The following is a 57,285-nucleotide window of genomic DNA, read 5'->3' as shown; positions in this document are numbered from 1 at the left end:
CGCGATCCGCGCGGCGGGCGGCCAGGGCAGCGGCTGTGCGGGGTTCTGGAACGGTAGTGGTCTTCATGCGATGTCCTGCTCGGGGTCGTTGTCGGTTGTGTGCGTATCGCTGTACTCGCTCCGCTCCTCGTCAGCCGCGTCGGCGAGGTCGGCGGCGCGGCCAGGGCAAGCCGGTCTCCGGCCAGGCGTACCTCGAACTCGTCGGCGACTGGTCCCAGCCGGATCCGCCCTGATCCGGCAGGCCGCCGTACGCTGAACACGGGAAGTCCGAGGCCGGACATTCATCACGTCGAGCCCTTCTGGGAGAACTCATGAAATCCAGACGTACCAACCGGGAGCGGGTGTTACCCGGCGCGGCAACGGAACGTGCGGGCCGCCGCGGTGTCCTGCGCCGCCTGGGCGCCGTACTGGCGACCGCGCTGATGCTCAGCACCTTCCTGGTGGCAGGCGGCGGCACGGCGCACGCGGCGAATCCGGACACGCACCGGGTGGCCACATGGAACATGCAGGTCGGCAGCGACCGATGGCAAGGCGTGCGTGTCCTGGCACGGGACAACAGCGTAGTCGCGCTCCAGGAGGTGCCCAACACGCAGCCCGCCGGGTCCATTTACCTGGGGCGGATCAACGGCATCGACGAGTACCGGTGGGACGTCGGCCGCGGCGACTGGCGCTATCTGTACGTCCTCGGCATGGATTCGCGCAACGTCGGCATCGTCACCAGCTTCCGGCCGGAACGCGTCTTCCAGATCCGCGGCCAGTACCGCAACGCGCTCGGCGTGGTCAGGCAGGCGGACGACGTGCTCTTCGCCTCCCTGCACGCCGCATCGGGCAGCGGCTTCGACGTCCCCCAACTGCTGACCAACGCCGAGCGCGAAGCCGCGTACTACGGCGTCAGGAACTGGGCCGTGCTGGGCGACTACAACCGGGACCCCTCCACCCTGCCCCCGTTCCGCCTGCCGGTCGGCAGTTACGTGTACAACTCCGGGCTCGCCACCCACCAGGGGGGCAGCGAGCTGGACTACATGGTCTCCAACGTGCGCACGGACAACTGGCAGGCCACCCGCGGCATCAACCGGGGCAGCGACCACTGGCCCGTTCACTTCGGCTCGATGCGGGCCCAGGCCGAGCCGCGTGAACTGACCGTGCACGCGCAGAACAGCCGCCGTAACCTCGACGTCTTCAACGGCAACGACAGCGACGGCACGCACGTCGTCCAGTACCACGACAACGGCGCCGTCAACCAGAGGTGGCGTCTGGTGCCCAACGGCTACACCGCACCGGACGGCGACCCGCTCTACCGCATCGTCAGTTCCGACAGCGGCAAGTGCCTCGACGTCAACCGGGGCCAGGCCTCCACCCGGGGCGACTGGCTCAACATCTGGACGTGCCACGGCAGGGAGGGCCAGCCCGGCCCTGGCGGCCCCCAGCGCGACACCCAGAACTGGACCCTGGAGCACCCCGTCCCCACCCGGCCGAACCTGACCATGCTGCGCAACAACTCCACCGGCCTGTTCGCCAACATCAACCGGGGCGAGAACGGCGACGGCGCCTGGGTCGTCCAATGGCCCGACCAGATCGGTCCCGTACCGATCTCCAACGAAACCTTCTACCTCCACCCGACGGTCGCCGCCGACTGACCACCGCGCACCCGGCCGGCCCGGCTCCATGAACCGGGCCGGTCTCCCCCTGATCTGCGCACCCAAGTCCGCTGCCGCTCGGCCTACTTCGGCGTACGGTGCCCGAGAGCTGAGGGGGCGGGCATGGGCGGCGAGGGGCCGCTACCGGCGGATTCCGACGGACAGTCGACCGGGCGCGGCCACGACCTCGCGGTGATACGGGACCGCGTCGACAACGTACGAAAATCCGCAGGGCACTCCTGCTGTCCGGGGAAGCGGGCTTCGGCAAGGCGGTGCTGCCGGCATGCCGCATCCGCGCAGGCCGGGCGCGGACATACGGGTCGTGCGCGCCGTGGGTGTGGAGTTCGAGAGCACGGTCGGGTTCGCGGGCCTCCACCCGCTCCTGGACGAGCCTGGGCAGTTGCCCAGCCCCTACTGCACAGCGCTGAGCGTCGCGTTGGGACTGGACGACGGAGCACCGCCCGCACAGCTCCTGGTGTCGAACGCGGCACTGGCGCTGCTCGTCCGCGCCGCCGCGGAGCGCCCGGCCAGGGTGTCGGCGATGTGGGTGTCGCCCATGGCCAAGGCACCCGGGCCGGTCCGGGAAGGCTGCGGGCTCCCCGGCATGGCGTGCTGCGTAGCGGAACTCGCTTCTCTTCGGGAACGTGAAGGAAGGTGCATCGGAAGACGCGGCCCTGGCCCGCGTCTGACGCGTCCGGGGGTGTGCCGGGCTCCATCCAGGAGGCGGGCGGGGCCGTCGCTGTCTCACAGCCGAGGGAGGGAGCGGCGGTCCGCGGGCCCCGGCCGGGGTCGGGGAACACCGGAGGGACGACCGGAGAGTTCGCGTGCGCTAGACGATCTTGGGCTTGTCGACCAGGGTGCCGGCGTCGTGGTAAAAGAGCCGGTTCTCGACGATCTTGCCGTTCTTGACGGTGAATTGCTCGATGAACCGGGTCGGTTCTCCGGTCGCGAGGTCAGTGATGCCGACGCACGCGGCGACGCGGTCGCCGTCGGCGATGGTGTAGTGCACCGTGATCGAGGAGATGTCGAGGTAGCTCGGCAAGACCTCGGCGAGGGCGAGGAATTCGTCCTTTCCGTGGTATGCCTTCCCGAAGGGCAGGAACAGCGGTTCGATGACCGCGATGTCGTCGGACAGGTGGGAGAGGACTCCCTCGATGTCGCCCTTGTCCGCCGCAGCGAACATGGCATCGACGACCGCGCGGTTCCGCTCGGTCAGTGACGTGGCTGCGGACATGCCGCTCCTCCTGGGGCGAGGGCCTCTCGGGCGTCGAGAACCTCGGTGGGTTGGGTGTTCGGATTGCGGGACCCATATGGGTGCCGGGTTCAGCGGTCAATCGTGGACTCGTTGAAGTCGTCGTGCCGGGCGCCGGTGGCCGGCGTGAGGCTGTCAAGCCGCTGCAACTGGCCGGCGGTCAGGACGACGCCGTCGGCGGCGGTGTTCTCCTCGACGCGAGCGACGCGCCGGCTGCCGGGGATCGGGGCGATGTCCCCGCCCTGGGCCACCAGCCAGGCCAGCGCGACCTGGGCCGGGGTCGCACCGGCCTCGCCCGCAATGGCCCCTACCTCCTCCACGAGCCGCAGGTTCTGCTGGAAGGCCTCGCCGATGAACCGCGGATTGGTTTTGCGCCAGTCCCCCTCGGGGATCTCCTCCGGCGTGCGGATCTGGCCGGTCAGGAACCCGTGCCCGAGCGGCGCGTAGGGGACCAGGCCGATACCCAGCTCGCGCAGCAGAGGCAGCAGCTCGGTCTCGACGTCACGGGTCCACAGGGAGTACTCGGTCTGCAGTGCGGCGATCGGGTGCACGGCGTGGGCTCGACGGATCGTGTCCGGCGAGGCCTCGGACAGGCCGATGTGCAGGACCTTGCCTTCGGAAATCAGCTCGGCCACGGTGCCGATGGTGTCCTCTATGGGGGTGTTCTGGTCGACCCGGTGCTGGTAGTAGAGGTCGATCCGGTCGGTGCGCAGGCGCTTGAGGGAGCCCTCGACTGCGGTGCGGATGTTGGCCGGGCTGCTGTCGAACAGCGCTGATCCGTCCCCGCCGTGGGACAGGATGCCGAACTTCGTGGCGATGACGGCCTGGTCGCGCCGGCCTTCCAGCGCCTGCCCGACGATCTCCTCGCTGTGGAACGGGCCGTAGCTTTCCGCGGTGTCGATGTGGGTGACTCCGAGGTCGAGCGCACGGTGGATCGCGCGGACAGACTCGGCGTCGTCCAGGCCGCCGCCGGACAGGAGGGTGCCGGCCATCGACATGGTGCCCAGACCGATCCGGGAAACCCGCTGGCTCCCCAACATGGCGTGCTGCATCGCAGAACTCATTTCTCGTCGAGAGTGTCGAAGGAACGAGCATCGGAAAGAGGCAGCCGTCCCGCGTCCGCGGCATCCGGCGGCGCTCCCGATCTCGCCGGCACCCAGACAACACCGGTCCACCACACCCCCGACAGGCACGACGAAAAGGGGTACTCACAGGGCCCCCTTACGGCAGGTGGGCCGGGACTATCCTCGATGCCATGGACGAGAAGGAGTCCGCGCGGGCAGCGGTTCGCGAGTTCCTCACCACCCGCCGCGCCCGGATCGCGCCCACCGACGCGGGCCTTCCCGCGCAGAGCACCCGCCGCCGGGTCAAAGGCCTGCGCAGGGAAGAGGTCGCGCTGCTCGCCGGCGTCAGCCCCGAGTACTACGTCCGCCTCGAACGCGGCCAGGCCACCGGGCCCTCAGCCGGAGTCGTCGCCGCCGTCGCCGACGTCCTGCGTCTGGACGACGACGAACGCGCCCACCTGGGCCGGCTACTTGCCGCGCTGACCCCCGCGTCCCGCAAGCGGCGCCGCAGCGTACCGAAAGACTCCGTCAATCCCGGAATCCGGGTGCTCCTGGACTCCCTGGACCACCTACCCGCAGTGGTCTTCAACGGCCGGTTCGACATCCTCGCGGCCAACACACTCGGGCGCGCGCTCCTCGCACCCGTGTTCGATCTTCCCGGGCGGCCGAACAGCGCCCGCTTCCTGTTTCTCAACGAGTCCAGGGCCCGGGAGCTGTTCCCCGCGTGGGACCGGATCACCGCCGACACCGTGGCAACACTGCGCATCGAGGCGGGCCTCCACCCCGACGACCCCGACCTGACCGAGCTGATCGGGCAACTCGCCACCCGCAGCGCGGAGTTCCGGACGCGCTGGGCGACCAACGACGTGCGAACCGCGCGGGCCGGCAGCAAGACCTTCCGGCACCCGCTCATCGGCGAGATCACCTTGCCCTACGAGACGCTCCGCATCGACGCCGCCTCCAACCAGATCATCAGCGTCTACACCCCCCGGCCCGACACCCCCGAAGCCGACGCCCTCCGCCTCCTGGCCAGCTGGAATGCCGACAACCAACGTAACGACAACCCGACAGCAGCCCCACACAGCCGGAACCCCGAGAACGAACCTGATCTCTGAGCTTGTCTCTGTCGGGAATCTTGATCGCGCCGTGAGGCAGTGTGGTTCGAGTGGAGGTGAAAGACCGTCACCTCTGGCCTGCCGCAGCAGGTCAGCGTAGCTGAGGGCAGCCTGACCCGGGTGGTGCCGGGGAGGGCGGGAGCGGCCCTGGCAAAGCCGGAACGTACCAGTACTGGCAGATGGTGCGGGTTCGGCAAAGGAGACGAAGAGGAGTATGTGAGGAACCGGCGTTACCACGTCCTTCAACCCCGGCACCGGCTCGAACCTGGCGGATCTGGGCCGGGCGCGGTGCGTCTCGTCGCCCGAAGGGGCGGCGAGAACTTCCACGACCGTGTTCAAGAGGGTGCGTGGGTTTCTCTCCATCAGTAACGGCGCAAGACGCGGCTATCTCCGCACCTGGCAGGAGGGCAGCACGGCCGCGGCCGCCAACGCCTGGCGTCTCCCTGTCGGCCCCGAAGACCTGAGCTACCACAGCGGAACCGGCCAACTGCGGTCGCTCAATGAGTACGAGGGCAACCGGTATGTGTATGCGACGGCGCCGTAGTACTCCGGTGCCTGCGACGGAGAAGCAACCACAGCACACACTGAGTCATCACCGGTAAGACGTCGATTTCTTAAGAGCGCGCGCTGGGATCGCTGTTGACGGCGATCGGCTGGGCGGCCCTGACAGCAGGTCTCTCTTCTTAACCAGCCAGCCGATCGTTCGAGCGATCGTCCCAGTCCGCCCTCTGGGTGAGGAGTCGTTTCCGCTCGGACCCTGACTGCTTCACTCCACGACGGCCGCGTACGGCCGGTGGGCCTTCCTACCGAGTGCCGCCCCGCTGGAAGCGGGAGACCTCCACCACCCACCGCGCCACGGCTTCGAGGTCCCCTCGCGGGCGCGGCCCGCCGACGGCAGCCACTGTCCGGGGGTTCGCCGGATGCATGGTCGTGATCGACGCCCGTGACCAGCGCGCCGCGAGCGAAGGCGCGTCCCCGTCCCGGCTTCGGTACACCCGGACAAGCACGGCGGTCTGCTCCGTTGGCTCCAGGGCGGGCAGGCCCGGCGGTAGTTGGGCGCGGGCCAGCCGTGCCGAGGGCAACCTGCGGCTGGCCCGGGTGATCGTCTCCCGCAGCACGTTCGACCGATGGGCGGCGGGCAACATCAAACACGTGCCTCATCGAGCACGGAGATCAAAGGGCTACGGAGTGCCCATATCGACAGTCCAGTAGTGACTACCTGGCCCGCCCTGAAGGTGTGCCACTCCGGCCTGCGCGAGCCCGCAATCCAGGATGCGGTTTCGGTGTCCCCACTGGAAGGGCGCGTCGTCCTGCATCCAGAACCGGACCGCGTCGGCGGCCGTGGGGAACCCTGTGGCGACGATCTCAGCTCGTGATGAATGGTATCCGGCCATATCGATAGCCTCACCAGCATCCCCGACCAGTGCTCCGTCCGGATTCTTATGCATATTGGGATAGGTGTTTACCCAATCGATGGGTTGGGAGGCAAGGAAGCTGTTGTGTGCCTGTGCCGTTCCGTTCAACCACTTCGAGGGCTGGAACACATGGGGACAGGCGGTCATCTTCGCCAGAGTGGCGTCTCCGTTGGGTGGGTATCTATTCGGATGCGCCCGGGCGTCATTGATCAACCGGAAGAGTTCCGTCGCCTCCACGCTCATATCCGCGGGCCCCGCCAGCGCGCCTGCCGATGCCTGCCATGGGCCCGGATTCCACGTGTTTGGGATGACAGCTCCCGTCGCGGTGCCGCGCGGGACGCCGTCCGGCCCCACAGTGCCCGTGTGCACCGCCTTTCCTAGGCCGTGGTCCCAGGTGATGGTGAATTCGATTGCGCGGTCGGTGATGCGGCCGCTGGCACTTCCATACACACCGTCTACCCCGCCCATTGTGGCGACACACTTCGGCCCGATCGACGACCCGTTTGCGTTGATGGTGACCGTTTGACGCAGTAGGGGATCTCCGGGCGTAATGCGAAGGTACGGACCGACAACGATGTAGGACTCAGCCATGGCGCGACTCCTTTAACGGCGTGTTATCGGCGCAGCGATGCATCCCGATCTATGTGGTGTGACGTTTGGGGTCGCGACGATACGAGCCGTCGCGAGTAGGTGAAGCTGTACAAGGGCACGTGTTGCGGTAAGGGTCAGACAGTGATTCGACCAAGCAATAGGTCGAGCATTCCCATCGGCGGGTGGCCGCGCCCAGGACGCGTGCGGCGACCACGACCGCGTTCAAGACCAGGCGGATCGGGCGATGTCCACCTCCGAGCGCCGCTCCTAGGGCCACCTCAGCCACGGTTCCCTTCAGGACTGCCCAGGCCGAATTGTCCAGGGGCGGTGCAGGGGAAACGGAGTGGGGGTATCAGGCATGAAATTCTCCCCTCACGACGCAGTCGGCTGCGGAGGGAAGACTCCACAGCGCCGACCGCTGTCCGGGTGACGGAGTGAATTACACCAAGTGCAACACATTCCTCCGCCATCCGCTTGTTCTACGGGAACCATTTGCCCTCGGTTGCCGTTAGTTGCCTCGGTTGCCTTACCCCCGCACCCCGTACCCGCCCGGTTCTCCGTCGCGCAGACTGAGGGTTCGTATCCCGGGACGTCTTGGCGTGAGCGCGATTCTGGAAGGCCGGCACCCGCTCAACCAGGTTCCGGCCCTGCGGGGTTGGGCCAACGAGTACTGTCTGCGGCGCGTCGCCGCCAAGCACAGGGACCTCGGGTACGGGGCCATCGTGGTCCGCAAGGAAAGGATCAGCCGCTGGACCCGCCCGAAAGCCCGCAGACCGACCATCCCGACCCGGCTGGCGATGGCCGACGTCCTCGGGATCGACAGCCGCGTGGTCTACGCCAGGCCCTGGCCGCACTGGCTTCTACTCGCGCTGCCAGACGACACCACCATCGGGGAATCACCCTGGACACCGGCGGGAACAATCCCGGCAGGCCGCGGCAGACCTCGCCCTCGACGACCTGGACGGAGCCGTGGAAACCGCGCAACGGTCCGTCGACTTGATGGGCGGTGCCAGCTCCGCACGCGGCAGATCGGGACTGTGGCCGTAGCGCACTGACAGCCACGGGGTGGGCCGGTCGCTCCGTGCGAGACGTCACACGCTCGCCCGACAAGGCCCTCAGCGCTTCCGCCTGGTTGACACAGATCGGGAGGTGAACCGCAGATACGCGGGGGTCGTGCCAGTTCTGGGCCCCGGCGCGGATCAACAGGCGCATCGCCTCCTCGAAGCACTCCAGGCCACCCACCGTGATCCGGTAGTTGGGGCCGTCCTCCTCCGTGTGATCGCCGTTGCAGGCGGGTTCGCTGACTTGTGGGCGGTATGTTTCGAGCTGAGCGCCCTGGGTCGCCAACACGTACCCGGTCACACGACGCGCACAGCCAAGAACCGCACCCCTTACAGCGTTTCGCCGCGTAGTCGGCATCGTGCGTTCTCACTTCTTCGGGCAACTGCTCCTCGCACGGGCATCCTGCTAGCCGCGCCCGCCGTTCGGCTTCGGCTTCGGCTTCGGCTTCGGCTTCGGCTTCGGCGGCATGGCGTTGCCGTTCCGGTTCTCCTTCCGCCCAGATCCTCACCCGTTCCGCATGCACGAGGCCCCGCGCCCGAGTGCGGTTCTCACGCTCCTCTTCGCTGAGGTGGGTCCGGCAGGCAGCAACGGGTCTCGGCTCTCCCGGGATTGAGGGCCAGCCCGCCGGGCCTCGGACCAGCCGGGCCTCGGACGAGCGGGGTCCGCCGACGGGCGCCGCGATCCCGGGCGCGGTGCGCACGGCACCGCGGAGACCGCAGCCGACGCGGTGCGCCCTTCCGGACCTGTTCCGGCACCCGGAGCAGGACCGCCGGCAGCCGGGCGCCCGCTCCACGGCCCCCTCCGGCCCGCTCCGAGGCGTTCCGGCCGCCGGGACGCGCGGACCCCCGGCCCAGCGTCCGCTTCTAGTCTTGCGGCCTTCCGCCCATGGGAGAGCGGGAAGAGAGCGGAGGTACACGTGGACGGCACAGCGCGCCACCATGTCGTCGTCGGAGGCAGCGCGGCCGGGATCGCCGCCGCGCTGTCCATGCGGCAGCACGGATTCCAGGGGGAGGTGACGGTCGTGGAGGCCGGAGGTGAACTCCCGTACGAGCGGCCGCCGCTTTCCAAGGCCCTCACGGACGCGGATCCGGCCTTCGCACAGCCCATCGTCCCCGAGTCCGTCTACGCCGAGCAGCGCGTCGACCTCCGCCTGGGCACCCGGGTCCTGGCACTGGAGCCGGCGAGCCGGGCCGTGGTGCTGGACGACGGGCGGACGCTCCACGCCGACCGGGTGCTCCTGGCCACCGGGGTCGTCCCGCTCACCCTGCCGGTCCCCGGCGCGGGGCTCACCGGCGTCGTCACCCTGCGCGACGCGCGGGACGCCCGGGTCCTGGCGGCACGGCTGCGGCGCGGCGGTCCGCTGGTCGTCGTGGGCGGGGGCTTCATCGGGCTGGAGGTGGCCGCCGTCGCCCGCGAGGCCGGGCTGGACGTCACGGTTGCCGAACGGGGCGCGCTACCGCTGGAGGGCCCGCTCGGGACGGTGCTGGCACAACGGGTGACCGATCTGCACCGCGGGGCCGGGGTCCGGCTCCGTACGGGAGTCTCCGTCGCCGCGTTCACCGGTTCGGGAGAGGTCTCCGGGGTCCGGCTGACCACCGGCGAGGTGCTGGCCGCGGCGACCGTCGTGGTCGGGGTCGGGGTGCGTCCCGACACCTCCCTCGCCGAGCGCGCCGGCGTGCGCTGCGACCGGGGCGTCGTCGTCGACCAGTACTGCCGCACCAGCGTGCCGTGGATCCTCGCGGCCGGTGATGTGGCCAACCAGCCGCACCCCCTGCTGACCGCCCGGGGCCGTATCGAGCACTGGGACAACGCGCAGCGGCAGGGCGCGGTCGCCGGAGCCGTCATGGCGGGCGCGCCGCGCCCGCACACCGCGCTGCCGTACTTCTACTCCGAGCAGTACGGCATGACCCTCCAGATGTACGGGCGGCCCTGCCCCGACGACGAGTTCGTCCTGCGCCGGGACGACCCCGCGGCGGCGGACGGCGGCTTCCTCGGCTTCTGGACCCGCCGGAACACCCTGGTCGCCGCCGCCGGAATGAACCGCCCCGGGGACCTGCGCGCGGCGCGGGTACTCATCGAGCGCCGCGCAACCCGGCGTCGTCGACAGAACAACATCCAAGCCGCATTGATGCCCTCACCGCAGGTAGATCCTCGAACTGCTCGCGTTCCACGGGCATTTCGCACCGCAGCGTCGTCTGCACGGCCATGAGGTGATAGACCGGCATGAACATCCTCAGTGAATCTCTTCCGGAGCTCCTGGGCGCCGTGGGATCGGCCGGAGTCGTCGGTCTCATAGCCTGGTGCGTGCGCAATGGCCACCGCCGCAGGTTGTCAACGCCGGACGCACACGGAGCCACCGACCCCGCCGTGAGCTACCGGTCGATCCGGCGCTACACACTGCTCGGCACGTCAGACGTCGACAGCGGACCGATTCAGGTGGCCAGCACCCGCCAAGCGGGCACGATCATGGTCTGGCAGATCGGAGCCAGGAATGAGCGGTTCGAGCTGACCAACGTGTATCTCGATGACGGTACCTTCGCAGCCGAGCCGGTCGAGCGATACGAAGACAACCGCTAGCCGCCCGCACCCGCGATCAGACGCCGCGGCCACGTCACAGCAGCCGGTGGCACGCCGCGCCACCATGAACAGCTCGATCGTGGATGACGGTGAACTGAGCGAAGCCGTCCCACGCAACGTCAACCCGACAGGGGACGACCGCCTCATGGACAGAGAGCCAGCGAGGGCTGCGCCCACGTCGGTTCCAGAACCTGAGTACGAACCGGACGGGTGCACCGACGCCCAACGCGGCCTCTTCATAGGATTCGCCCACGGCCACGGCGCCGCAGCCCGCCACCTCGTAGTACCCGGGAAACCGGGAAGCCCGCCAAGAGCACTGATGGACGAGGATCCGTCCGTCCCGGTCGCGGCACACCGTGACGGCGATGCGGTGCAACCAACCACGGCGGACAGCCTCGCTGCGGCGTACCCCACCCAGCACCTGGTCTTGCTCGTCAACCTGCTCGATCAACTCCTCCACAAGCCAACGGTCTCAGGCCCCTGTGACATTGAAGCTCGGAGTGTGCCTCTCCACCAGTGTTCGCCCCGGCAGTACGCCATAGGCCGATCAGGCGTAGGGGTTTCTCTTCCTGAGGTGTCAAGGGGTATACCGAAGACGCTCTATCCCGATACTGGCCAGGAGGTCGAATCCATGTCTGATCCGAAGAATGATGATTCGATCGAACCCGTGGCGTCCGGTTCCCCCCGCGTAGCCTCGGAATTTGCGGCCTACGCATATCATCTCTCCGAGAAACAGGGATTTTTCACGAGCCGACTGAGCGCACCTGGCGTGGACAGATTCAGCGAAGTAGTGGGATCCATTGCCGAGATCGACGCGCAGGAAAGACCCCTGTTGGGGGAAGCAGTCATGGCCCTTCACAACGTGGTGCCACAGGACAATGACCTTGTGATCGTGCGTGGCGAGGTCTCATCGCCCACCGCTCTGAGGGTCAGGGCGCAACTCGTCGCCAGAAATCGGAGCTGAGCTCCGGACAGGCACTGCATCGGGATATGAAACGCGGACGGATTCCGCTTGAGAGCTGGCCCGGCCGCGTCGAACAGCATGGGTAAAGGGCCTCGCGAGCGCCGACCAGCTCTGGGGCACCATCGGCGCCGAGCCTGGCAGCAACCCATCCCGGGCCGCGGAAGAACTCTCACAGTTGTGTTTTGGCGGTCCTGCAAAAGGGCCGCCGGCCTCCGGGACCGGCAAGGCCGGCGGACCCTGACCCCGGGCGGTGGCCAGGCCGACCCCGGTTACGCGGCCTGGCAGGGAAACCGCAGGTCCATCACCCGGATGGCGGCGTGCGGGTGGTCGTGCGAGCCTGGGGAGGTCAGCAAGGGGGGCGGCCCTCGACGGGCCGGTCAACCCGTGGGAGGCGCTCATGCGCATCGATGTTCACGCCCATGTGTGGACCGACGACTACCTCGACCTCGCCCGCGACTACGGTAAGTCGGACACCGACACCCAGCGCGGCCTGGGAGCCGGACTCAGCCCGGCGGACATCGAGGCCCGGTTCGCCCTGATGGACTCGGCCGGGGTCACCCACCAAGTGCTGTCCGCCGCACCGCAGTCCCCCCACTTCACCGACGCCGACCACGCCCTGCACGCCGCACGGTTCGTCAACGACCAGTACGCCGAGACCGCACGCAGATGGCCGGAGCGCTTCCTGGCCTTCGCCTCGCTCCCCCTCCCCCACATCGACCTCGCGCTCAAGGAACTGACCCGCGCACTCGACGAACTGGGCATGGCCGGCGCCTGCGTCACCACCTCCGTCCTCGGCCGCACGCTCGCCGACCCCACCTTCACCCCCCTCTACGAGGAACTCGACCGGCGCGGGACCCTCCTCTACATCCACCCCGCCGGGCTGGGCGCCGGGACCCCGCTGATTTCCGAGCACCACCTGACCTGGTCCATCGGCGCCCCCATCGAGGACACCATCGCCATCATGCAACTCATCCTCGCGGGCATCCCCAGCCGCTACCCGAGGATGAGGATCCTCGCCTCCCACCTCGGCGGCGCGCTGCCCATGCTCCTCCAGCGCGCCGACAACCAGGTCCCCTGGGAGGCCCCCGATACCCCGGAGAAGCCCTCCACCGCAGCCAGGCGCCTGTGGTACGACACCGTGGGCCACGGACACGTGCCCGCGCTGCGCGCAGCCGCCGCGACCTTCGGCGCCGACCGCCTCGTCCTCGGCACGGACTTCCCCTACGAAGCCGGAGACCTCTACCGCACCGCCGTCTCCTACATCGAACACGCCGACCTCCCCTCCGGCCAGACCCGCCAGATCCTCGACACGAACGCCCCCACCCTGCTGAACCTCTAAAAGGCAAGCCACCACCCTCGGAACCTCCGTCTACGGGCCGGGTTCGCATGAGCTCCGGGCCCGACGACGCAACCTGCGGCGCCTCGTGCGGGCTGTCCGCGAACGTCCCGGGTCGTCCCAGACGCAGCTCATCGAAGCCACGGGTCTCGCGGCCGGCGCCGTGAGCGCGCTGGTGAACGCACTCGTCGGCGCAGGTGTGCTGGCCGAGGAGTTCGAACGGACCGGCCGTGGGCGTCCGCGCCGCAACCTGCGCCTCGATGACAGGTTCGCCGACCTCGTCGGGATCCAGATCACCCGAAGTGGGATGAGAGCCAGGGCCACGACGCTCGCCGGTCGTGTTCTGGCCGACACCCGGCGCCTGCCCACCGCCCCGTGGACCGTGGGGCAGGCCGCACCGGGTCTGGCGGAGGTGGCCGCCGAGGTGACCGCCGGCCTACGCCGGCCAAAAGCGTCGCCGACGGTCGTCGTCTCGTTTCCCGGGGTCGTCGAGACCGGCGGCCTGAGCTCGTCGGAACTCGACTGGCTCAACGAACCACGGAGCACGTTCCTCGCCGACCTGCGCGCTGCCGGATTCCCCCGTGCGACGATCCGGAACGACGGTGAACTAGCGACCCTGGCCGAGTGGCGCGGCGGTGCCGCGCAAGGGGACGACAATGCCGTCGTCATCCTGCTCGGCCGGGGTCTCGGCGGGAGCGCCGTGGTCGACGGCAGGCTCCTGCGCGGCCATGGAAGCCCGCTCGGCTTCGGGCACGTCCCCATCGACCCCGACGGCCCCCTGTGCGCATGCGGACAGCACGGCTGTCTTGAGGTGTTCGCCTCGTTGCAGTCGTTCGCCACGCAGCTTGACGACGGTTCACAATTGGCCGCCAAGCCGTCGGCGGACTACGCCGCGGAGCTTGAACGCCGCGCTGCAGCCGGGGACGACGGCGTTCTCACGGTCCTCACGTCGGCACAACAGCGGCTGCACCAGTTCGGCCGGCTCGTCGCCGCCCTCTTCTCACCGGAAGTGGTGATCCTCAGCGGTCAAGCGGCGATACTCGCGCCGTATCTGCTGGACGGACCGGTCGGAACCGCCAGGGTTCCCTTCGTGCGCGGCGGCCTCGACGCCGACGCGCCGCTCACAGGCGCCGTACTCGCGGCCCAGGAGGACTGGATCGCGGACCCGCTCGCGCCAGTACGCCAGGAAGACATCTGATCCGACATACAGCCCGCTGCCGTCGGAGCGGTGGAGTTGCGGGGACTGCGTCGAGGGCGCGACGGCAGTCCAGCGAGGCGGACGGCACGGTACAACCCCCCTTTCCTCATGAGCAGTTGTTCGAGCCGGATGGTCAGGGGCGGGACGGCCAGGCTGCGGGCTCAGCCGGGCGGCAGGCGCTGTTCGTGTGCTGGGCATACCGTCGATCGAGGGGGTGAAGAGATCCTCCTCGTTTTGTCCGCGCCCTCCGCGAAGCGCCAGACAGGCTTCCGATAGATCGGTCTACGCGGTAGGCGACACCCAGACGTAGGGCGACTTTGCGGGTCCGAGGTGCCCAGGGCAGCGGCGATACGGCGGGCCTCGGCCTCGTTGCGCTGCGATGTCGATACCGTGCTCTGCCGCCAGGCGAGAGGACCACCCCCACAGCGACGACCAGAAGCACGGCGAGTAGTGAGGTCAACGCCAGCAGGCGCCGCGCGGTGTCCTGCACCGTCCACTCCTCCTCCCGCGCGGTGGTCATACCAGCTGCGAGGAAGGCGCGTTCGGTGACGGTGAGGTCCTTGGAGGCTGCGAAGTTCTCCCTGGCAAGCGCCAGCCGCGTCCCTCAGTAGAGAGCGCCGGGGTCGCGCCCCAACTCCTCCCAGGATTGTGAGGCTTCGGTGAGGGGACGGTGATGGTGGATCCGTTCACCGTCCCTGTCGACCCAGCCGTGAAACCGAGGCCAGGCAGAGATCAGCGCCTCATGGGGCGAGCTCGATCTCATCCCGTCCGCGGTGAGTAGCCGGGCGGTGACGAGCCGCTCCAAGGTGATGTCGGCGTCGGGTGAGAACTCCAACTCGGCCCGGGGCACACGGCGGCGGGTGCCGGGCACCCCGGCACCCCCATTACCCTTTTGGTTGCCCCGCAATGGGGCGCCCGGCCTCCGGAGTTGGCATGACTTTCTCCCCCTGCCGATCGCATGTCTTGGGGGGTGGTGTCACCGGCTCCGGAGGCATCGACAGACCGCTGATTAGGGGTCAAGAGTCGAGTTCAGGGCTTGGGCAGGGTGCAGCCTTGGCGCTGGAGGTCCACGACGTTGCCGAATCCGATGCATGCGGCGATCTCCGCGGTCTGTGTGTGGCGTATCCGCGCCCCCGGTGGAGTGTGGTGCCCTGCGGGTGCGAGTCCACCTCGCACGGGATGCCTAGTTCGCCCTCTTTCCCGCCACGATTGCTGGTGCTGTTCACCGCAAGGTGCTCCCGGGTCTTGGCATTGACGCTGGCGAGCCGGAGCTACCTGGCTGAGTGTTGCATTCCTTCACGTACCGGATCGCCTCGAACTTGTACTCGCGCTGGATGTCCGCGTACGTGGAGTCCAGCTGAGCCAGCATGATGTCGGTGGATGGGCGCAGGTCGGACACGTCGTAGCCGACCCGGACGACGCTGCCCTCGCGTCCAATTCCATGAATTGGACGGCTATCCGAGTGAGGCCGACGGTTGCGCCCGGACGGATTGACCGGTGCGACAGGCGTGAAGTCAGACCACATGGTGTAGCTGGTGTTGCGTTCACGCACCCTGGCGGCGTCGGTCGGGGAGGCTGAAAGGATGTCGTCATGGGTGTGTGGCGCCTATTCAGTGATGTCGCGCCGGACGAAGACGGCTGAGGAGGCCGTGGCGACGAGCGCGATGATCAGCACGGTGCCGGTCACCGCGTAGGTGAGAGAGATGTCGGACGTTCCCCCGAGGCAGACCGCGTTCAGCACCTGCACGGGCAGGAACGGTTTGGCCACGGGGGCAAGCGAGGCGATTGTGACGTCGACGAGTGCGAGTACCAGGCCCACACCGATCGCCGCGATGGCGGATCGCAGCAGCATCGCCAGTGCGGTGCCGAGGGCTGTGTAGCCGAGCAGGGCCAGGATCATCCGTCCGGTAGAGGACGCTGCGGCGGTCACTGCCGCGCTGCTGGTCCATTCCTGGGTCGGTACGTGGTAGAAGTTCGCGGCGGCGAAAGCGGTGGCCAGGACTACGGCACTGGCGGCCACGACGAGGATGGCGACGAACGAGGCCAGCGCCAGGGCGGTGCCGCCCAGCCAGACCAAGCGACGGGGCTGGCGGACCAGTTGGGTGCGCAGTGTGCCGGTGGCGTAGTCGGCGGCGATGACGGCGGCGCCGATGCTGAGGGCGACGGTTCCGAGGACTTCGACCATGCGGTCGATGAGTTCGCCGGGCATTCCGGGGGCGCCCATGTCGGCGAGGAAGAGTGGCGGACCGTTCAGGCGGGATCCGCCGGGGAGGTTGGCTGTGAAGAATGTGCCGAGGGTCATCATCACCGCGAACAGGCTGGCCGCGACCGCTGCGGCGGTAACCACCGCGGGGCGGCGTAGCTTGATCCAGGTCGCTCTGAAGACGCCGGTCACGAGGGCCTGCTTCCGGTGGTGACGGTCGGGAGGGGGTGAGCGGTCGCGGCTCCCGGCGGGGCGTCCTGTGCGGCCGTGAGGTTGAAGAACGCCTCTTCCAGGCTGATCTGGTGGAGTTTCAGTTCGGCCAGCGTGATACCGGCGTGCATCGCTGCGGCGTTGCAGATCGCGGCGGCCTCGCCGGGTGCGGAGAAGTGCAGCCATCCGGCCTCTTCCGTACTGGTGTGGCCCAGTGCGGCGACGAGTTCGGCCAGGGCGGGGAGGTCGGCCGGGTCGTCGGGGCGGAGTTGGATTCGCGAGGCGCCCGGGGTGCCGCCGGTCAGCGATTCAGGGCTGCCCTCGAAGACCACCGCTCCTTGGTGCAGGGCGACAAGATGGTCGCAGAGCTGCTCCACCTCGGTGAGTAGATGGCTGGAGATGAAGCAGGTGATGCCGTCGTCGGCCAGTCTGCGCAGGAGGGTCCGCAGGTCGGCGGTGCCCTGGGGGTCCAGGCCGTTGGCGGGTTCGTCGAGGATGAGCAGTGCGGGCCGGGGCAGTAGAGCCGCCGCGATGCCAAGGCGCTGGCGCATGCCGAGGGAGTACTTGCCGACTCGGTCGTCGGCGCGGTCGGCGAGTCCGGTCTCTGCCAGGACCTCACCGATCCGGTCGGTGGGAATGTCGCCCAGGCGCGCGTGGATGAGGAGGTTCCGTCGGCCGGAGAGTCCGTCGTAGAAGGTGGGGCCTTCGACGAGGGCCCCGACGGAGGGTAGATATCCGACGCGGTCGCGGAGGTCGTGGCCGAGGATGTCGGCTGTGCCTTCGGTGGGTGCGATCAGCCCGAGCAGCATGCGGATGGTGGTGGTCTTGCCGGCGCCGTTGTGCCCGACGAATCCGGTGATGCTTCCGGCGGGAACGGTGAAGGACAGCGGGCCGACGCGTTGCCCGCTCCCGTAGTCCTTGCAGAGCTCGCGGACATGCACCGCAGGGGTCGTTTCCAGGGTGTTCATGGGTTCACACCCCTGTGGTCGAGCCGGGACGCGTGATCATCAGGACCACGACGACTGCCCAGGTCAGTGCGAAGAATCCGGAGGTCATACCCAGCCGGGCCACCACACGCGTCATCGCGGACAGCGACGGCGCCTCCTTGTCCAGTGCGTCCACGACTGCCTTCTGCTGCGGGATGATCACAAAGGCGAGCAGGCCGGCCGCCAGTGCGGTCAGGATCATGGAGATCGCCAGCCACGGAGACGAGAGCACCCCCATCTGGGCGCCGGTGGCCATGCCGAACACAGGAACGGACAGCCCGAGCACGGCGTAGACACGGCTGATCCGGTGCAGCAGGCCGACGGCGGCCCGGGCCCGTTCGCCCTCGTTCTTGTCGCTGCTGGCCAGAGCGGCGCGCGCGTAGCGGGGGAACATACCGGAAGCGACCGTGACCGGGCCGATGAACACGATCGAGGCCAGCACGTGGATCGACAGCAGCAGGGCAGTCATCGCCGCACCAGCCTCTGCTGCGGGGTCGCCGTCGGGGGCGACACAGGTATCGGGTGTTCGGCACACAGTCCGCTTTCGGCGGCACTGCGAGGTGTCCGGCCGGATCCGACTTCTTCCGTGCGAGGGCGCACCGATTCCTCCATGAGCAACTTAAAGGCAAACTATTAGCTGGACTATAACCTAAGCTTTTCCTCAAGTTCCGAGCAGTCCCGGTTACCGCAGAAGGGGATCAGTAAGTGGGAGAGGAAGAGGCGAGCTCACTGTCGCTGGCGTCATCGCCTGTGATGCACGCGATCGCCGCGGGCCGAAAGCTGCAGCGGGTTCTGGAAGGTGAGATGGCCGAACTCGGGCTGGCTCTGCGCCACCTCAGCGCCCTGGGACATCTGGCGCATCGCTCGGATCTCTCCTACAGCGACCTCGCCCGACGCTCGGGCATCACAACGCCGAGCATGCTCGCCACCGTTCGAGCCCTGGAGACACTCGGTGCCGTACACCGCACCGAGTCCGACCAGGGACGCCCGGCGCGCCTGGAGATCACCAGCACCGGCCGGGAACTGCTCGACAAGGTGAGGGTCATGGTCGCGCGCCTGGACCGGGAGCTCACCGGAGACCTCAGTGACAGCCAACTCGAATCACTGACGTCGGTACTGCTGGCCGCGGCGACACTGCCGATCCACCCGGACGAGCAGCCGCCTCGAAGGTGAGCCTGCCGCCGGCGGCAGGAAGGGGGCCGTCAGGCAGTGACGGCAAGGCGCTCGCGGCAGATGCCGCGAGGTGGGAGATCGTACTGAACTCCTCCTCCTTCTGAACGTTGGCCGTGTATCGGTCGAGTGGAGATCCGGACCATCGTCACCATCATGAACGGCCTGGGGACGGAGTTGGCTCGGATCCGGCACCCGGTCCTGCGTGTCCGCTCGACCTGGCGGACACGGATCCGCCCAACCCAACCCATCCACTCTCGCAGGGATCAGGTGCCTGACCTGCCGCCCCGCAGGCACGCCCACGCCGTCCGCGATGGCCCACCGGCCGGGCATGGCGCCGAAGAGCAACGTCCAACCCGCACCTGCCACTACCAACGACCAGGCCACGGCCCATCGCCGAGGTGAAGGCCGTTGCAGCCCCGGCGCCTTGACGCGCCGCGTGTCGACTTGACGGGACAGTTGCCGGCCTCACCGTCAGATCAGGCGGGTCACTCCCCCTCCAGGAGCCGAGCGCGCCGACCGGGACCATACCCACTGGAGTGGCCGATCACTGCAGGAGACTGTCGACGGCAACGACCACGAACAGCAGGGTCAGGTAGGTGATCGACCAGTGGAACAGCCGCATCTCCCTGAGGTCGGCGCCCGCGAGTCCGGCCTTGGCACGTGCGTACAGGCCGTGCGCTTCCCTGAGCCAGACCGCACCGAGCAGCGCCGCTGCGATGGGGTAGAGCCAGGTGGTGGGCGCGACCGGCCAGAACAGCAAGGAGACGGCGACCATGGCCCAGGAGTAGACGACGATCTGACGGGCCACAGCCAGGTCGCCCTCGGTGACCGGCAGCATCGGCACGCCGGCCTTCCGGTAGTCCTCGCGCACCTTCATCGACAGCGGCCAGTAGTGCGGCGGCGTCCAGAAGAAGACCACGAGGAAGAGAACCAGCGCCGACCACGAGAGCGAGTTGGTCACTGCGGCCCAGCCGACGAGGACCGGCACGCACCCGGCGAGGCCGCCCCAGACGATGTTCTGCGCCGTGCGCCGCTTCAGACCCAGCGTGTAGACAAAGACGTAGAAGAGCAGGCCCATGAGGGCCAGGGCCGCGGACAGCGTGTTGACCAGCAGGCCGAGCCAGACCGTCGACCCCACCGCCAGCGTGATGCCGAAGACCAGTGCCTCACGCGGCGAAACCATGCCGGTCACGATCGGCCGGCCCGCGGTGCGGGACATCACGGCATCGATGTCCCGGTCGATGTACATGTTCAGCGCGTTCGCACCGCCCGCGGAGAAGTAGCCTCCGGCGACGACATAGACAACCAGCAGCACATCAGGAACGCCCCGCTGTGCGGCGAACATCACCGGAATGGTGCTCAGCAGGAGCAGTTCGATGATCCGAGGCTTCGTCAGCGCGACGAACGCCCCGACGCGAGCCGCAAGCCGAGGCTGCCCGAAGACCACCCCGGCCGCTTCGGCGGGATGAGACTTCAGAGGGGCGGCCAGAACCGGCCCTCCGACCGGCTCTCCCGACTGATCGTTCACGATGACCTCCAAGATCAAAAAACCGCCCGGGCGGAACGAGCCATTGACGGACTATAAGTCCGACTATTTCACAGGCTTCAACACGCACCCGAGGCGGCCCAGAAGAGGGTTATAGTCTGACTTGCAGTTCAGCTAACACTGAGGTTGCGCAGGTCACGATGCTGCGATCTTGGAGGTCACCATGGCAGAGCGGCCAGCAGAGCCGGTCGAAGAACCAGGGGCGCCCCCATGGCCCCACGCGCCACACCCGAAGACCACCAGAGACAGACGTCCGCCCGGCACGGAAGAGCACGGCCAACCCCGAAGCGGCCGGGGTCCCCGATCGACGCCATCGCGCACTTCGGGGACTCGCGCAGGGCAGCGGCACCGAGGGCGCCGGGGACACCTTCTCCCCCACCCGCGAGAAAGCGAAAACCCCGTGATCCTCCGCGGACTCAGGCGACCTTGCGGAGCCCGTTACCGGGATCACCACGGGATCGTCACCGCCGGAGATCGCCCACGCGTCAACGCAGCCCGTCACGAGACAGGCTGACGGTCCATCCGCTGCGTCTCGTACGCGGGGCTCGATCTCGCGGCACGCTCCCGGATGAGGCGAAGCACTCGGCACGCCGCGCGGCGCCACTCCGAGCCCTAAGCCCGCGGGCGAAATGGGGAGCCCCCGTACCCGCCGCACTGCGTTGATGGGCATGCGAGGGCTTCCGGCGTGAACCCTCGTGTGGCCCCGACCGCACGCTTGTGAATGTGAGCACGTTCACAATGAATGTCTTTTTCTATACACCCCGGACTGAACAGGTAAGGCGTCGCTGCAATACGGGCGCGGAAGGAGAGAAGAAGATATGGAACTCGCTCTGGCACCGGAAACCCTGGCGCGATGGCAGTTCGGCATCACCACCGTCTATCACTATTTCTTCGTCCCCTTGACGATCTCGCTCGCCGCGCTCACGGCGGGGCTGCAGACCGCGTGGGTACGGTCGGAGAATCCGAAGTACCTCAAGGCTACGAAGTTCTGGGGCAAACTATTTCTTATCAATATTGCGATGGGAGTGGTCACCGGTATCGTCCAGGAGTTCCAGTTCGGCATGAACTGGTCCGACTACTCGCGCTTTGTTGGCGACGTGTTCGGTATCCCGCTGGCTTTTGAAGCACTGATCGCGTTCTTCTTCGAGTCCACCTTCATCGGGCTGTGGATCTTCGGCTGGGACAAGCTGCCGAAGAAGATCCACCTCGCGTGCATCTGGATGGTCTCGATCGGCACGATCCTCTCCGCGTTCTTCATCTTGTCGGCCAACTCCTGGATGCAGCACCCGGTCGGCTTCCGGATCAACAAGGAACGTGGACGGGCGGAGCTCACCGACCTCTGGGCCGTACTCACCGGGGAGACCGCGCTCACTCAGTTCTTCCACACCCTCGCGGCGGCCTTCCTGGTGGGCGGCGCCTTCATGGTAGGCATCGCGGCCTTCCACCTCTGCCGTAAGAAGCACGTCCCGGTGATGCGGACATCACTGCGGCTCGGGCTGGTCACCGTCGTGGTCGCGGGACTGCTCACCGCCGTGAGCGGGGACATGCTGGGCAAGGTCATGTTCAAGCAGCAGCCGATGAAGATGGCGGCCGCCGAAGCGCTCTGGGACGGGCAGGCATCCGCGCCGTTCTCCCTGTTCGCGTACGGAGACGTCGAAAAGGGGCACAACAAGGTCGTTATAGAGATACCGGCGGTGCTCTCGTTCCTCGCCAACGGAGACCTCGGCTCATACGTGCCTGGCATCAATGACACCAACAAGGCCGAGCAAGAGAAGTACGGCCCTGGTGACTACCGGCCCAATATCCCCCTCGCCTACTGGAGTTTCCGCTTGATGATCGGCTTCGGTATGGCGTCCTTCGTCCTCGGCCTGGCCGGACTCTGGCTGACTCGCCGGAAGTTGCTGCTGTCGCCTTCCCTCCGGACCGGCGAGGGAGAAGTGCCCAAACTGGCGCTCTTCCCCAATACGACGCTCGGCCCCAAGTCCGCCAGGTGGTACTGGATCACCGCTCTCTGGACGATGCTCTTCCCGATGATCGGCAACTCCTGGGGGTGGATCTTCACCGAGACGGGACGCCAGCCGTGGGTGGCGTACGGAGTGCTGCGGACATCAGGTGCGGTCTCCCCCAGCGTCTCTCAGGGGGAGGTACTCACCTCGATGGCTGTCTTCACTGTGCTCTACGCGGTCCTCGCGGTCGTCGAGGTCAGGCTGATGGTGAAGTACGTCAAGGCTGGACCCGCCGAGCTGACGGACGACGACCTCAACCCGCCCGAAAAGATCGGCGGCGACCACGCGGACGCCGACCGGCCGATGGCCTTCTCGTACTGAGAGGAGATTCCGACCCCCGGCGAGGTCCCAATGCCTGCGGACGGGAGCCGCCGGCCCAGCCGACTGGGGAACCGCTGCCGTACCGGTGAGTGCCCAGGTCGGCTCCACGAGAGAACCCACTTCTCGATGCGGCGGCCAAGCAGGTCGGGCTGCTGCTGAGCACGGCGATCCTGCTCGACGTCACCGCCACGCTCTCCCTGCGGACGGGCATGGACCAACGTCGATCGATCGTCGTAGCGGCCGACCGGCGACAGCAGGTACACAGTCCTCGATGCGCCATCAAGCCCATGCCCCATTGCCAGGTCTTCTGCCTGCCCCGCTCTCCGCGACGGATCACATCCACCAGGCGGCCTCCTTCTCATCAATCGCGAGGATCGTCAGGGGAGGCACCGACATTCGGCACAAGGGCGAAAAGAGGTGCGAGGCGCTCGCTCTTCAGGTAGTAGGTGAAGAAGGTGGTGAAGCCGCCCAAGGTGCCGAACAGCCGCCGCGCCAGAGCACAGGAAGTCAACTTCGAGGTGCTGCCCTGTCCCCATGCGGTTCCCTCATCAGCTCACCAACCGCTGTTCGGCCCAAATGGTCTTGCCGCCTTGGTGGTATCGGGTGCCCCACCTTTCGGTGCACTGTGCGACAAGGAAGAGCCCGCGTCCTCCCTCCTCGTCGTTCGTGGCTCGCCGTAGGTGCGGGGAGGTGAATCCGGTGTCCGTGACCTCGCAGATCAGGCTGCGGTCGCGGATGAGGCGCAGGCTGATCGGTCCGGAGGCGTAACGGATGGCGTTGGTCACGAGTTCACTGACGATGAGTTCGGTGCTGAAGGCGGCTTCTTCGAGATTCCAGGCGGAAAGCTGGTCGGTGGCGAGGGCTCGTGCGTCTGCGACGACGCTGGGATCGGGGGGCAGTTGCCAGGTGGTGACCGCGTCTTCGGGCAGGCTGTGGGTCCGCGCCAGGAGAATGGCCGCGTCGTCCTCCGGGTTTTCGTGCAGCAGGGCGTCGACGAGGCGGTCGCAGGTCTTCTCCAGGGGGAGGTCCGGATGCGCGAGAAGGTCTTGAAGGCGCTGGAGACCGGTGTCGAGGTCGCGTACCCGGGTTTCGACCAGGCCGTCGGTGAAGAGCGCGAGCACGCTGGCTTCGGGAAGTTCGATCTCGGCGGTCTCGAAGGGGAGGCCGCCGACTCCGAGCGGCGGTCCCGCCGGAGCGTCCGCGAGTCGCACGGTTCCGTCGGGTAGGACGATCGCGGGGGGCAGATGGCCGGCGCGAGCGATGCTGCAGAGTCGGGTGACAGGGTCATAGACGGCGTACAGGCAACTCGCACCGATCGTGTCTTCCGCCGCCGCTGGGCCTTCCTGGGCGCTCGGTGTCTGGCTCACCAAGTCGTCGAGACGGGCCAGTAGCTCATCTGGTGCGAGGTCGAGGTTGGCCAGGGCCCGTACGGTCGTGCGCAGCCGCCCCATGGTGGCCGCGGCCTGTAGTCCGTGGCCGACGACGTCGCCGACGACGAGCGCGACACGTGTCCCGGAGAGCGGGATCAGGTCGAACCAGTCTCCGCCGACTCCGGCGCTGGAACGTGCGGGGAGATATCGGTGGGCGACTTCCACCGCCGTCTGCGATGGCAGCCCGCTGGGCAGCAGGGACTGCTGGAGCGTGAGTGCGGTGGCGTGCTCGCGAGCGTATCGCCAGGCGTTGTCCAGTGAGACAGCGGCACGGGCTGCGAGTTCCTCGGCCAGACTCACATCGTCTTCTGCGAAGGGGTCGAATTGTGCGGACCTCAGGAAGGTCACCATGCCGATGGTCGCGCGGGGGGTCCGAAGGGGGACCAGAAGTTGTTCGGCCGGTTCGTCGTCAGGCTCGCTGACGGGGGCTCCGGCAGCGGGAGTGGCGGATCTGATCTTGCTGGTGACTGCCTGTCCGGTCGTCCAGCTGCGGGTCTGAGCCGATTCTGCGGGGTAGTGCACCGCGTAGGGTGGAGGGTCCGCGTCCAGGTACCTCTCATGGATGGCGTTCTGCGCGACTCGGGTCAGGGCGGGCACCTCGGTGGTGAAGGGGGATTCCCCGCCATGGAGCAGCGGATCCTCGATGTCGACGGTGACAGCCGCTGCGAAGCGGGGGACGCAGACACTGATCAGGCCAGCGGCGATCTCGGTCATGTCGAGGCGGCCGCTGATGTGAAGACCTGCTTCGCTGAGTAGCAGCAAACGCTGCTGGTCGTTGTAGCGCGTGGTGACGTCGGTGAACGCATCGCACAGCCCGAGGATCTCGCCGGTCTCGTCCCGGAGGCGGAAGATCGTGCTGGACCAGACGTGATGGCGCTCCGCGTCCCGGGGAGGGCGGGCTCGGGTGAGCGTCGTCAGGGGTTCGCCGGTGCGTAGGAGTCGTTCCAAGGCTCGTGTCGTGTCGTCGTTGTCGTCGAGCCCGGACAGATACTCGACGTCAGGCAGCATCGTGTCGGCACGTGCTCCGATGAGCCCTGCCAGTACCTCGTCACCTGCGACATTCACCCATGTCAGCTGCTGGTCGGTATCGTAGACCGCCAACCCGATGGGTGACTGGGCGAACAGTCCCTTCAGTATCGCCTGTTTCATCCGCCACCGGCTCAGGGCTGTCCGGGCGGCCCCTACCAGCAGCCAGCCAACGCCGCTGGCTTGCCGTACGCGGCATGCCTGTATCCCGAAGGACACGCGGTGGCCGTCCTGGTGCCGTAGTATTACGGTTCCTGTCATCGGTTGGTCGGTGACTGACGCCCCTGGGCGGGCTCCGTTCTCGTCTGCCAGGAGCTGGGCCGCGGGAAGGCCGACCACGTCCTTTGCCCGGTAGCCGAGCAGTTCCCGGGCCTTCTCGTTCCAGCCGATGACCATCCCCCGGTCGTCCAGTAGCGCAGCGGCGGCGCGGCTGGCATCGAGAGGGCATACAAGATCGACGTCTCCGATACTGAACGTTTCCATGAGACAACCAGTTGTATCCAGTCCGATGGGAATCGCTGACCCACTGATTACAGGGTCTGCTCTCCCGGGCTGCCAGGCAAGCGGCCCTCACCGCGAGGGCGATAGTCACTGTGTTGGCATGGCTGCCTGTCGATAGCTGTCGGTGCGATCCCACCGCCCCGTCCGCGGATCCGTGTTCCACCCGGGACAACTCGTCACGAAGTCTCGACGTTTGGCCCAGCGGGCCTCCGCTTCAGGACGGCTTCAGACTCCAGGCCGCTTGTTCCGATCCCCCAGAGCGCCAAGCAGGGTCGGGCAGAAGCCACCACCCACTCAGCCCCGCCTCAAGCTGCCCCATGTCCGCCATGCTCAGCCAGATCCGTGGGCAGGCCTGCGCAGCGTTGCCGTTCTTCACAGCGAGTACTGACCCCGACGGCGCACAGAAGGCGAGTGGGGCAGTGGTGACGCGGAGCGGGGAGAAGGGCCGTCGACAACCAGTCGAGGCACGGCATAGCCTGGTTGCGCCCATCGCCTCAGCGCCCCTGCGGCCCGTGTCCGGCTTGGGCGCCCAGCCCGGTCACAGCTTGGCCATGTCCCAGCGTTCACCGTTGATTGAGTATCAAAGGAAGTCCGGGTCGCGCCCTTCTCAAGCCACAAGGGCCGACCTCCACCAGCAACACACCTTGAGTACGCGTCCGGAGGAGCGGTTGCGGTCCCATTCGCTTCGGAAGGCGGCTGCTGGGTTATCCGACGCTGCCAGGACAGTGTCCAACCCTTGCGGGCTGTACACGTGACGCGACCCCGACAGGCGCTGCCGCGGCGGCTACTCGGCCAACCACCCGTGGTGCTGTATGTCGATGTTCATGATCCGGGACGGATGCGCAGTACGGTCCCGTTCTCCTGCTTGTCGGTGCCCAGTTTCGCCGCCACCGCGACCGCTTGACAACAGAACTAGTAGGTGAGGCCGTGGCTGAACCTGTACAGCGGCTTGTGGGTGTCGAAGGGGACGTCTTCGCGGGCGGCCTCGACGGCCTCGGATGAGGAAGGCAGGTCGAAGGGGAGCCTGCCCTCGGGTTTGGTGCGGCCGAAGACCAGGTCCAACAGCGCGTCGGGGTGGGAGCCGAAGTCGCCTATGAGGGCGGTTACTTCGGAGTCGATGGGGGTGAGGATCGCGGGGCGTTCAAGATAGACGCAAGCGACTGTGGGGACGGTCTTCGCGACTGCCCGCACCTCGTCGACGCGTTCGGTTGGGAAGTCGAGGCTACCGCCGTGGAAGAAGGCACCCAGCACTCCGTCGCGTTCCTCCCAGGGGGAAACCAGGCGCAGCAGTGCGACATCGGCCTCTTCGGGGGTGGCGACCGCGTCGGCGTAGTGGGTGAGTACGGCCGGATCAAAGCCCTCCGCGTAGACCTTGGGGCGTCCGCTCAGAGGAAGCATCGACGCGTCGTTCTTCAGGAGGACGAGGGAGCGGCGTTGCGCGGTTCGGGCGGCTTCTTGAAGCGGGGGTGAACCGACGGTGCGGGCGGCGGCTTGTGGGTCGACGTAGCGGTTTTCGAAGAGGCCGAGGCGGAACTTCTCGCGGAGGAGGCGGCGTACGGAGATGTCGATGCGGTCGGTGGTGATGTCACCGGCGCGGACGAGTTCCACGACCAGTTCGGTGGAGATATCGCCGCCGAACTGGTCGACTCCGGCTTCCAGCGCGCGGGCGATTCGTTGTGCGGGGGTGAGGTGCTCAAGGCCGTAGGCGTTGGGGCCGAAGAGCTCACCCGCGAGGGCCGTGGAGTCGATGACGTTCCAGTCGGTGCAGACGATGCCGTCAAAACCGTAGTGCCTGCGCAGGAGGTCCGTCACGACCGGTCGGTTGAAGGCGAAGCCGACCTCTTCCCAGTCGCCGGTGCCCATGGGCATGCCGTAGTAGGTCATGACCTGGGTTACGCCGGCGTCGAAGGCGGCCTCGAAGGGACGTAGATGGAGGGCCTGGCGGTGGCCCGGATAGACCTGTTCGGGGTGGTTGTGGTCGTGGGCGTCTTCGCCGTCCTGCTGCGGGCCGGCGCCGGGGAAGTGCTTGACCATGGCCGCGACGCTGCCGGGGCCGAGGGTCGCCGTGCCACGGAGGCCGCGGATGAAGGCGGCCGTCATCCGGGCGACCGTGTCGGCGTCTTCGCCGAAGGTGCCGTATCCCCTCGTCCAACGCGGTTCGGTGAAGAGGTCTGCCATCGGCCCCAGGGCGACGCGGATACCGAGGGCGAGGTACTCACGGCGTACGACGTCCCCGTACTCCCTGGCCGTGCGTTCGTCACCGATCGCGGCGATACCGGTGTGCTCGGGCCAACGGGATAGCCGCTCGATGGTCTGGCCGGTCGCCGGGGAGGAGAAGACGCCGTGGCGAGGGTCGGAGGAAAGAGTGACGGGAATCCCGAGGCGGGTGTCGACGGCCAGGCGTTGAAGGTGGTTGTGCCAGGTGGCGATGGCCTCCGGGTCATCGCCGTTGAGGAGGTTGAAGTGGGTGATGTGCCGGTCGTTCACCAACTCGGCCGTGGGGCGTATGCCGTTGGCGTGGTCGAACCGGTCAAGGAGGGTGCCGTCGTCGTTCATGACGTTCGCGGTGTGAAAGAGCTGCCCCGCCTTCTCCTCCAAGGTCATCCGGGCGAGTAGGTCATCGACCCGCCGCTCGATGGGGAGTGCGGGGTCCAGGTAGGGGATGGTGGCTGGCATCGGGCATCTCCAGAAGTGCTGACGGGGCGATGTGAACAGGTGTGGTGGGGGCGGTCAGCGGCGGCGTACGGGTAGGACCGCGAGGAATCCCAGCACCGCGGCTGCCATGCCGAAGACGAAGAGCGCGCTGTAGTTGTTGCCGCCGCCGAGGGCGAGCAGGGCTGGGCCCACGAGGGCGACCAGGCTGCTGGGCAGGGTGGCTGCGATGTTCATGACTCCGAGGTCCTTGGCAGCGCTGGCCCGGTCCGGCAACACATCGGCGGGCAGTGCGATGTCGACGGCGAAGTAGACGCCCATGCCGAGTCCGATGACGGCCTGGGAGACGTAGAAGAGTGTGACCGTGCCCGCCATGGCCATGGTGGCCATGCCGAGGGCGATGAGCATGGATGCGGCGAAGACGATGGGCTTGCGGCGGCCTATTCGGTCCGAGATCCGGCCTGCGGGAACGGTGGAGATCAGTACGCAGCCGGTGAAGATGAGGCCGGCTATGAATACCGCCCTGGTGATCTCGCCGTCGGCCATACCGAGGCTGTCGCCGAGGTAGTACGCCATATAGGTCGCGGCGGTCGCGTAGCCGCCGTACATCAGGAAGCGGCTCAGCCAGGCCCAGCCGAAGTCGGGGTGCTTGACCGGGTTGGTCCACAACGATCCCAGCAGGTCCCGCACGCGTACGGGGTCCATGGACCCGGGGGTGATGCGACGGTCTCGGCCCAAGAACAGGAACGGGACGAGGAAGACCACGCAGAGTAGAGCCGGTACGAGGATCATCAGTAGGGCATTGGTGTGGAAGAAGTCGACGAGGTAGGTGCCGCCGAGGATGCCGATCGGGCTGGCCAGAGCGAGAGTGCCGGAGACGGTGCCCATCTGTCTTGCGGGCACTTGGTCGGCCAGGGTCCCGTAGATGGCCGAGACCAGGGCGTTGTACATGGCCTGCGCGATGCACCAGCCGAGGACGATCTGCCAGGTGTTCTGTGCGAGGGCGATCACCATCGTGCCGGCCAGTCCGCCCAGTGCGCCGAGGACCATGAAGGGGCGGCGGGCACCGAAGCGGGAGGTACAGCGGTCGCTGAGTGATCCGAACAGCGGGTTGGCTATCAGCGCGACGAGGGTGCCCAGGCCGAGGGTCCAGGACAGGGCGGTGACCTTGGAATCGCCGCTGAGTTGCTCGATCTTGACGGCGAGACTGACCATGGTCGGGGCGAGCAGGGCGAGCCAGGCCCCGAAGAGGGCGAGGAAGAGCACGGCGACAAAACGGCCCGGGACTATGGGGCGTTGGTCGGCGATACGTGGGGTGGCGTCAGCGTTGACGGTGCTGGGGCCGGTGAGATCGTTGGGGCTCTGGTCGGCGGCGGGGCTGGTGGCGGACACAACTCTCCCTTGGGCGGGCGTGGGTTACGGTGACCGGTGGCTCAGGCAGTGGTGATGGGGCCGGTCGATTCGCGGATCACCAGGCGGGTGGGCACCGAGGCGTTGGCGGGGCCGGTGCCGTGCTCGATCGCATCGGCGAGCATCCGCACCGCGGCCTCGCCCATTTCACGGCACGGCTGGTGGACCGTGGTGAGCGAGGGGCGTACCGCGCGGGCCAACGGGCTGTCGTCAAACCCGATCACCGCAACGTCCTCAGGGATACGCCACCCACGCGCGTGCACCGCGTTCATCACGGCGAACGCGATCTCGTCCCAGGCGGCTACGACCGCATCCGGTTCGGCGTCCAGGACGGCGTCAAGGTCTTCGGGCAGCGGCTCGACGGGAGCGTCCTCACTGAGCGACACCAACTCCGGGAGATAGGGGAGATCCGCCTCCCGTAGACCGTCGAGGTAGCCCTCGAAACGGGCTCGCGCATAGGCCGACCCCATCTGTCCGGCCAGAAACCCAATCCGCCGACGCCCCTCCCCCACCAGGTGCGCCACTGCCTCCCGCACACCGTCCCGGTTGGTGGTCTCCACATACGGGATACCAGGACGATTGCCGCGGTCATCGACAACGACCACCGGCCGACCGGAGCGGGCCAGGTCGCCGACGTAGCGGAGCATTCCCTCGGGCATCAGCAGAATCAGACCGTCCACGGGCAGTGTGGGCAGGGTGCGGGTGACGAACTCGCGCTCGGCCTCGTCTCCGGGGTGAAGCGCCTGCACCAGCAGACGGAGTCCGCGCTTCTCGGCCTCATGAGCGATGCCGTACTGGAGTTCGTTGAAGCCCCACCAACTGAAGGCGGGCATGAGCAGGCCCAGAGCGCCGTGTCGCCCCGTGCTCAAGGCGCGGGCGTCGGCGCTGGGTACATACCCCAGTTCGGCGGCGACCTCCTGAACGCGGTGACGGGTGGCAGCGCTCACATCGGGGTGCCCGTTGAGGACCCGTGAAACGGTGGGCTTGCTGACACCGGCCGCTGCGGCGATGTCATTGATCGTGGGGCGCTTACGCGGCGCGCTGTCCTCGGTGCTCATGGGGTCCGCCTTCTGGATTCGCCATCGAAGCCAATGCCTGATCCGTTTCCGGAACCGGTTCCGGAACTTTCCGAACATACTCAACGGGCCATTCGGCGTTGTCAACAGCGAACCCGCAACAAATCGAGACACCCTGATGCGGCAGCATCACCCGCGCCCCCGCGCCTAGCCCGCACTCCCTGGACGCGGGGCCGGACCGCCCGTGGGGCGTAGACCAGCCCCGGCGGCCATCGCCAGGCCGAGCGCCCGCAGATCGACGGAACTACCTTCGCGTCCGTCGAGTGTTCGCACGCATCGGCACGGACCCGCCTACCGGCCGACCAGTCGCGTCGGTCAGGGCCGACGCATGACGCGGAGGCCATCGAGCAGCAGGTTCACCAGGCGGTCGGCCTGCTGCCGCGCCGCCGGGGTGTCGGGTAGCTCCCAGGTGCCACAGACGGCCGGCAGCAGGTCGTCAGCTCCGATGTCGGTCCGGGTGGACCCCGCCCGCGCGGCAGCCTCCAAGAGGCGGGTGAGGGCGGTGGTGATGTGGGTGTAGGTGTGGTGGACCACTTCATCCTGTGAGGCAGCGGCGACGCGGAACGCGTCGGAGACACCGGGTCGGGTCATCCCGTACTGGCTCAGCTCTCCCAGCCACCGCGCCAGCGCCTCGTCCGGGCCGTGGGAGGCCAGGAGTTCGTCGACCCTCTGCCCCAGCTGCTCCATTTCGTGGTTGTACACGGCGAGGACCAAGGCTTCGCGGGTGGGGAAGTGACGGTAGAGGGTGGCGATGCCCACGCCGGCCTGGCGGGCGACAGCCTCCAGGGACAGTTGCCCCCGCGAGTCGGCCAGCAGTTCGGTGGCCACGGCCAGCAGGCGGTCTCGATTGCGCCGGGCGTCCGCGCGCAGCGGCCGGGCAGGCGTGGTCTCGTCTGCGCCGGCCATCAGATTCTCCCGGTTTGATCCGTTGTGTTCGACCTACGTTCGACATGAACGGAGGACCCTCCGATTAGTGTACCGTCGACCTTAACGGAGGGCCCTCCGTTTCCTGGGTCCCGTTTCCCACCTCATTTCCCAGCGTGAAGGAATCCCATGACTCTCCCCGTCCTACTGATCGGCGGCTCCGGCTGTGTCGGCTCCCGGGCCGCGGCCTTCCTTCGCCGCTTCCACCCGGACTTGCCCCTCGTCATCGGTGGTCGCGATCTGAACCGCGCACAGGCCACCGCCGACAAGCTCGGCGCCGCCACCGGCGTACGCATCGATCTGGGCCGCCCGGACCTGGGACTGGACGGGCAGCAGCAGTTCGGGGCCTTGGCGGTCTTCCCGCGTGACGGCGGATTCAGCGCTCAACGGTTCGCTCAGGACCACCGAATCCCCTTCCACGCGGTCACTGGCAGCCTCGTCGAGGCGGGTCAAGACCTCACCGCCTACGTCCACGGCCCCCAGGCTTCCCCGGTAGTGCTCGCCAGCCACTGGATGGCAGGCGTCCCGGTGATACTGGCCGCCCACTACGCCAAGGAATTCGCGGCGGTGGAGGAAGTCACCCTCGCCTTTGTCTTCGATCCGAAGGAAGAGATGGGGCCCGCCGCCGGGTTCGAGTCGCAGGAAGCCGTGCAGGCGGCCAACCCCCTGCCCCTGTTCCGCAGGAACGGCTCGTGGGTATGGGCTCAGGAGGAGTCCGACCGGGTACGCACCATCACGACAGCCGACGCGGCCCGGCATCAGGCAGACGGCTACGGAAGCCTCGACGTCCTCAGCCTGGCCGAGGCAACGGGTGCCGCATCCGCCCGTGTCGATCTGCTGGTCGCCGACTCCGCGGGAACCCGTGCGGGCCAGGGCCCCAGTCACGAGATCCTCATCGAGATCACCGGCACTCTTCGCAACGGGGTCCCCACCACCCGCCGTTTCGACCTCACCCACCCCGCCGGACAGTCATCGCTGACCGCCCTCGGTACCGCCGTTGCCCTTGAGCACTTGCTCGGCTTGACCAGCACCCCGGCCCCGACGGCCGGACTCCACTTCCCCGAGACCGTGATCGACCCCTCCCACCTGCACCAGCGGCTGAACGAATCCGGCACACGCCTCAGCTGACAACGGCGCCCGACTCCCCCTGCCCCACTCACGATCAACACAAGAAAGTAGGCAGCAATGACCAGGTTCGAAGGCAGGACCGCCCTTGTCACGGGTGGCGCCAGCGGCATCGGTGCCGCGACCGCGCGCCGCATCGCGGAGGAAGGCGGCTCGGTTGTCGTCGCCGACGTGCAGGACGACGCGGGCAGGTCACTCGTCGACACACTGTCCGCAGCGGGGCTCACCGCCCGGTTCACCCACCTCGACGTCAGTGACGAAGACTCCTGGACCGCTGCGATCCACGACACGGAGGCGGCCTTCGGCGGCCTTGACATCCTCGTCAACAACGCAGCCATAGCCGGCAAAGCCTCGATCGAAGACACGAGCAAGGCCGAGTACGACCGGATCATCGCTGTGACACAGACCAGCGTCTTCCTCGGAACACGCGCGGCCGGCACCGCTCTCAAGGCATCCGGAAACGGCTCTGTCGTCAACGTCAGCTCGATCTTCGGCATTGTCGGCGGCTTCGGCATCAACCCCGCCTACCACGCGGCGAAAGGTGCCGTCCGTATCCTCACGAAGAACCTCGCTCTTGCCTGGGGCAAGGAAGGCGTCCGAGTCAACTCGGTCCACCCCGGCATCATCGACACCCCCATGCTCGGCGACCTCGACAAAGCAGAACTGATCGGCCTGAACCCGATCGGCCGACTCGGACAGGCCGAGGAAGTCGCGGCAGTCATCGCCTTCCTCGCCAGCGACGACGCATCCTTCGTGACCGGCTCGGAATTCATCGTCGACGGCGGCTACACCGCGTAGACCGGCCCCGAAGTCTCAGCACGCGGACCCGAGGTCGCCGGGTGCTCGGCGCGTCGACGAGCAGAAGCCCTTGCCGACGCGCCGAGAGAACCGGCTCGTGGGCCGCCTCACAGAAGACGACAGGAACGGTTCCGACCCCTGCTCCGACTGGCGGTCCAGACGTCCCGACGGCCAAGTGCCATCGACAGGCGATTCGTCACTCCCCACCGCGGCCCGCGCCTCCCCACCCGCGGGGTTGACGCGGGTGGGGAGCCGTCAGGGATGACCGGCGTCGCGATCCGCGGCGGATGCGTCAGGGCCAGGGAGTCAGCTCCAGGAACGAGACACCCGGCATGGGCAGTTCGAACGACAGCTCCCCGGTGAAGGACCATTCAGGCTCATACGCGTCGAGGGCGTCGGCCCGCTCCAGTTCGCCCCACTGGGACCCTTCGGGCCAGTTCCCGCCGCCCATCCGCCGCCATACCGCCTGGATATTGGTGTGCCGCTCGTCGATACGGTGGTGGGTCGCCCGGTACGGGCGGTCACCGAGCCCGGTGACCTCGACCCTGACCTGCCGCGACAGCGCCGTGTCCCCCTCCGCCCTCGCCTGGTTGAGGGTGCCGTTCCACACCAGGATTCCGATCCGGCCGTCGCTGTGCCGCGCCGCCCAGGCCTCGACGCCGCCGATGTCCCCGGCCGCCTCCACGGCCAACTCGTGCTCGCCGAGGCGTTCGGCCAGCGAGAGCGCCCAGTAGCGGGGCTTGCGCAGATTGCCGACGGTCAGCAGGCCGAAGCCGCCATGGAAGAGGGCCGGTGGGGCGCCTAGTTCCTCGAAGTGGTCGGAGGCCACCCAGTGTGAGAGGGCCTCGATCCGTCCGGCCGCGGATTTCATACCGTGGAGCAGGAACACGGCGCCGAACGGGCCGTCACCGATTCCATGGAAGTGGGTGGGAGTGGGGCCCCACTCCGTCCACCAGATCGGCACGCCCTCTCGGCCGTGCCGGGCGAGGACGGGCCGCCAGTCCAGGGGCGCGTTGCCGTAGGTGTGGGTGGAGACGAAGTCGAGAGCGGCTTCCGACTCGTCGATATGGGCGAGGAGTTCGTTCACCCAGCCGTTGGCGGCGCTGGAGGGACCACCGACGCGCAGCCCGGGGTGAACGGACTTCACGGCGGCGGCGGTGACGTCGTAGAGCCGGAAGAACTCCTGCGGCGTACCCGACCAGAAGACCTCCAGATTGGCCTCGTTCCACACCTCGAAGGCCCAGTTGTCGCGCACCTCGGAAAGGCCGTATCGGTCCACGAGGTGCCGGGTGAGGTCGTGCACCAGGTTGCCCCAGCGGTCGTAGTCCTTGGGCGGGGAGATGATCGCCCGATAGCCGAAGACCGTCTTGGCGGGGTCGGAGGCCAGGTCGTGGGGCATGTAGCCGAGTTCGACGATCGGGCGCAGGCCGAAGGAGAGGATGTTGTCGTAGACCGCATCGACTCCGGAGAAGTCGTGTACGGGTTCGCCGTCGACCTCCCGGTAGACGCCGAGGTCATCGCAGAGGATCGCATGCGCCCGCACCGTGCGTACGCCGAGTTCCTCGTGGACCGTGCGCAGGGCGGCGGTGAGCTCGGCGCCGATGGGACGGCCGCCGGTGGTTCCCTCGGCCAGGGCGTACGACAGGTGCTCGGAGCCGATCATCGGCCGCCAGGGCCTGGGCAGCTCCCGGGTGACGTGGTCGGCGTGCACGGTCACGGCGACCGCAGCCGGCCGGTCGGCGGACTCGGTCGCGGCCACGGCGGACACCGGGTCGCAGAACGGGCCGGTCACGTCCATGCCCGCGATCGCGGCCACGATGTAGCGGACCGGCTCGCCCGGCTTGAGGTCGGTGTCGACGTAGCGGGGCGCGGGGACCTGGGGAACGTCCACGTCGCGCTGCTTGGTGGTGGTGAACTCCCCGCCGCCCGCGGCCCGGTGGACGAGGTAGCCGATGGCTCCGTCCACCGGCTCCCACTCCAGGGTGATGTGGCCGGCGCCGACCCGGGTGCGCACCCGGTGGGGGACGGTGAGGGTGGCATCCGGAACCGGGGCGGCGGTCTGGCCGGACGGCCGGTAGATGCGCTCGCGCCAGTCCGCGTGGGCTGCTTCGGAGGAACTCACACCGCGCCCGTCGTCCGCGCTCATGCCTGGCCCCTGACGTACGGCTTGTCCCCGATCTCCTCCTGTACGCGAGCCAGTTCGGCCTCCAGCTCGCGCCGTACCTGGGCGTAGGCCGGGTCGTGGTAGACGCTCCTCATCTCCCATGGGTCCTCCTGGAGGTCGAAGAGTTCCCACTCGGGCTCCATGACCGTCTCGGAGGTGCCGGGCAGGCCGAGGCCGTCGGCGTAGTAGTAGACGAGCTTGTAGCGGTCGGTGCGGACGCCGTAGTGGGCCCAGACATGGTGGATGCCGTCATCGTGCTCCCAGTAGCGGTAGTAGACGGAACTGCGCCAGTCGTCGGGGGTCTCTCCCTTGAGGACTTCGCGCAGGGTGGCGCCCTGCATTCTTGGAAGCGCTTCCACGTTGGCGTAGTCGAGGAAGGTCTGCGCGAAGTCCACGTTCATCGCGAGCGCGTCACTCGCCGAGCCGGCCGGGATCTCGCGCGGGTAGCGGATCAGGAACGGCATCCGCAGCGACTCCTCGTACATGAAGCGCTTGTCGTACCAGCCGTGGTCCCCGAGGAAGAAGCCCTGGTCGGAGCTGTAGATGACGATGGTGTCGTCGACCAGGCCATGCTCCTGGAGATAGTCGAGGAGGCGGCCGACGTTGTCGTCCACGCTCGCGACGCAGCGCAGATAGTCCTTGATGTATGTCTGGTACTTCCAGAGCGCCTCCTCGTCCTGGGTCATCCCCGGCGGGAGCAGCTTCTTCAGGTCGTCCAGGCGGAGGTGGTCGGCGACCCGCATCTGAGCGGCCCGGGCTGCCGAGGCACGGCCTGAGTAGTCGTCGAAGAAGTTCTCGGGGACGCTCAGATCTCCGTCGGTGTACATGTCGAGGTGCTTCTCGTCCGGTTCCCAGTTCCGGTGCGGAGCCTTGTGGTGGACCATCAGGAAGAACGGGTCGTCGGAGGAGCGCTGGTCCAGCCATTCGATGGACAGATCCGTGATGATGTTCGTCGCATAGCCGGGGATCACCCGCTGACTGCCGTCCATGTCCAGGAAGACCGGGTTGTGGTAGCGGCCCTGGTCGGGCACCACGGTCCAGTAGTCGAAGCCCTGCGGGTCGTGGCCCTTGCCGTGACCCAGGTGCCACTTGCCGACGATGGCGGTCTGGTAGCCGGCGTCGCGCAGCAGCTGGGCGACGGCCGGCTGGTTGGAGTCGAACTCGGTGGACAGGGTCTGCACGCCGTTCACATGGTTGTAGGTGCCGGTGAGGATGGTGGCGCGGCTGGGTGCACACAGGGAGTTGGTGCAGAAGCAGTTGTCCAGCCGCATGCCGCCCTCGGCGATACGGTCGATGTGCGGGGTCTCGTTGATGTTGCTGCCGTACGCGCTGACCGCGTGCGCGGCGTGGTCGTCGGCCATGATGAACAGGATGTTGGGGCGCCGCTGGGGCATCGGGTGCTCCGGTGGGTGTTGTCGGGCGGCCGGGAGGGCCGGACATGGCTGATGGGGGCTTGCCTTCGATGGCTTGTGAGGAAGGGCCGTCCGGCTCTCCCGGGCACCCTGGCTGATGGTGGAAGTGGCGGACTGGTCGCTGTTCGTCAGGGAGCCGATGGCGTGGTGCGCCTCTGCCCCCGCTGCATCCCGGGCGGGGAAGGACACCGGAACGGCAGCGGTGGATGCGCCGTGCGACAGCGGGGGGCCTTAGTGGCGGGAAGCGTACGAGGGTGCGTGGGCGAGGGTCACTCCGGGGTCAGACGCGCGGTGCGGCGGCGAACCGCTCCTCGGCGATGCAGGAGCGCAGTTGGGTCGAGCGCCCGGCGGTGAACAGGTCCCGCAGTACGTCGCCGGCGAGGGCGTTGCCGAGGGCGGCCATCACCATGCCCTGGTCAAGGGTGAGGTGCTCCCGGGACATCTGCCCGGAGCGGACCGCGATGGAGTCATAGAACCCGCCGGGCCCGTAGCAGTCGAAGTCGCGTTCCAGTTTGCGGAGGTTGTCGATGGCTTCACGCGGTGCGTAGCGCAGGGCGAGGAAGGCGGCGTGCGGGGTGACGACGCCGTCGCCGTAGTTCGCCGGGGGCGGCGCGGGTGGGCGGTGGCCATCGAAGCCGGGGTCGACGAGTGTGTTCTCCTGGTCGGAGGAGTAGCCGGCCCGGTTGATGCCGATGGCGTCCACGCCGTAGACCCGGTAGCCGCCGGCGGGGTTGTTGCACGGGGAGAAGCCCCAGTAGCCGTACTGGGCCTCTTCGAGCCCGTGCTCTATCTGGGACCGCACGGCCAGGGGCAGGTTCACGCCCCAACTGTCAGGGCCCCAGACCTCTTCCGGTACGAAGAGGTTCGACATCAGGAACTCGAACATCGAGCCGCCCCAGGTCGGCATGACCTTCATGCCGCGGTACTCGTACGCGCCTTCCCACACCCGCACCCCGCGGTAGGTCTGCCAGAAGCCGGAGGGTTTGGTCTCCTGGTCGACGCGAGTGGGCGGGAAGGAACGATTCTGCCCGAAGTAGGCCTGGTCGGGTACTTGGCCCAGTGCCATGGCCACATAGGTGACCTGCCGTGTCTCGCCCATCGCGCCGTAGGTGCCGGGGGTGTAGTAGACACCGCGGACGGGGTCGTGCACGGTCGGCGGGGTGCCGCCCGTGGGCACGTCGTAGAAGCCGCCGCGCATCAGACCGCCGCCGACGTTTCCGCCGGGGGCGTTGGGGACGTAGAACCAGTCGAAGTCCATCCGGTCCAGCAGTGCTCGGATCTGTACGTTCAGCTCGGGGAAGGCCCTCTCCACCACCATCAGCCCGGTCGCCGTCCACGCGTTGTCCACGCTGGACACAAAACGGGAGGCGAGGGTGTCGTCCTTGAAGTCGCCGGTGTACGGGTCGTACCAGCGGTGGAACATCCCCGAGGGGGCGTGGTAGGCGATCTGGGACAGTGCGGTGAGCGTGCGCCGGACCCTGTCGCGCGCCTGACGGCGGGTGATCAGGCCGATCTTCCAGGCCGCGGTCGCACACCACAGATAGGTGCCGAAGGGCGTGGGTCCGGTCTGGTGGCCGCGGGTGGTGAGCTCGGCGTCGATGAACCCGCCGGGCAGCCCGGTCTCCGGGGAGACCAGGGCGTCGAGTGAGCGCCAGGTGTCGGCGGCGTAGCGCCGCAGGGTCGCGCGGTCCCTGCGGGTCAGCCGTTCGTCGCACTTGGGCCGGCCCCGGTGCCCGGCCGGCTGCGGGGACCCGTCTGCCAGCGCTGGGCCGGCCAGGGCGGGGGTCAGGGCGGTGGCGCCGAGCGTGGCGCCCATGGTCTGGATCAGTGTGCGTCGTCTCATGGGTCAGTCGTCCCTCTCAGTGCGGTCTGGTGGTGCCTGACATGGGAGTGTGCGGTGAAGCCGATCCGAGTCGCACCGAAGTTCCACTGCAGTGCGAGACGGGGTGCTGGGTCGCGCCGAAGGGCTCGCTTCGGTGCGATACGGGTCCAACCACAGGCTCACTTGAGCCCGGTGGTGGCGATGCCCTGGACGAAGTGCCGCTGGAAGTAGACGAAGACCGCGATGATCGGCAGCACGAGCATCGTGGAGCCGGCGAGCAGCAGTCCGTAGTCCTGGTTCTGGTGGTCGAGTGCGAAGAGCGCGACGCCGACCGGGAGGGTGTACTTGTCCTCGCTCTGGGCCACCACGAGCGGCCACAGGAAGCTGTTCCACGAGGCGAGGAAGCTGAGGATGCCGAGCGTGGCCAGGGCCGGCCGGCACAGTGGCAGGATGATCTGGAAGAAGATCCGGAACTCCCCCGCGCCGTCGACCCGTCCCGCGTCGATCAGGTCGTCCGGCAGCCCGAGGATGAACTGCCGCATCAGGAAGACCCCCATCGGAGCGGCGAGCCCCGGCAGGATGATCCCGGCGTAGGTGTCGACGAGGCCGAGTTGGGCGACCACCACGAAGGTGGGCACCAGCAGCGCCATCCCCGGGATCATCAGCTTGGACATCACCAGTCCGAAGACGACCCGCTTCCCCGGATACTCGATCTTCGCCAGTGCGTAGCCGAGCATCGAGCAGAACAGCAGATTGCCCAGGGTGGTGGCCAGGGCGACGAACACGCTGTTGAAGAAGAACCGGCCGATGTCCAACTTGTCCAGCAACTCGCTGTAGTTGGCCATGGTTGGGGACCCGGGCAGCCAGCTGGGGGGTGAGGCGTAGATCTCCTGGGCGTTCTTGAACGAGCTGACGATCATCCAGGCGAACGGTGCGACGACCACCGCGAGGCCCACGGCCAGCACCCCGTACACCCAGCGCTGACCCTGGTAGGGGGCTGCGCCCGATCCTCGTGGGGTTGGTGTGTTCGCGGTCATGGCTTCTCCCGCAGCAGCCGGAACTGGAGCAGCGCCAGTAGCGCGATCAGGATGAACAGCACGTAGGAGAGGGCGGCGGCGTAGCCGTACTGGCCGGAGCCGAAGGTCTGGTAGATCTGGTACGAGATGGAGGTGGTGCTGTTCAGTGGCCCGCCCTGGGTCATCACAAAGGGTTCCTCGAAGAATTGGAGGTTGCCGATGACCGAGATGACGACCATGAACAGGACCGTGGGTCGCAGCATGGGCAGGGTGATGTGGCGGAAGGACTGCCAGCGCGAGACGCCGTCCAGCCGGGCTGCCTCGTACAGCTCCCCGGGGATGCCCTGGAGTCCGGCGAGGAAGATCACCATGGCGAAGCCCATATGCCGCCACACGGCCATGGCGATCAGCGCGGGCATCGCCCAGTCGGGGTCCTTGAGCCAGTCGGGGCCGTCGATGCCGACCACGCCGAGGGCGGTGTTGATCAGGCCCGAGTCCGGTGCCAGAAGGTAGTTCCAGACGACGGCGACGGCGATCACGCTGCTGACGACCGGCAGGTAGTAGCCGACGCGGAAGAAGGTCTGGAGCCGCCCCATGCCACGGTTCAATGCCAGGGCCAGGGCCAGTCCCGCGGCGAGGGTGAAGGGGACGCTGACCGCGGTGAAGTAGACGGTGTTGAGCACGGCCTGCCAGAAGACGTCGTCCGACAGTATCCGGATGTAGTTGTCCAGGCCCGCCGACTCGACGGCCAGTGGGTTCTGCATGTCGGTGGAGCGCATATCGGTGAAGCTGATGGCGATCGAGGCGACCACGGGCACCAGTTCGAAGAGGGCGTAGAGGACCAGGAAGGGCAGCGAGAACATCCAGCCCGCCACGGCCTGCCGCCTGCGGGCCGAGACCCCCCGTGCGCCCGGGGACCGGGAACGCGTCCTGGTCGGTGCGAGGAAGGCCATCGTCAGCTACCTGTTCCGATCTGGTCTGCTTTCTGCTGCATCCTCCTGGCCGCGTCCTTGGGCTTCTCACCGCCGATGACGATCTTCTCGATCTCGTCTTCGATCAACTGCTTGACCTGCTCCCAGGTGGTGACGACCGGTTCCGCCTTGGCGTCGGTCATCTGGTCGCCGAAGCCCGCCATCTTGGCGTCGCCCTTCAGCGCCGGGTCCTGCCAGGCGCCCCGCACGCTCGGCAGGGACTTCTGGATTCCGTACCACTTGGTCTGGACGTTCGGCTCGGTCAACCAGTCGATGAACTTCCAGGCCGTGTCGCGGTTCTTGGAGTTCTTGAAGACCACCAGGTCGGCTCCGCCCGCGAAGGAGGTGCGTGCGGTCTGTCCCGGGACCTTGGCCACGGCGAACTTCCTGTCGAAGCCGACGCCGCCGATGGTGCTGAACTGCCCCACCATCCAGGAACCGGTGAACACCATGCCGATCTCGCCCTGGGTGAACCAGCGCTCCATATCGCCCTGCTGGAACGACTTCGGCGCCAGCCCCTCGTCGAAGAAGGACTTGTAGTAGGTCAGCGCCTCGACCATCTGGGGTGTGTCGAGGGTGAAGCTCTTGCCGTCCGTGCTGATCACTTCACCGCCCTGCTGCCAGACCAGCGGCAGCAGCACCTGACTGGACCCTTGTTTGCCGGGCGGCAGGAAGATTCCGTACTTGGTCTTCGCCTTCTCCCTGTACGCCTTCGCCGCGGCCTTCAACTCGTCCCAGGTCTCGGGAGCCTTGCTGATCCCGGCCTGCTTCAGCAGGTCGCTGCGGTAGAACAGGCTGCGGGTGTCGACGTACCACGGCACGCCGTACGCCTTCCCGCCGACGGTCACGGGCTCCATCGCCGCGGGGAAGAACTTCCCCGTATCGATCAGCGACGGTACGGGTTCCAGCGCGCCGGTCCCGGCGAACTCCGCCATCCAGGATGTGCCGACCAGGCTGACGTCCGGGGTGGTGCCCGCGGCGATGGCCCCGGCCAGTTTGTCGTGGGCGGCCGGCCACGGCATGGCGGTGACCTTGATCTTCACCCCCGGGTTCGCGGCCTCGAAACCGGCGGCGAGCTCGGGCAGGTTCTCGCCCTCCCCTCCCATGGCCCAGACGGTGAGAGTGCCCTTGGCCGCCCCTCCCTTGACGTCCCTGGCGGTGTCCTCGTTGCCGCCCGCGTCTCGACCGCAGGCGGTGAGCGTGAGGGAGGCGACGGCCAACATGCCTATGCCGAGGCGTACTGCATGGCGTCTGTGCACTGGTGACTCCTAGCTGTTACGGATGGTGGGCGCAGCTTTCGCGGATGATCACTTCGGTGGGCAGCACCTGCCGGAGCGGCCCGGTGCGGGTGCCCGTGATGAGTTCGTCGAGGGCGCGGGCGGCCATCTCGCCCATGCGGCGCATGGGCTGGCGCACGGTGGTCAGCGGCGGCCAGGAGTGCTCGGCCGCCATGACGTCGTCCCAGCCGGTGACGGCGATGTCGTCCGGCACCCTCAACCCGAGTTCACGCGCGACCCGGAGCGCGGCGAGGGCGACCTCGTCATGGGAGCAGACGAGCACGTCGGGCGGGTCCTGGGCGAGGACGGCGCGGGCCGCCGCGTACACCTCCGCCCTGCCGTATCCGCTTAAAGGGACCGGGCGGGGTGCGGCGGCGCCGGCCTTGGCCAGGGTGTCCACGAGGGCGGCCCAGCGCTCATCGATGTCTCGCCCGCCCGTCGGCCCGCCGAGGAAGGTGAAGGTGCGGTGGCCATGGGCGAGAAGGTGCTCCGCCAACTCCCCGGCGGAACGGGTGTTCTCCGCGGTGATCACGTCGGGCCCGTCCACCAGGACGCGCGGGGACAGCAGGACGGTCGGCTTGCGCTCGGCGATGAGCTCCGCGACGACCTCGCTCTCGGCGGTACTGCCGTAGATCACCATCCCGTCGACCCGGCCCGCGAGGTCCCTGATGTGGTCCTGCGCGGAGTCCAGCCCGTCCGCCGCGACAACGATCACCGACCGCTTGAGCTCGGCGGCGGCCTCCTCGTAACCGAGCAGGACCTCCCCGAAGTAGGGACCGGTGAGGGAGGGGAACACAATGCCGTTGGCGGCATGCCGCCCCTCCGCGAGGGAGACGCCGAGCCGGCTGGGGATGAAGTTCAGCTCACGCGCCGCCTCCAGAATCCGCTCGCGCGTCGCGGGCCGGACCGAGCCGGTCCCCCGCAGGGCCCGCGACACCGTCGCGATCCCGACACCTGCCCGCCGGGCGACCTCGTAGATCGTCGCCGATGTGTGCTCGGACTTGTCGTTGGCATCCTGCTCAGACATCCACTTCTCCCTGCCGACTCGAATTGGAAGCGCTTCCAACTTGTCTGATTCGAGAGTATGGTGAGGAAAAATCGGAGGTGTCAAGAGACGTGCACAGACGAACTCAAGGAGCACACCGAGCACGAAGACCGCCAAGGGAGCGGAGTTCGCGGACGAGAATGAGCGCCGTTCGGGACGATGCCGACCTCGATGATCGGGAGGCCTCGGCGGCCAGTCGCCGCGGTGGGCGCCGTGCCCGATGGCCGACGGCGCATCGTCGTTGTGCACCTTTCGCCGCCTTTTCTCAGCGCATTGCTGCCTTCCGCCATGGAGCCGAAGCGCGGCCGAGGGAAGGACCCGCAGAAGTCCGGGTCCCCCTCAGACGAGGGAGGCAGTGTGGCCGCACATCTGGGACGACATCACTCCGCCCACGCGCGGCACCTGACGTCCATTCGAAATCTGTCAGATCCCCGACGTGGTGACTGGAGAGGGGGATCTTTCCTGCCTGGACAGCCCCGGAGCCCGGCGGCCGGGATCCTGGACACACTGGGCTCACCCGCGGTCAGCGCCTCTATCGGTCTCGCCGGTCTGGTGGTCCCGTGGCCGGCTGGCTCGCCAACCCAGAGCGACCCGCAGCAGCATCCGAGAGCAGAGCAATGAGCAGTACCCAACCTACTGAACCCCGTTCGCGTCCTGTCCGAGGCGGGACCGTCACGTTGCCCACTACGGCCGCTGACATCCGCGCCACTCTTCCCACCGAGCGCTGTACGGAGTTCGACGCCGTACTTGCCGAGTCGGACTTCGCTGGCGCTCCGGAAGACCTGCGCATGGCGAGGCTGGCGTGGTGGGTCCCAGAGTCCGTAGGTGTAGGTCATGGCGACGGGGCGGCGCCCGGACGGTAACCCGGCGAGGCCGCGGTACGGGCCTTCGCTGGCACCCTCAGGCACTGCGCCTGACGCGGGGTGGTGTCCCCGTGCGGGAATCCGGGACTGTGATCGTGCCGACGGGCAGGACCTGGACCGTGCGGACGATTTGTCGTTGACCGTTTCGTTCGCCGCCGCGGCGAACGTTGGTCCAGCCCGGACTGGCTGACGGTGAGATCTCACGGGGAGCTCGATCGAGGCCCGCTCTGATACTGAATTGCGCCGTGGCCTTGCTTGGCATCAACGGCGCCATTCCGACCTGACTACCCGGCAGAAGGACACGGCAGCCCATACGAGCAGGACATTTACCACAGCTCCGTGCGCATACACGCTCATCGTCCCAAAGGGGTCGGCCACGCTCGCCTCACCAGAGGGATCGAAGCTGTTTCCGAGCAGTGCCAAGAGGATGTACACCAGCACAAAGCCGGGGTAGGTCAGGTAGGCCGCCCATAGGCCGACGGAGGAGTCTTCGTAGAGGCCCAGAATGAGTCCGAAGATCATCACCAGTCCGACGTAGCCAGCGGCCACGGTCCAAGCCGTGCGGCGGGTGCAAGCCCAGCTCATCATGTCTGCGTTCTCCAGTGCGGTCGGGCGCGAAGGACGGGCCCGCATCCCGGCGAGGAGACACGGGCCCACCACGTGACTCCATTATTGAACACGTTCAACCATGGAGTGGATCCTGGGGCTAGGACTTGCCCCGCACGACCTTTCTCAGGTTCACGCCCAGTTGGTCCCGGTGCGGCTTGACCAGAACCACTTGCGGCAGACCACCATGGCCTACGACGTGACGAACGACTACCCGCCCACGCTCCCGAGCTGAACCCGGTGGAGTTGTCGTGGTCATCGCTCAAGAAACGCGAACTCGCCAAGGGCCTCTACTTCACGCCCGACCGGCGACCGTATATCGAAGCCTCGGCCCGAGACGGACTGCTGAATCCCCCGCAAGGAGATCCGTCGCTGTTCACCACGGCCTACCTCCACGAACCCTCACAGGTCCGCACCGAGTTTTCGGCGGCTGGACTTACCCCAAGGGGCCAGTACTGCTTGGAAGGTACCGCTTGGCTGATGGGAGATGTCTCCTCATGGCTGGACAATCCTGAGCGACGCGAACTGGTCTTGCGGGCCATGCGGCTAACCGAATCCGTGCCGTCGCTGCTCGGCGTCAGCGGCCATCTCCTCACGGCGGGGAGCAAGCCCACTGACCGTCAGTCATGATGGATCCAAACTGCGAGGTGCCGACGTTGCCGGGCCCAGGTGCGGGATGGCGGCTGGGCAGGCTAGTTTGCTCGGATGAGTCTTCTTGATGATGTGGCCGAGCGCGATGGCTGGCGGTGCTGGGTGTGTGACGAACCGGTCGACCCCGACGAGTCGGTCAACGACCCGCGGGGGCCCAGTGTCGACAGCCGGACCACCGACCGGAAGGCCAAGGTCGCCGAGCGGCTCGCGCACCGTGGGTGCAATACCCGCAAGGGTGCGGTCAAGGTGATCATCGCCTGGCCGGAGCGCCTGTATGTAGTCGAACCCGCGCCGCTGATCGCCGTTGCCGACAGGCTGGAGCGCAAGGGGGGCCGCGAGATGGTAGGCCGTTGTCCCACCAGGAAGGATGCCCAAGAAGCGGCGGATTGGCTGGTGGACCGGTTCTCCCGACTGGTACCAGGGCTGCCGGTGACCGCCGGCATCGAGGCGGGCGGCGGCCAGTTCCTCGTCATCCTGGCCACCGGCCGCCGCTGACCGGGATCACCCACGCACACCGCGGTACCCGCACATGGCACTTCCATCGCCGGCCCCGTGGCCCGGGCGTGTGATGCGGCCGAACCCCGTCAGGCTGCTGTCGCCAGCGGTGAACACTTGGGCCACCAACCCCGCCCAGACGCAGGGAGGGCCCGCTCGCGGTGGTCGTCCCGGGGACCGGGCATCTCGAACTCATCGGCCGACAACCACTGCGGGTCGTGCCCCTCCCACTCGGAGATGGGCGGTTCCGCGGTCAGACCGTAGACGCTCTCGTATTCAGCTGATCGACCGTCTCTTTGGGCCTCTTGCCACTCTGCCGGCGAGGCGGCGGTCAGAGCCTTGCTTCCGGGCTCCTGCAACTCGACTTGCCGGATCACATAGCCATCGGCGTCCAGCTCAAAGTAGAAACAGACGGCTTCCTCGTTCCAGAAGCAGCGAACCCAGCGCGTCACGGGTTCACCGCGTCGAAGGGCTCGTCGTGCCAGCGCCAGCTGGCGGTGCCGTCGTCGTGGATGTGCAGCATGAACTCGACGACCGGGCCGCCGTCGGGAAACGTCAGGGTGAGCGAGGGAAGTGTGCTGCGTTGCTGGGTGGTTGAAGAGTTCTTCGAACTGGTCGATGACCAGCACGAGTCGCTCGTATCCGTCTTCTGAAGCCAGGCGGTTTCGGATCGCGCGGTCGATTCCGATGGTGCTCGCTGCGGGGAGGCTGTGTCGTTCAAGTGTTAGGTCCTGTCCAGGGCGGGGCACCAGTAGGGGCAGCCACCGGTCGCTCCCGGGCAGTGAACCCTGGCTGAGTGCGGGCAGAGCACCGGCTTGGACCAGAGAAGATCTGCCCGCACCCGAAGGGCCGAGCGGGAGCAGGGCCCGGGGCCGTTCCCGCAGCGCGGTGAGGACCCGCTCTACTGCGGGTCCCGGCCGTGGAACCACTGGGCGTCGTGCGCGGTGAACGGTTCGAGACCGCGGTAGGGGCGTATCGCTCGCTCGGTGAGCTGTGGCCACACCGTCCGTAACACGTCGGTGGGGTGGCGTAGGCGATCCTGGTGCCCCGATGGTGGGCGTCGGGGAGGTGATGGAGGTGAGCATGCCGATCACGAGGGGTCAGAGGTCAGCCCCCTCCCCCCGCGCATCGAAGCCTTCGCGGGCGCGTTCGATGGCGGGCATGTTCTGTGCGGCCCAGGTCAGCAGCACGTCGATGGGGTGCCGGAGCGTCTTGCCGAGGGGGGTGATCCGGTACCTGACCGCGACGGGGCGGGTGGAGACGACCTCGCGCTCGATCACGCCGTTGCGTTCGAGTCGCCGGAGCGTGGCGGTCAGCGACTTCTGTGTGACCTGGGGGATGGCCCGGCGCAGTTCGTTGAAGCGGCAGGGGCGTTCGCAGAGCTCGTTGAGGATGCTGAGCGACCACTTGTCGAGGATCTGGTCGAGCAGTTCGCGGTGCGGCGCGTCAATTGTGAGTTCGTCGTCGGTATCCATGGCGAAACCTGGTCTCGTTGAAGTGTCTTCCTGCCACTAGGTAGCTTACAGATACCTAGTTCGGAGGAGAGAAACCATGACCGTTCAGCACTTCACCCCGGAAGGCATGCTGCAGCCGGCTCCGTACCACCACGTTGCCGTGGGCACCGGGTCGAAGCACGTCCACGTCAGCGGCCAGGTCGCCCGCCGGGCCGACGGCACTCCCGTCGCGCCCGGCGATCTGGCCGGGCAGGTCGCCCAGGCCCTGCGCAACACCGCCATCGGGCTGTCAGGCGCGGGAGCGTCGTTCACGGACGTACTGCGTCTGACGTTCTACGTGACCCAGTGGAGCCCGGAGAAGATCGGCGACTTCATGACGGGGGTGGAGGCCGTCGCCGACGAGATCGGCCTCCGGCTTCCCATGCCTCCGGCCTCCCTCATCGGCGTCGAGTACCTCTTCGAGCCGGACGTCCTCGTCGAGGTCGAGGCGACCGCGCTCCTGGACTGAGCCCTTCGGGCATGTGCCACCCGAACTCGCCTCCTCGCAGCCGAGTGAAGGAATGATGGTAGGTCGGATGGATCGGACACCTCCGCGACCCCTGAGCCCTGACGTACTCGGCGTGTTTGTCCCGATATCGACGATGGCGTGATCCAATCAACAACAAGCCGCCACATCGGCAGCCACCGGCTTCCTCGCGGACCGCAGACGACCTCTGCGCTTCTACGCTTCGTCCGTCAAAGGCGACCTCGACTGAACCGAGAAGAGAGCACCATGGCGAAAGCGGCCACCACACTCGAGGAAGAGTCGAAGCGAGCGCTCGCCGACGCTCTTGATCCCATGAGCGACGAGGAACTGCGCGCCGAGTTCGAGCGACAGAAGGACGCGAAGCCCTCCGCGAAGACGCCGGCCAAAAGCGTTACCGACGTATTGGCGCAACTCGAGGCGGTGCAGGACGTTCGCCTCAAGTCCGACGGCGCCGGAGTCGCGACGTGCGGCGAGCTGACGCCCAGCGCGCTGCAGGACCTCTTCGCCAATCGAACGTGTGCCCTGCACGTGCCCGGGTTCGGCGACGTCGGCACGTGCACGGAGCTTGCGCGTTGGCTCGCCGATCGACCCGCCCACACCTGGGGTGGCACCGATACGGCCTACACTGCCGGCATCCCGGTGAACGCCCTCTCCTCGTCAGTCGACGAAGCGATCGCCTACTTCAAGGAAGCGCTGCCGGCCATGCGTGCGATCCGAGGCGCCGCGAAGGGTCTCTCTCCGCTCGACAAGCTCCGACTCGAGCTCGACGAGCTCTGGCCCTCGGGGGCGACGGTGAGTCGGGACAACCCGTACCGCCGAAAGATGCTCGCTGGTCTGGCCCGCGTGATGCGGCCTGAAACACTGCTCGACGGCATCACGCGCGTCGAGGGGACAATCCACACCGACTCAAGCATGTTCCTCGACGCCGAGCGCGGCGTGTTCAGCGCGAACATCTACCTCGACGTCCCGACGAGCGGGGGCGAGCTCAACATCTTCCCGGTCGCGATGCAGCAGCCCGAGCACCTTCAGAGCCTCGTCCGCGTCGTCGCCTACTTCCTCCAGTACTCTTTCGACCCCGTTCACCGCGAACGCATCCAGCGGCAGTTGCACGCCCTTCTTCCTGCCCCCGTCACACTCACTCCGAGCGCAGGTGACCTCATCGTCCTGAACACGGGGCGACCACACGCGGTCCGAGGATTCACGGCAGGCACCCGCGTGACGCTGCAGGCCTTCGCTCTCCACGAGGGGACAAGGCCCCTGCAGTTCTACAGCTGACCAGGAGCTCCCTCCGGTCGCCAATCCGCCTCTGACATGGAATCGAGCGAGCGTATCTGATGTTGCGGCGACTGGGTCGTCATGTCCGAATCAGTGTCGAGTACAGCGATCGGACCACGTTCGGCAGCCCGGTGACGACACAACCGGAGCGGAGCATGCGCCGAATCTACGAACCGATCATGTCCTACGTCGAGGAGCACGGTGAGGCGAACCTGATCGGCGCCGGTCCTGCGATGCTGGCGGACGTGGTGGCGGGGCGGCGATTTCGGGAGATCGCGGAGCCCACGGCTGATGGTTCTTGGACGATCCGAGACGAAGTCTTGTTCCCCGCGGTGTCGGATTGCTTCCCGCATCGTCTTCTGCTGGCCAACAGCGACCGGATGCGGACGCTCAGCCAGCCCGTCCCGATGCCAACCTGGCCAGACGTGCATCGGCTCATCGTGCAGCTGACCACTACCGGCGTCGACGTCGACCGATCGGCGGGCGCGGTGGCACGTCTGTTGGCTGCGATGGACCGTGAGGGCCTGCTCGAGCCGGTGTCTGACCCAGCGGTCGACCTTGACCACGCGGACGTGACGTTCCTCGGGCATAACACGGTGGTGGTTCGCTCGGCCACCGCGGCAGTCATCGTCGATCCATGGGTCCGTCCCGCCTGCGGCCATTACCCGGAGAACTACCAGCCGTTGCAGCTGCGCGACCTCGGTCGCATCGACGCCGTGGTACTGACCCACTCCCATCCCGATCATTTCGATACCGGCACGCTGCTACAACTGCCTTGCGACACCAGGATCGTCGTGCCGAAACTGGAGCGCGAAACGTTCTTGTCCGTTCGGATGTACGAACGCCTCCACGAGCTGGGCTTTGACGACATCACCGAGCTCGAATGGTGGGACAGCGTCCAGGTGAAGGACATCGAGGTGACGGCCCTTCCCTTTCACGGGGAGCAGCCCACCGACGGCAGCCAGCTGCATCCCGACATCCGAAACGCAGGAAACACCTACTTCGTCCGTACGCCGCGGTGCTCGGCGGCGTTTCTCGCCGACTCGGGCCGTGACGCCGGAGGGGATGTCCGTCAGGTAGCGGCTCGCGCCCGTCGTGACCTCGGCAGCCCTGACTATTTGTTTGTCGGGTACCGCGGATGGCTGATGTATCCGGTTCAGCTACTGACCTCGTCCGTTGGCCGCTACCTGCCGTTTGTGCCGCAAGAGTCGTGGGGTGTGCGGCAACGCCTCATGACGACTGCTGACGAGGCCGTCGACATCGCTGAGATCTGGAAAGCCCCGCATCTGGTCCCTTATGCGGATGGCGGCGCGCCGTGGTACTGGCAGATGGGTCTTGGTCCTCGTCTCGACGAGGCGGCGTCGGAGAACCCCGCCTTCGACCCCTTCCCCGAGCGCGTCATCGCGGCCGCCGCGACTAGGACGAAGACGGGCTACGGGGTCCATCGATCGACGGTCAACGTACTGCTGATGCGACCGGGAGACTCGATCGTGTCCGGGGGGCCGCAACCGCGGATCGAGAGGATGCAGGACTTCGCCTGGCCCTACGGCGAGGCAACCGCGGAGGTCGCGGACGCGGCGTACCTCGGGTGATCCGGCCCGTCGAGCCGGGACGCTGGACCGCGCTGCTATCAGGACCGGCGGCGGCGAAGGCCGTCACCGTCGCGGTCGAGGTCGCCGAAGCGGTGGAGGCGCTTCCCCCCGCCGACGTCGGCCCCTCGCTGTGCGACGGTGCGGCAGGTTTCGCTGTTCTCAACGCCTACCTTGCGTTGGCGCTCGACGATGCCGCGGCCGCTGAGCGCGCCCGAACGTGGCTCCGGCGTGCGATGGCGGGGCTCCGGGTCCGGCCGAGGGCCGGGCTGTTCGCGGGCGTCGCAGGCGTGGGATGGGCCGCCTCGCACGTAACGCACCTGCTGGGGCTCGAGGCGAAGTCTCTCGACCCGACAACGCACATCAATCGCGCGCTCCTGACGCGGCTCGCGCGCTCGCCCTGGTGCGCGCCCTTCGATCTCGTATCCGGCCTCGCTGGGTACGGTGTGTACGCGCTCCAATGCTTGCCGACACCGGGGGCACGCGAATGCCTCGAAGAGGTGGTGAGGCAGCTGGGCGAGCTTGCGATCCACACACCCGAGGGCGTGACGTGGCACACCGGACCCGAGCTGCTGCGGGATCACCAACGCAGGCAGAGCCCCGACGGCCATCACAACCTGGGGGTGGCCCACGGGGTGCCCGGCGTGCTGGCGGTCCTGGCGCTGTCGGCCGCGGCCGGGGTGGCTAGACCTCAGGCTGCTGTGATGGTGTCTGGAGCCGTCGATTGGTTGCTCGCGCAGCGTCTGGACGACACCTCCCCGTCGCGGCTCCCGTACTGGCTGAACACCGACGGATCCACCGTACCGGCACGCACCGCGTGGTGCTACGGCGATGCGGGCGCGGCGATGGCGGTACTGGTCGCGGCACGGGCTCTGGGCGTGACGGCCTGGGAGGCCGAGGCGACCGTGCTGGCGCGAGCCGCCGCTGTCCGCGCGCCTGAGGACACGGGCGTCACCGACGCGTGGCTGTGCCACGGCAGCGCAGGCCTGGCCCACGTGTTCAACCGGATGTGGCAAGCGACTGGTGACGGGCAGATTGGCGAAGGGGCTCGGTTCTGGTTCATGCGCACTTTCGACTTTCACGAGCCCGGTGGCGGCGACTTCGCCGGGTATCCCAAGCCAGATCCGTGGGACGGCGACGGCTCATCACTGCTGACCGGCGCGACCGGAGTGGCATTGGCCTTGCTTGCCGCGGCCACCGCGATGCCACCATCGTGGGACCGGACGCTACTGGCCTCGCCGATCTTCGAGTAGGGCACGAGCCTCCGCCGGCCACTTACTCGCACGTGACACGGCTCTATCCTTCCACCGGACGGAGCCTCTACGGAACCCAGCGCGGTTCAGCCCCCGCGCCCGCAGGGTCAGGTTCAACATGAGGTTTCGCCTCTGGGGTTGAGCGGCCCGGACACCTCGGACCAGACGGGGGTAGCCAGGTTCGGCCGGCACGAGCTTTCGGGTGGCTCGGTCGAGCAGCTCGGCGAGTGTGGGATCGCATTGGTCCCGGATCGTCTGGGGTGACGAGGTCCCACTGGGTCGCGGTCTAGGCCAGCGAGCGTGAGAGAAGGGCGTGGCGTGAGCCTACTGTAACCACCAGAAGTGATAGAAAAACCGCATGAAACACCCGGTGCTGGCTAAGGTCCCGGCCGTCACCGCCCGCATCGCGGACAGCGTGCGGCGGGTTGCTGACAATGACGAGCGTTATGAGGCGGGCGCGGTCGTGCCGGACGGGGCGTGGATCAAGATCGACTTCTCCGAACTCCCGTTGTCGGCTTGCGGAACACTCCACTCGGAGGCGATCGAGTTCGTGCGTGCTCCAGCCGGGCTGAACGAAGCCCGCGCCTACATCAAAGACACCTTCCCGACCGGCGGTCCGGACCAGATCAGGCAATGGTGGAGTTCTGACGACACGCTCCAGTCCGTGCGACAGCTGGCTCGGCAAAATCTCAGCCCGCTCGGTGACGGCGCGTTCCTCGCCATCCGCCTCGACGCCCCAGGGCAGCTCACCACCACTGAACGCCGTCCCAGTGGCAAACGATTAGGGCTCCACGTCGACAACTGGGACCAAATGCCAATGCGCACCCGAGCTGCTAGTCGTCGGCGCCTCACCGTCAACCTCGGACCCGGGAGTAGGGCGCTTCTGTTCGCCAGCCCGAGTGCGTGTCACATCTGTCGCAGTCTAGGTAGGCCGGACGAGCATCTCCCGCATACCGACGACGTGCGAGCGTTCGTGGCGAACGGTGAACGTCTGCGCTGTTACTCGGTGGTGCTCGAACCGGGGCAGGCCTACGTCGCGCCGACAGAGCTGCTCGTGCACGACGGCTCGACGCTGGACGCGAGGCTTCCGTCGATCGTCGCCTACTGGCTCGGTAGCTGGCCTGTAGGTGTGCTGGAGCCGGCCTGACCGCCGGATCGACGCGCCCGCTGCCGGTTGTGCAGATCGTGGCGGCCGGAAATCATCAGACGTCCTTGTACACGCTATCGAATCAGATAGCCCTCGATCAAAGTGCTGCAGCGTTTGTCTGGCTCCGCTCAGCATCGTGAGGGGATGTGGCTAGTTATGTGGTCCGGAATTCAAGGCCGCCGACCCGCCGTTGTTCTACCGACGTCGACCGTCATCGTCCAGCCCAGCCCATTCTGCAACATTGACTGCGATTACTGCTACCTGCCGGCGCGGCTGGATCGCACGCGGATGTCAATGGAGTCGGTGCGGTCGATCGTACAGTTCCTTTTCGGTGTCACCGAGTTTGCGCCGGTTGTCGACGTCGCGTGGCACGCCGGTGAGCCGCTCGTGGTTCCGCGCTCGTTCTACAGGGCCGCGTTTGCTGAGTTCGCCCGGCTGAGTGACCGAGGTGTGCGGTGCGTTCACCAGTTTCAGACCAATGGCACGTTGATCACCGAGGCGTGGTGCGAGTTCATGCGGGAGCACACCATGCTCATCGGTCTCAGCATTGACGGGCCGGCCGAGTTGCACGACCGGCACCGGAAGGACCGGCACGGACGCGGTACGTTCAACCGCGCCATGGCGGGTGCCAAACTGCTGGCCAAGAGTGGGATCGAGTTCTCGGTGACATCCGTGCTGAGTGTTGATTCGCTCATGCGGCCCGACTTGGTCTGCGAGTGGATCGAAGAGTGCGGGATCACCAGCATCGGCTTCAACGTGGAGGAAGTAGAGGGCGCGCATCTGACCTCCACGCTGGCCGGTGATGACGCGACGGCGTTGTATCGCCAGTTCTTCTCCACTCTCTACGAGTTTACGAAGACTCACCCAGAGGTGAGGATCCGGGAGATCGTCGATTCGCGGAATCTGCTTCTACGGCCGACCTCTTGCAGATTTGTGAACGAGGAGAACGCACTCGGGTCGATCCTGAACTTCGACGTGAACGGTCGAGTTTCGACGTTCTCACCCGAGCTGCTCACGATTGCGCCCACATCGCGGTATCGGAGCTTCACCTGGGCGCACGTGGCTGAGGACGATTTTTCTACGTTCGTCGAGCGCGTAACCGGTTCTGCCCTTTATGAGGACCTCGCCGTCGGGGTGGCGGCGTGCGCACGCGAGTGTGAGTATTTCGGGCTGTGTGGCGGTGGCGCGCCGGGCAACAAGTTCAGCGAGTTGGGAACGGTGACCGGCACCGAGACGATGACCTGCCGACTAAGAGTGAAGACCTTGATGGACGTGATGGCGGAGGCGCTCGAGAGGGAGGGCGAGCAATCGCACCGGCACATTCGTGGGCGAGCGCCTTCACGCCAGCAGCGAGTCGCCGAGCCCCACGGCCGGGGGTGAATCGTCGCATCAGATCCACGGGCCGTCGGTGCCCCGCTTCTTCGCCCTCGACGGGCGTGACTCTACCGCGCGGGAGTGGGCGGCCCGGGGAGGGCTCGGCGCTGCGGGCACGCCGCTACTACCCGCTGGTCAGTCAACGGCTTCAGGGGTGAGCTTCGGCGACAGGGCGGCCGCAACCGTGGCCGCCAGCCGCTTCTGCGTTTCGAAGTCGAATGCCATCCGGTTCCAGTGGAACACCATCCAGAACGGGACGATCTCGCGCAAGCCCCATAGCAGTCGACCGGCGTCCACTGCGGCCTGAATCTCCGGACAGAGCTCGTCGAGAGCCGCGTCGTACTGGGCAAACAGCGTGCGCTCCGGCTCGCTGGCGTCGCCGAGGATCCGGGCCTGGTGGGAGAGCAGCAAGCGGATGGCTCGCGAGCGCGACAGATCGACCGCGCCGGCGGCGTCGTCAACCAGGCGCCCGGTGAGCGCCAGCTTGCACCAGACGTCCCAGCGCTCCCAATCGTCACACAGGCGCCGGAGGAGACGGTCGATCAACAGCAGTGAGAAGAGCTCCGATCCTATCCGCGCGGTGCCGTCGAGGCGCAGGCGGTGGTGCTCGAGTACCGCGAGACTCTCGGCGGTGAACCATCGGTGAGTCAACGACAGTCCGGTGGCGCCGCCGAACTGCATGACCTCCGCGTCGTACGGACCGGCAGACCACGATGTGATCGTTGCCTCGGCCACATAGACGTCCATTGCCTCCTCCAGTACGTCGGCACACCGACCGTCGACGCCGCAGAACCTGACCCTGAGCCCCGGCGGCTTGTGCATGTAGAAGAATCCCCGGCCGGGCCCGCCCCGAAGCCACGCAAGGATCCGAGTGCCGATGTCGCTGCGCACGATCCGCTGCCAACCGTCCGGACCCACTGAGATCGAGTACTGAAGCCATCGCTGCTGGCGGTCCAGACAGTGGATCGCGGCGGTTCCCCCTGAAATGAAGGCGTCACGGGCAGCCACTAGCACGTCGACGGGCATATCAGCCTGCGCTGCGACCCGCTCCAGGTTCGGCGCGGTGAGGCTTTCCATCACGGCCGCGGCAAGCTTGCGAGTCGGAACCGACGGCGTCGCGACGCTCTCGTGCGTCGACTCCGGGTAAGGGGTCATCCACTCATCCCTGCGCGGCTTTCGGGTCAGGACGCGCCGAGGCTGATCGAAGGTGTACCGACGCCTCATACAAACGCCTGAGCAGCTCATAGATCGCCCACTCGTGGGCGCGGTCGCGCGAGCGCATCACGCGGTTGACCCAGTCGCGCGCGAGCGAGGCAGGCAACTCCTGCCGGGCGCGCACATTCTGGGTCGGATCCCCTGCGTCGGCGGGCTGTGCGAGGATCGACGCCGTCCCCGCCGTGCGGCGGTCCAGGATGGCCATACATGGCGCGAGCGGATCGCTTTCCTGCGGTGCCGCGAGCAATCGACCAAGCGTGTGCCTCTCCGCGCGGAAGCGTTCGCCCAGCCGCCGGGACGCACCGTCAGCGAGCCGCTGCCCCCGTGCGAGCGCACGGCTCATCGCCCTGGCATGGGCCAGCCGCTGGTCAAGATCGAGTCCGACATCGCGCAACCACCGGTCGACGCCGACCAGACAGATTCGCCAGCGGTCATCCTGGCGTCTATTGTCCGCGCCGAGCACCGACAACAGGTCGACCGCGGCGTTCGAGTCGGCCTGGGCCAGTCGGCCCGCAGCGGTCGGGTCGACGACCGATTCGCCGACGCCCGCCTGCTGGACATGGGTCCTGAAGCTTGCGTCGCGGGCCATGCCGACGTCGAGGGCCTGGGCCGCCAGACCCCGCAGGGCGGGCACCAGCACATCGGGATTGCCATGGGCATGCACCGCGATACCGGGTGAACGCCCGTTGAACCGGGCGAAGTACCAACAGTCGGTGGTGCCGTCCGCAGCCAAGGCACCGAGCAGTGGCGCAACCATCTCCAGGAGGAGGCGATCAGCCAGCGCCATCCCCGAGTTGAGCTCGAGCGCAACCCATTCGCCGCAGGGGGCGAAGATCCGCGGAGGCGGAGATGTCGCCCCCGAGTCCACGGCGCGTGCACGTGCCGACTCGGACGCGGTAGCGGCCTTGGCAATGAACGGGACGATCAGCTGATGGGTATAGGCACCGTCTGCGCCTCGTGCCACCAACTCATCCGGGCTGGGGAACATCTCCTTGACGATCGTCCAGCCACGGCTTCGCAACAGCTGCGCGAACGAATCCACGCTGAGGACATTGTCGAAGTCCACCACGAGTTCCTTGTCGTCCTCGACGGCCACGACCCACCGTGGCAGGCCGCGCATAGCGCGCAGCGTCTGTACGGCACGCCACGGCTCGCGCTCGCCCGGATCCAGCTCTGATGAGGCCAGCAACCAACGAGCCCGCGATAGCACCACACGGCCCCACCTCACCCGAGGAAGAAAGGCGGTGCTGAAGAGGGGGCCCCAATCCCAGTACAGCAGGCTGGCGCTGTCCTGCTCCTGGAGCGCGCACAGAAAACGGTAGATCGGCAGGGTGCGGGATGATGTCCAGTTGTGAGCCGAGGTAAGGCGGGGGACTACTCGGCGACCCAGACTCTTCGCTCTCAACTCGACCCGATCGTCACGGACCGACACAAGGAGGTCTGCGACCGATAGCCGCCGGTCCGGCGCCGCGCCCGATCGGCCGAGCCATTCGATCTCCCACTCGCGTAGCAACGGCCTGGCGAGGAAGTTG

General features: G+C 67.5%; 49 protein-coding genes and 1 pseudogene (1 of these 50 only partly in view). 20 read left to right on the top strand and 30 right to left on the bottom strand.

What is annotated here, in order from left to right; genetic code table 11:
- The first annotated feature begins 311 nt into the window (after window positions 1-311).
- Entirely contained in the window at window positions 312-1,637 is a 1,326-nt protein-coding gene (locus tag NBG84_RS03910; protein ID WP_250917827.1) for an RICIN domain-containing protein, read from the top strand.
- A 411-nt stretch (window positions 1,638-2,048) separates the two neighbouring features.
- On the opposite strand, the gene NBG84_RS03905 is transcribed toward NBG84_RS03910, so the two are convergent.
- The 3 genes from NBG84_RS03905 to NBG84_RS03895 form a co-directional block, all read right to left on the bottom strand.
- A complete protein-coding gene (locus tag NBG84_RS03905; RefSeq protein WP_250917826.1) occupies window positions 2,049-2,195 on the bottom strand; it encodes a hypothetical protein in 147 nt (48 codons plus the stop codon).
- A gap of 271 nt (window positions 2,196-2,466) precedes the next feature.
- On the bottom strand, window positions 2,467-2,871 hold the full coding sequence (locus NBG84_RS03900; protein ID WP_250917825.1) for a nuclear transport factor 2 family protein: 405 nt from the start codon (window positions 2,869-2,871) through the stop codon (window positions 2,467-2,469).
- A gap of 89 nt (window positions 2,872-2,960) precedes the next feature.
- Complete coding sequence (locus tag NBG84_RS03895) at window positions 2,961-3,941, bottom strand: aldo/keto reductase (RefSeq protein WP_250917824.1); 981 nt, start codon at window positions 3,939-3,941, stop codon at window positions 2,961-2,963.
- Window positions 3,942-4,144: 203 nt separating this feature from the next.
- Here NBG84_RS03895 and NBG84_RS03890 point away from each other — a divergent pair, with 203 nt between their 5' ends.
- Both NBG84_RS03890 and NBG84_RS03885 read left to right on the top strand, forming a co-directional pair.
- A complete protein-coding gene (locus tag NBG84_RS03890; protein ID WP_250917823.1) occupies window positions 4,145-5,068 on the top strand; it encodes a helix-turn-helix transcriptional regulator in 924 nt (307 codons plus the stop codon).
- A gap of 331 nt (window positions 5,069-5,399) precedes the next feature.
- The gene (locus NBG84_RS03885; protein ID WP_250917822.1) at window positions 5,400-5,612 is read left to right on the top strand and encodes a hypothetical protein; all 213 of its coding nucleotides are present in this window, start codon (window positions 5,400-5,402) and stop codon (window positions 5,610-5,612) included.
- Window positions 5,613-5,871: 259 nt separating this feature from the next.
- On the opposite strand, the gene NBG84_RS03880 is transcribed toward NBG84_RS03885, so the two are convergent.
- A complete protein-coding gene (locus NBG84_RS03880) occupies window positions 5,872-6,213 on the bottom strand; it encodes a hypothetical protein (RefSeq protein ID WP_250917821.1) in 342 nt (113 codons plus the stop codon).
- A 36-nt stretch (window positions 6,214-6,249) separates the two neighbouring features.
- Window positions 6,250-7,074, bottom strand: a complete 825-nt coding sequence (locus NBG84_RS03875; protein ID WP_250917820.1) for a CAP domain-containing protein — start codon at window positions 7,072-7,074, stop codon at window positions 6,250-6,252.
- 1,978 nt (window positions 7,075-9,052) lie between these two features.
- Here NBG84_RS03875 and NBG84_RS41000 point away from each other — a divergent pair.
- The 5 genes from NBG84_RS41000 to NBG84_RS03850 all read left to right on the top strand — a co-directional run bounded on the left by NBG84_RS41000 (window position 9,053) and on the right by NBG84_RS03850 (window position 14,211).
- Window positions 9,053-10,345: an NAD(P)/FAD-dependent oxidoreductase gene (locus NBG84_RS41000; RefSeq protein ID WP_250917819.1), complete on the top strand. Its 1,293-nt coding sequence runs from the start codon at window positions 9,053-9,055 to the stop codon at window positions 10,343-10,345.
- A gap of 14 nt (window positions 10,346-10,359) precedes the next feature.
- Complete coding sequence (locus NBG84_RS03865) at window positions 10,360-10,713, top strand: hypothetical protein (RefSeq protein WP_250917818.1); 354 nt, start codon at window positions 10,360-10,362, stop codon at window positions 10,711-10,713.
- Window positions 10,714-10,777: 64 nt separating this feature from the next.
- Window positions 10,778-11,677: a hypothetical protein gene (locus tag NBG84_RS03860; protein WP_250917817.1), complete on the top strand. Its 900-nt coding sequence runs from the start codon at window positions 10,778-10,780 to the stop codon at window positions 11,675-11,677.
- 397 nt (window positions 11,678-12,074) lie between these two features.
- A complete protein-coding gene (locus tag NBG84_RS03855; protein ID WP_250917816.1) occupies window positions 12,075-13,016 on the top strand; it encodes an amidohydrolase family protein in 942 nt (313 codons plus the stop codon).
- 73 nt (window positions 13,017-13,089) lie between these two features.
- Entirely contained in the window at window positions 13,090-14,211 is a 1,122-nt protein-coding gene (locus NBG84_RS03850) for an ROK family transcriptional regulator (protein WP_285366351.1), read from the top strand.
- 604 nt (window positions 14,212-14,815) lie between these two features.
- Here NBG84_RS03850 and NBG84_RS03845 read toward each other — a convergent pair.
- The 4 genes from NBG84_RS03845 to NBG84_RS03830 form a co-directional block, all read right to left on the bottom strand.
- Entirely contained in the window at window positions 14,816-15,082 is a 267-nt protein-coding gene (locus NBG84_RS03845; RefSeq protein ID WP_250917814.1) for an nSTAND1 domain-containing NTPase, read from the bottom strand.
- Between the two features lie 735 nt (window positions 15,083-15,817).
- The gene (locus NBG84_RS03840) at window positions 15,818-16,606 is read right to left on the bottom strand and encodes a hypothetical protein (protein ID WP_250917813.1); all 789 of its coding nucleotides are present in this window, start codon (window positions 16,604-16,606) and stop codon (window positions 15,818-15,820) included.
- Window positions 16,603-17,592 carry an ABC transporter ATP-binding protein gene (locus NBG84_RS03835; protein ID WP_250917812.1) on the bottom strand — a complete coding sequence of 330 codons (990 nt, stop codon included), beginning with the start codon at window positions 17,590-17,592 and terminating at the stop codon, window positions 16,603-16,605. Before NBG84_RS03835 ends, NBG84_RS03840 begins: the two co-directional genes overlap by 4 nt.
- A 4-nt stretch (window positions 17,593-17,596) precedes the next feature.
- Complete coding sequence (locus NBG84_RS03830) at window positions 17,597-18,079, bottom strand: DUF2269 family protein (RefSeq protein WP_250917811.1); 483 nt, start codon at window positions 18,077-18,079, stop codon at window positions 17,597-17,599.
- 236 nt (window positions 18,080-18,315) lie between these two features.
- On the opposite strand from NBG84_RS03830, the gene NBG84_RS03825 reads away from it, so the two are divergent.
- Window positions 18,316-18,783: a MarR family winged helix-turn-helix transcriptional regulator gene (locus tag NBG84_RS03825; RefSeq protein WP_250917810.1), complete on the top strand. Its 468-nt coding sequence runs from the start codon at window positions 18,316-18,318 to the stop codon at window positions 18,781-18,783.
- 544 nt (window positions 18,784-19,327) lie between these two features.
- Here NBG84_RS03825 and NBG84_RS03820 read toward each other — a convergent pair.
- The gene (locus NBG84_RS03820) at window positions 19,328-20,260 is read right to left on the bottom strand and encodes a heme o synthase (RefSeq protein WP_250917958.1); all 933 of its coding nucleotides are present in this window, start codon (window positions 20,258-20,260) and stop codon (window positions 19,328-19,330) included.
- Between the two features lie 887 nt (window positions 20,261-21,147).
- Here NBG84_RS03820 and NBG84_RS03815 point away from each other — a divergent pair.
- The gene (locus tag NBG84_RS03815) at window positions 21,148-22,656 is read left to right on the top strand and encodes a cytochrome ubiquinol oxidase subunit I (RefSeq protein ID WP_250917809.1); all 1,509 of its coding nucleotides are present in this window, start codon (window positions 21,148-21,150) and stop codon (window positions 22,654-22,656) included.
- A 361-nt stretch (window positions 22,657-23,017) separates the two neighbouring features.
- On the opposite strand, the gene NBG84_RS03810 is transcribed toward NBG84_RS03815, so the two are convergent.
- The 6 genes from NBG84_RS03810 to NBG84_RS03785 form a co-directional block, all read right to left on the bottom strand.
- Complete coding sequence (locus NBG84_RS03810; RefSeq protein WP_250917808.1) at window positions 23,018-23,167, bottom strand: hypothetical protein; 150 nt, start codon at window positions 23,165-23,167, stop codon at window positions 23,018-23,020.
- A gap of 37 nt (window positions 23,168-23,204) precedes the next feature.
- The gene (locus NBG84_RS03805) at window positions 23,205-25,595 is read right to left on the bottom strand and encodes a SpoIIE family protein phosphatase (RefSeq protein ID WP_250917807.1); all 2,391 of its coding nucleotides are present in this window, start codon (window positions 25,593-25,595) and stop codon (window positions 23,205-23,207) included.
- A gap of 930 nt (window positions 25,596-26,525) precedes the next feature.
- Window positions 26,526-28,289 carry a glycoside hydrolase family 3 protein gene (locus tag NBG84_RS03800; protein WP_250917806.1) on the bottom strand — a complete coding sequence of 588 codons (1,764 nt, stop codon included), beginning with the start codon at window positions 28,287-28,289 and terminating at the stop codon, window positions 26,526-26,528.
- Window positions 28,290-28,343: 54 nt separating this feature from the next.
- The gene (locus NBG84_RS03795) at window positions 28,344-29,657 is read right to left on the bottom strand and encodes an MFS transporter (protein WP_250917805.1); all 1,314 of its coding nucleotides are present in this window, start codon (window positions 29,655-29,657) and stop codon (window positions 28,344-28,346) included.
- Between the two features lie 41 nt (window positions 29,658-29,698).
- Window positions 29,699-30,733: a LacI family DNA-binding transcriptional regulator gene (locus NBG84_RS03790; protein ID WP_250917804.1), complete on the bottom strand. Its 1,035-nt coding sequence runs from the start codon at window positions 30,731-30,733 to the stop codon at window positions 29,699-29,701.
- Between the two features lie 333 nt (window positions 30,734-31,066).
- Window positions 31,067-31,657, bottom strand: coding sequence for a TetR/AcrR family transcriptional regulator (locus NBG84_RS03785; protein WP_250917803.1), 591 nt, complete (start codon window positions 31,655-31,657; stop codon window positions 31,067-31,069).
- A 147-nt stretch (window positions 31,658-31,804) separates the two neighbouring features.
- Here NBG84_RS03785 and NBG84_RS03780 point away from each other — a divergent pair, with 147 nt between their 5' ends.
- Window positions 31,805-32,803: a saccharopine dehydrogenase gene (locus NBG84_RS03780; protein ID WP_250917802.1), complete on the top strand. Its 999-nt coding sequence runs from the start codon at window positions 31,805-31,807 to the stop codon at window positions 32,801-32,803.
- A 57-nt stretch (window positions 32,804-32,860) separates the two neighbouring features.
- Window positions 32,861-33,598 carry an SDR family NAD(P)-dependent oxidoreductase gene (locus NBG84_RS03775; RefSeq protein WP_250917801.1) on the top strand — a complete coding sequence of 246 codons (738 nt, stop codon included), beginning with the start codon at window positions 32,861-32,863 and terminating at the stop codon, window positions 33,596-33,598.
- 292 nt (window positions 33,599-33,890) lie between these two features.
- On the opposite strand, the gene NBG84_RS03770 is transcribed toward NBG84_RS03775, so the two are convergent.
- From NBG84_RS03770 to NBG84_RS03735, 8 genes are all read right to left on the bottom strand, one after another.
- Entirely contained in the window at window positions 33,891-35,744 is a 1,854-nt protein-coding gene (locus tag NBG84_RS03770; RefSeq protein ID WP_250917800.1) for a GH39 family glycosyl hydrolase, read from the bottom strand.
- Window positions 35,741-37,156: a sulfatase family protein gene (locus NBG84_RS03765; protein WP_250917799.1), complete on the bottom strand. Its 1,416-nt coding sequence runs from the start codon at window positions 37,154-37,156 to the stop codon at window positions 35,741-35,743. Before NBG84_RS03765 ends, NBG84_RS03770 begins: the two co-directional genes overlap by 4 nt.
- A gap of 298 nt (window positions 37,157-37,454) precedes the next feature.
- Window positions 37,455-39,017 carry a glucoamylase family protein gene (locus tag NBG84_RS03760; protein ID WP_250917798.1) on the bottom strand — a complete coding sequence of 521 codons (1,563 nt, stop codon included), beginning with the start codon at window positions 39,015-39,017 and terminating at the stop codon, window positions 37,455-37,457.
- Window positions 39,018-39,175: 158 nt separating this feature from the next.
- Window positions 39,176-40,033 carry a carbohydrate ABC transporter permease gene (locus tag NBG84_RS03755; RefSeq protein ID WP_250917797.1) on the bottom strand — a complete coding sequence of 286 codons (858 nt, stop codon included), beginning with the start codon at window positions 40,031-40,033 and terminating at the stop codon, window positions 39,176-39,178.
- Window positions 40,030-40,965: a carbohydrate ABC transporter permease gene (locus tag NBG84_RS03750; protein ID WP_250917796.1), complete on the bottom strand. Its 936-nt coding sequence runs from the start codon at window positions 40,963-40,965 to the stop codon at window positions 40,030-40,032. The genes NBG84_RS03755 and NBG84_RS03750 overlap by 4 nt, the downstream gene beginning before the upstream one ends.
- Before the next feature lie 2 nt (window positions 40,966-40,967).
- Window positions 40,968-42,242 (bottom strand): sugar ABC transporter substrate-binding protein, encoded by a 1,275-nt coding sequence (locus NBG84_RS03745; protein WP_250917795.1) that lies wholly within the window; start codon window positions 42,240-42,242, stop codon window positions 40,968-40,970.
- Between the two features lie 16 nt (window positions 42,243-42,258).
- Window positions 42,259-43,287, bottom strand: a complete 1,029-nt coding sequence (locus tag NBG84_RS03740) for a LacI family DNA-binding transcriptional regulator (protein ID WP_250917794.1) — start codon at window positions 43,285-43,287, stop codon at window positions 42,259-42,261.
- Window positions 43,288-44,429: 1,142 nt separating this feature from the next.
- On the bottom strand, window positions 44,430-44,756 hold the full coding sequence (locus tag NBG84_RS03735) for a hypothetical protein (RefSeq protein ID WP_250917793.1): 327 nt from the start codon (window positions 44,754-44,756) through the stop codon (window positions 44,430-44,432).
- Between the two features lie 264 nt (window positions 44,757-45,020).
- On the opposite strand from NBG84_RS03735, the gene NBG84_RS41460 reads away from it, so the two are divergent.
- Together NBG84_RS41460 and NBG84_RS03725 are read left to right on the top strand one after the other, a co-directional pair.
- Window positions 45,021-45,404, top strand: a complete 384-nt coding sequence (locus NBG84_RS41460) for a hypothetical protein (RefSeq protein ID WP_425608564.1) — start codon at window positions 45,021-45,023, stop codon at window positions 45,402-45,404.
- A 75-nt stretch (window positions 45,405-45,479) separates the two neighbouring features.
- Window positions 45,480-45,920, top strand: a complete 441-nt coding sequence (locus tag NBG84_RS03725; RefSeq protein WP_250917792.1) for a hypothetical protein — start codon at window positions 45,480-45,482, stop codon at window positions 45,918-45,920.
- Between the two features lie 89 nt (window positions 45,921-46,009).
- Here NBG84_RS03725 and NBG84_RS03720 read toward each other — a convergent pair whose 3' ends face one another.
- The 4 genes and pseudogenes from NBG84_RS03720 to NBG84_RS03710 form a co-directional block, all read right to left on the bottom strand.
- On the bottom strand, window positions 46,010-46,372 hold the full coding sequence (locus tag NBG84_RS03720) for a hypothetical protein (RefSeq protein ID WP_250917791.1): 363 nt from the start codon (window positions 46,370-46,372) through the stop codon (window positions 46,010-46,012).
- Window positions 46,369-46,641 (bottom strand): hypothetical protein, encoded by a 273-nt coding sequence (locus NBG84_RS03715; RefSeq protein ID WP_250917790.1) that lies wholly within the window; start codon window positions 46,639-46,641, stop codon window positions 46,369-46,371. Before NBG84_RS03715 ends, NBG84_RS03720 begins: the two co-directional genes overlap by 4 nt.
- Window positions 46,559-47,005, bottom strand: a pseudogene (locus NBG84_RS41350) (nSTAND1 domain-containing NTPase); the annotation flags it as partial. The gene NBG84_RS03715 and the pseudogene NBG84_RS41350, both read right to left, overlap by 83 nt.
- Window positions 47,006-47,020: 15 nt before the next feature.
- Entirely contained in the window at window positions 47,021-47,395 is a 375-nt protein-coding gene (locus NBG84_RS03710; RefSeq protein WP_250917789.1) for a winged helix-turn-helix transcriptional regulator, read from the bottom strand.
- Window positions 47,396-47,471: 76 nt separating this feature from the next.
- Between NBG84_RS03710 and NBG84_RS03705 the strand changes: the two genes are divergently transcribed.
- The 6 genes from NBG84_RS03705 (at window position 47,472) to grrM (ending at window position 54,544) form a co-directional block, all read left to right on the top strand.
- Window positions 47,472-47,882 (top strand): RidA family protein, encoded by a 411-nt coding sequence (locus NBG84_RS03705; RefSeq protein WP_250917788.1) that lies wholly within the window; start codon window positions 47,472-47,474, stop codon window positions 47,880-47,882.
- 264 nt (window positions 47,883-48,146) lie between these two features.
- Complete coding sequence (locus NBG84_RS03700) at window positions 48,147-49,175, top strand: hypothetical protein (RefSeq protein ID WP_250917787.1); 1,029 nt, start codon at window positions 48,147-48,149, stop codon at window positions 49,173-49,175.
- 179 nt (window positions 49,176-49,354) lie between these two features.
- A complete protein-coding gene (locus tag NBG84_RS03695; protein ID WP_250917786.1) occupies window positions 49,355-50,767 on the top strand; it encodes an MBL fold metallo-hydrolase in 1,413 nt (470 codons plus the stop codon).
- Entirely contained in the window at window positions 50,764-52,017 is a 1,254-nt protein-coding gene (locus NBG84_RS03690) for a lanthionine synthetase C family protein (RefSeq protein ID WP_250917785.1), read from the top strand. Before NBG84_RS03695 ends, NBG84_RS03690 begins: the two co-directional genes overlap by 4 nt.
- A 358-nt stretch (window positions 52,018-52,375) precedes the next feature.
- Window positions 52,376-53,164, top strand: a complete 789-nt coding sequence (locus NBG84_RS03685; RefSeq protein WP_250917784.1) for a hypothetical protein — start codon at window positions 52,376-52,378, stop codon at window positions 53,162-53,164.
- A gap of 144 nt (window positions 53,165-53,308) precedes the next feature.
- On the top strand, window positions 53,309-54,544 hold the full coding sequence (gene grrM, locus NBG84_RS03680) for a cyclophane-forming radical SAM/SPASM peptide maturase GrrM/OscB (RefSeq protein ID WP_308312000.1): 1,236 nt from the start codon (window positions 53,309-53,311) through the stop codon (window positions 54,542-54,544).
- 129 nt (window positions 54,545-54,673) lie between these two features.
- On the opposite strand, the gene NBG84_RS03675 is transcribed toward grrM, so the two are convergent.
- Window positions 54,674-55,693: a thiopeptide-type bacteriocin biosynthesis protein gene (locus NBG84_RS03675; protein ID WP_250917782.1), complete on the bottom strand. Its 1,020-nt coding sequence runs from the start codon at window positions 55,691-55,693 to the stop codon at window positions 54,674-54,676.
- A gap of 4 nt (window positions 55,694-55,697) precedes the next feature.
- Window positions 55,698-57,285: the final stretch of a thiopeptide-type bacteriocin biosynthesis protein gene (locus tag NBG84_RS03670; RefSeq protein ID WP_250917781.1), read on the bottom strand. 1,610 nt of this gene lie beyond the right edge of the window; only the last 1,588 of its 3,198 coding nucleotides appear in the window; its start codon lies off the right edge, out of view; the stop codon is at window positions 55,698-55,700.

Origin of the sequence: Streptomyces albipurpureus (assembly GCF_023701525.1) — a bacterium.
GTDB lineage: Bacteria > Actinomycetota > Actinomycetes > Streptomycetales > Streptomycetaceae > Streptomyces > Streptomyces albipurpureus.
This window is presented reverse-complemented; position numbering and strand designations above follow the sequence as displayed.

Excerpts from the sequence above, each read along its gene's own strand:
- NBG84_RS03800 (WP_250917806.1), bottom strand. The coding sequence starts at position 28,289 with ATGCCAGCCACCATCCCCTACCTGGACCCCGCACTCCCCATCGAGCGG.
- NBG84_RS03735 (WP_250917793.1), bottom strand. The coding sequence starts at position 44,756 with ATGATGAGCTGGGCTTGCACCCGCCGCACGGCTTGGACCGTGGCCGCT.
- NBG84_RS03725 (WP_250917792.1), top strand. The coding sequence starts at position 45,480 with ATGAGTCTTCTTGATGATGTGGCCGAGCGCGATGGCTGGCGGTGCTGG.
- NBG84_RS03710 (WP_250917789.1), bottom strand. The coding sequence starts at position 47,395 with ATGGATACCGACGACGAACTCACAATTGACGCGCCGCACCGCGAACTG.
- NBG84_RS03740 (WP_250917794.1), bottom strand. The coding sequence starts at position 43,287 with ATGTCTGAGCAGGATGCCAACGACAAGTCCGAGCACACATCGGCGACG.
- grrM (WP_308312000.1), top strand. The coding sequence starts at position 53,309 with ATGTGGCTAGTTATGTGGTCCGGAATTCAAGGCCGCCGACCCGCCGTT.
- NBG84_RS03780 (WP_250917802.1), top strand. The coding sequence starts at position 31,805 with ATGACTCTCCCCGTCCTACTGATCGGCGGCTCCGGCTGTGTCGGCTCC.
- NBG84_RS03910 (WP_250917827.1), top strand. The coding sequence starts at position 312 with ATGAAATCCAGACGTACCAACCGGGAGCGGGTGTTACCCGGCGCGGCA.
- NBG84_RS03765 (WP_250917799.1), bottom strand. The coding sequence starts at position 37,156 with ATGCCCCAGCGGCGCCCCAACATCCTGTTCATCATGGCCGACGACCAC.
- NBG84_RS03865 (WP_250917818.1), top strand. The coding sequence starts at position 10,360 with ATGAACATCCTCAGTGAATCTCTTCCGGAGCTCCTGGGCGCCGTGGGA.
- NBG84_RS03815 (WP_250917809.1), top strand. The coding sequence starts at position 21,148 with ATGGAACTCGCTCTGGCACCGGAAACCCTGGCGCGATGGCAGTTCGGC.
- NBG84_RS03805 (WP_250917807.1), bottom strand. The coding sequence starts at position 25,595 with ATGGAAACGTTCAGTATCGGAGACGTCGATCTTGTATGCCCTCTCGAT.
- NBG84_RS03855 (WP_250917816.1), top strand. The coding sequence starts at position 12,075 with ATGCGCATCGATGTTCACGCCCATGTGTGGACCGACGACTACCTCGAC.
- NBG84_RS03695 (WP_250917786.1), top strand. The coding sequence starts at position 49,355 with ATGTCCTACGTCGAGGAGCACGGTGAGGCGAACCTGATCGGCGCCGGT.
- NBG84_RS03755 (WP_250917797.1), bottom strand. The coding sequence starts at position 40,033 with ATGACCGCGAACACACCAACCCCACGAGGATCGGGCGCAGCCCCCTAC.
- NBG84_RS03875 (WP_250917820.1), bottom strand. The coding sequence starts at position 7,074 with ATGGCTGAGTCCTACATCGTTGTCGGTCCGTACCTTCGCATTACGCCC.
- NBG84_RS03860 (WP_250917817.1), top strand. The coding sequence starts at position 10,778 with ATGAACAGCTCGATCGTGGATGACGGTGAACTGAGCGAAGCCGTCCCA.
- NBG84_RS03790 (WP_250917804.1), bottom strand. The coding sequence starts at position 30,733 with ATGAGCACCGAGGACAGCGCGCCGCGTAAGCGCCCCACGATCAATGAC.
- NBG84_RS03880 (WP_250917821.1), bottom strand. The coding sequence starts at position 6,213 with ATGTTGCCCGCCGCCCATCGGTCGAACGTGCTGCGGGAGACGATCACC.
- NBG84_RS03770 (WP_250917800.1), bottom strand. The coding sequence starts at position 35,744 with ATGAGCGCGGACGACGGGCGCGGTGTGAGTTCCTCCGAAGCAGCCCAC.
- NBG84_RS03760 (WP_250917798.1), bottom strand. The coding sequence starts at position 39,017 with ATGAGACGACGCACACTGATCCAGACCATGGGCGCCACGCTCGGCGCC.
- NBG84_RS03905 (WP_250917826.1), bottom strand. The coding sequence starts at position 2,195 with ATGGGCGACACCCACATCGCCGACACCCTGGCCGGGCGCTCCGCGGCG.
- NBG84_RS03705 (WP_250917788.1), top strand. The coding sequence starts at position 47,472 with ATGACCGTTCAGCACTTCACCCCGGAAGGCATGCTGCAGCCGGCTCCG.
- NBG84_RS03835 (WP_250917812.1), bottom strand. The coding sequence starts at position 17,592 with ATGAACACCCTGGAAACGACCCCTGCGGTGCATGTCCGCGAGCTCTGC.
- NBG84_RS03900 (WP_250917825.1), bottom strand. The coding sequence starts at position 2,871 with ATGTCCGCAGCCACGTCACTGACCGAGCGGAACCGCGCGGTCGTCGAT.
- NBG84_RS03890 (WP_250917823.1), top strand. The coding sequence starts at position 4,145 with ATGGACGAGAAGGAGTCCGCGCGGGCAGCGGTTCGCGAGTTCCTCACC.
- NBG84_RS03675 (WP_250917782.1), bottom strand. The coding sequence starts at position 55,693 with ATGACCCCTTACCCGGAGTCGACGCACGAGAGCGTCGCGACGCCGTCG.
- NBG84_RS03785 (WP_250917803.1), bottom strand. The coding sequence starts at position 31,657 with ATGGCCGGCGCAGACGAGACCACGCCTGCCCGGCCGCTGCGCGCGGAC.
- NBG84_RS03700 (WP_250917787.1), top strand. The coding sequence starts at position 48,147 with ATGGCGAAAGCGGCCACCACACTCGAGGAAGAGTCGAAGCGAGCGCTC.
- NBG84_RS03895 (WP_250917824.1), bottom strand. The coding sequence starts at position 3,941 with ATGCAGCACGCCATGTTGGGGAGCCAGCGGGTTTCCCGGATCGGTCTG.
- NBG84_RS03750 (WP_250917796.1), bottom strand. The coding sequence starts at position 40,965 with ATGGCCTTCCTCGCACCGACCAGGACGCGTTCCCGGTCCCCGGGCGCA.
- NBG84_RS03775 (WP_250917801.1), top strand. The coding sequence starts at position 32,861 with ATGACCAGGTTCGAAGGCAGGACCGCCCTTGTCACGGGTGGCGCCAGC.
- NBG84_RS03685 (WP_250917784.1), top strand. The coding sequence starts at position 52,376 with ATGAAACACCCGGTGCTGGCTAAGGTCCCGGCCGTCACCGCCCGCATC.
- NBG84_RS03830 (WP_250917811.1), bottom strand. The coding sequence starts at position 18,079 with ATGACTGCCCTGCTGCTGTCGATCCACGTGCTGGCCTCGATCGTGTTC.